The sequence below is a fragment of the Catellatospora paridis genome (genome assembly GCF_009720365.1).
In the GTDB taxonomy this organism is placed as follows: Bacteria; Actinomycetota; Actinomycetes; order Mycobacteriales; family Micromonosporaceae; genus Catellatospora; species Catellatospora paridis.
In genome coordinates, this window is the sequence record NZ_WBZD01000020.1 from 57672 (window position 1) to 113775 (window position 56104).

Consider the following 56104-nt stretch of genomic DNA (forward strand, 5'->3'; position numbering starts at 1 on the left):
CTGACCGGACTCGTCTCGGGGCTGATCAGCCCGATCACCTGGCCGCACCACCTGTACTGGTTCGTGCCCGCGATCGTGACCCTGCTCGTCGCCGCGCAGCGGGCGGGTGACGGCCGCCGGTGGGGCTGGCTCGCCTTCGCGGCCGGGACGTACGCCGTCGGCGTGATCGGCGTGGTCTCGGTGGTGGACTGGGGCGTGGCCGCGGTGCCTACCGACACCGTGGGACTTTTCCTGGCCCGCAACGCCTACGTCCTGCTCAGCCTGGTGCTGCTGGTCTTCCTGCCGATCAATCGCCCAGGGGATTATCCCACGTCAAGAGCTATTTAGCCAGTCTTGTCCGTTCTGACGGCTTTGCCGTAACGTGAACGGCAGGGACAACGTCTCCCCCGGGACAGGTCCCCAAGTGGTGACACCGTTCCCCCGGTGAGAGCGGCCCGTACGCCGGTACGTGCGGGCCGCTCGACTTGTCTGCCGCAACCCCGTCAGGCCCGCTGCCGCGGGCGGTCCAGCCGCAGCGCGCACGCGGGCCGGGTCAGCCACTCCCGCACGAACTCCTCGGTGACCACTTCCCGGACCGGCTCGGTCGCTGGCAGCGTGCCGCGCGGCGGCGGCCACGGCAGCTCAGGCGCGGCGACGGTGCGCATCGCGGGCACGACCGGTGCGGTGGCGACGCCGAATGTGCCGACGGCGGACAGCGTGTCGGCGGCCAGCGTGTCAGCGAGCATCGTGTCGCCGAGCGCGGCGTCGTCGGGCCCGGCGCCGGACCTGGCGGGCACCGTCGCGGCCTGCAGGCAGGTCACGATCGGCGCGGCGGTCGGGCCGGTGTACGGCGCGCCCGCCCAGGGGACGGTCAGCGGCGCGCGTTCGGCCCGCTCGCCGCCCTGCGCGACGCGTACGCCCGGCTCGTCCGCGTGCGGCGCACGCTGCTCGGGGGCCGGCGGCAGGGTGACCTCGGTGTCCCCGGACAGCACCGGCCGGGTGTCGGTGGACAGCAGCGCGGTCAGCGCGCCGTCTTCCGTGTCGGCCGCCTGTTCGCGGGTCCGGGCCGGCCAGGCCAGCGTCACGAAGGCCAGGATCAGCAGCACCATGCCGAGGATGAGCAGACCCCACGAGGCCGAGCCGAGCCAGCTCGCGCCGAGCGCCACGTCCAGGGTCGCCGCGTCCGACGGCAGCGCGGGCCCGCCGCCTGCCGGGGTGTCCCGCAGCACCACGACCAGGGCCAGGTGCTGTCCCCGGTCCAGTTGCGGATTCCAGGACAGCGAGCCCAGTCCCTGCCGCAGCCAGAACTCCTGGGACAGCGGGTCGCGCGGGTCACGGCCGGGCGCGTCCATCCGGTTGGTGCGCAGCACCACCGGCCCCGTCCCGACGACGGTCTGCGCCACCTCGGTGTACCGGATGCCCGCCAGGTATGCGGCCACCTCGTCGGGTGCGGCGACGCCGATGAACGCGGGCGTGTTCGCCGAGCTCGCCGACAGGCGCACCGTGGTCGCACCGATCCGCGCGTACGGCACGTCGCGTTGCAGCAGCGCGTCCAGGTCCGGCACCACCAGCACCCGGTTGGGGTCCTTCGGCGGGGCGATCGCGGCGTGGAACGCCCCGTCGGGGCTGTCGTGGCGGGCCAGCCAGGCCGCACCGCCGCCGGCGGCGAGCGCGGGCACCGCCACGAGCAGGGCCAGCAGGCCGACGAGAACACGAACAGCGCGCATCGGGTGTCCTCCCAGGGCTCGCCGGTGGGACGGCGAGGCTCTCCGCGCGCCGGTGATCGAGGCGCGCTCTCCCGGGACAACGCGGCCGGGCACCCGGCAGATGCGGGCACCCGGCCGATGACGACCGTGCGGATGACTAGCGCGCGGGCTCCTTGCGGGTGCGCGCCAGCGCCACTCCGGCGAGGATCAGCGCGAGCAGTCCGGCGATCAGACCGGCCACGCCGAGCCAGTCCGTGCCGCTGCTCTTGGTGTCGCCGACGGCGAGGGTGTTGTCCGTCGCCGGGGTCGCCTGCGCGCCTGCCGCCGCGGGCAGCAGCGTCAGCACCGGGGCCGGGCTCTCCGGCTCCGCGCCGTCATTGGCGGGCGGGTCGATCCAGCGCACCACCGCCCCGTCGGAGTAGGTCTGCAGCGTCTTGAAGACCATCTTGTCGACCTTGGGCAGCGGGCCCAGGGACACCGGGAACTCCTGGAACTGGCCGGGTTTGACCGCCGCGTCGGGCGAGTTCGCGGTCCAGGTCAGCGTGGAGACGACCTCGCTGACCGGGCTGCCGTGCACCTCGATCGGCGTGGCCAGCTTGCGCTTGGCCACGGCCACCGTCCAGCCGGGCACCGGCATCGTGGTGACCGACGCGACCGGGGCGTCCTCCGGCAGATACACCTCGATCTTGGTGGTGTTCGTGTCGTCGGACTCGTTCGGCACCCGGAACGCCACGCGGGCGTAGCCGCCCTGCACGGCCTCCTTCGGGTTGACCGTGACGTGGGCCGACGCGGGCACGGCGACGGCCAGCAGACCGAGCACCGTCACCGCGACCACACCGAAACGGCGCGTCATCTTCATGCCTGGACCTTTCGTACGGCTCGTTCAGAGCGCTATGAGATCGGCACCGTCGCGGTGACCGAATCCTGATCGATCTCGGAGAGGCGAAGGGTGAAGCGCAGCTGCCAGTCCCCGGGCGTGGGCAGGGTGACCTGCCCGCTGGCATGGTTGTCGGTGAGCTGGAGCATCGGGAACGTGATCGGCTCGATGCCCGCCGACGGCAGCGCCGCGGTGGCCTTCCACTCCACCACCGGCAGCGGCGAGCCGTCGGCCTTGTACGCGTACAGGTGCACCGCGTTGTCGCCGAGCTTGGCCGGGTCGACCTCCACCTGCAGCGTGTACAACGAGCTGGTCAGCGTCGAGGAGTAGATGACCGGCTGGGCGGGCAGCTGGGCGGTCTCCTGCGCGGTGCGGGCCGGGGTGGTCTGCGTCAGCGCGCCGGTCACCGCCAGCACCACGGCCGCGATGGCCAGCTCGGTGGTGACGACGCGGCGCAGCGGGCGCGGGTTTTCGGCGGCCCCGTTGTTCGTCCACCGCCGGGCGAAGAACGCCGCCACCAGGATCAGGCCCACCAGCACGATCTTGGCGATCATGAGCTGGCCGTACGTCGTGTCGATCAGCGCTCGCGGCGTGCCGATCTGGATCAGCCCGGACACCACGCCGGCCAGCAGCACGGTCGACACGGCCAGCGCCGCCCAGCGCGACCAGATCGGCAGGATCGCGCCCAGCTCGCGGTTGTCGGCCTGGCGCAGCAGGAACAGCGCCAGCATGAGCAGCCCGCCCAGCCAGACGGCCGCCCCGGCCAGGTGCAGCGCGTCGACGACCACGGACACGGCGGGCACTGGCGAGGCGGCCGGGTGCCCGGCCAGCGGCCAGGTCAGCGCCGCCCCGGCGGCGACCGCGAGCAGCAGCACCCGGTCCACGATCCCGTCGCGCCCGGCCAGCAGCGGGCGCACCAGGAACGCGGCCACCGCCAGCAGCGCCAGCCGCACCAGCAGCGCCATGCCGTACTGGCTGCCCAGCACGTCGCCGAGGTCGCTGCCGGTGACCCCGGTCAGGCTGCTGCCGGTCGAATACGGGGCCTGCAGGTACAGGCCCACGAGGGTGGCGAGGGCGACCACGCCGAACCCGGTCCACATGACCCGGCGTGGGCCGCGCTGGCTGAGCCGGGCCGGCCACAGCAGCGTCAGCACCAGCACCGGACCGACCAGCAGCACCAGTCCGGCGTATCCGATCGCCTTGCCGATCGCGATCAGGTTGCGGATCGTGGTGTCGACCTTCTCCTCCGGCAGCGCCGCCGGGGTGGCCGAGGGCGCGCCGACCGAGAACGTGAAGCCGCCCGGGATCGGGTGGCTGTCCGCCGAGATCACCCGATAGCTGACCAGGTACGTGCCGCGCGGGGCGTCCTCGCGCAGGCCGATGCTCAGCACGTTGCCCTCGACCGTGGGCTTGCCGCGGTCGGCCCGCTGCCCGTCCGGCCCGATGATCCGGATCTTGTCGGCGACCGGCGACACCGGTTCGCTGAACGTCAGCGTCACGTCCCGGGGCGCCTCGGGCACCACCGACCCGGCGGGCGGGCTGGTGCGCAGCAGCGCCGCGTGCGCGTACGCCGGCGACCCCGGCAGCAGCGTCAACGCCAGGAACGCCACCACCGCCAGCAGCCCCCGCACCCTCGCCCGCCGCGCCCGCGCGCCTCGCGCGCCGTCGGTGATCGCCGGACTTGCCTGGCATACGTGCGTATCTTGACCACTCATTCGCACACCTGCCGGGCAAGTCGAGTGATCATGGGGCGCGTGCGCGCGGAGGGGCGCAGTCATGTGACTCACGGGGCGACCGTAACGGGGCGGGCGGGTTCGCGCGAGACGGTGGTGGCGCGGCTGAGCGCCCACAGGAGTCCGGCCTGCACGAGCGCCGCGGCGTGGCCGATCTCGTGGGCCAGCGCGGTCACGCCCTCGGCGACGTCGAAGGCACTGGTCATGATCAGGCAGGCGGCGAGCACGAAGGCCACCGGCACGAACGCGCGGGCGCGTTCCGGTCGCCACGCGGCCAGCGCGAAACCGACCGCGAGCGCGATGTCGAACGAGGCCGCCTCCCGGCCGGTGTGCAGCCCGCCGCCGCCCGCGAACAGCGCCGGCAGCGCCAGCAGCATCTGGATCACGGCGGTCGTGCCGAGCGCGACGCGCAGGATCTGCCGCCGCCCCTCGGCCTGCCGCCGGGCGGCCCGGGCCGCGCCGTCCCGCTCGGCCGCGACCGCGGCGAGGATCGGGGCGGTCAGGTCGGGCACCGCGACCGCCTGCACCCGCACCGCGCGGGTGAGCTGCTCGGCAGCCCGTGACCAGGTGCGGCAGTCGGCGCACCCGGCCAGGTGCCCGTCGAGCGCGTCCGGCGCGAGCCCGGCCTGCGCAGCCCAGGCCTCGGCCTCGCCGTCCAGCCGCGCGGACAGCCCGACCCGCACCTCGTCGCAGTTCGTCATGGGCGGGTAGTCGCCGCGTGCCGCGGTTCAGTTCCCGCCGGTGTCCCAGGACACGCGTGTCGTCACCGCCCGGAGTGAGCCCGACCGGCGGTTAGGCTTGCTCCCCGTGCCCCCCGTGCCACGAGACGACACGCTCCCGGACGACGGTGTCCCCGTCGCCCGCGATGGCGGGCGCGCGCAGCCGACCCCGCCGACGCTGGCCCAGCAGCCGTCGGGCAGTGGACCTGCGGCATCGCGCTCCGTCGAGATGGTCGCGGGCTTGCCGGCCCCGCGGCGCGGCCACGGCCTGCCGGCCGAGCTGCCGGCCAGCGCCGTCGACCCGGCCAGCGCCCTCGACCGAGCCAGCGCCGTCGACCCGGGCAGCGCCGTCGACCCGGGCACCGAATGGGCACTCGCCGCCCGCACCGGTGATCCCGTCGCGCAGGCCGCGTTCGTCCGGTCCACCCAGGCCGAGGTGTGGCGGTTCGTCGCCGCGCTGGTCGACCCCGGCAGCGCGGACGACCTCACCCAGGAGACCTACCTGCGGGCGTTCCGGGCACTGCCCGCGTTCGAGGGCCGCTCGACGGTGCGCACCTGGCTGCTCGGCATCGCCCGGCGCACCTGCGCCGACCATCTGCGTACGGTGGTAAGGCAGCGCCGGCTGGGCGTGCGCCTGGCCGCACAGGCGCTGACGAGCGGGCCGCACCCGGATCCGGCGGGCCAGGTCGGGGCGGCGCAGTTGCTCGACCGGCTGTCGCCGGAGCGCCGGGAGGCGTTCGTGCTGACCCAGCTGCTGGGGTTGTCGTACGAGCAGGCGGCGGCGGTGCAGGAGGTGCCGGTCGGCACGATCCGGTCCCGGGTCGCGCGCGCCCGCGCCGAACTGGTGGACGACGTCGTTAGCGCCTTAGCCGCCTGAGGCGGCCGCACGCGGGGGCCAAGGAGGAACACGATGGACGAGCGCACCGGCTGGCACAGGGCCCAGCCGTGGGTCAGCCTGCTGGTCAGGCTCGGCCTGGCCGGGATCTTCCTGGTCGCGGGCGGGCTCAAGGTCACCGACCTGGCCGCCAACGGCCGCGCCGTGAACGCGTACCAGATCATGTCGTATGACGCCGCGATGGTCGTCGGCGCGATCCAGCCCTTCGTGGAGATCGTCGTCGGCCTGCTGCTCCTGGTGGGCCTCGCCACCCGGCTGGCCGCGTGGCTCTCGGCGGGCATGATGGTCGCCTTCATCGCGGGCATCAGCTCGGCCTGGGCCCGTGGCCTGAACATCGACTGCGGGTGCTTCAGCAAGGGCGGCCAGCTGCCGCCCGGGGTGACGCCCAACTATCTTCCGGAGATCTTCCGGGATGTGGCCTTCCTCGCGATGGCCATCTTTTTGATCATCTACCCGGTCAGCCGTTTCTCCCTCGACGCACGACTGGATCGACCGTTCTCCGCCGGGCTGCCGGCGGATGACGACGTGCTGGAGGAAGACAGTGAATCGAGCGAGCACACCGCCCCCCGCCGCGAGCGGGCCTGAGCAGGGCGCTGCGGCGGTGCGGGCCATGAGCGAGCGTAGCGAGCGAATCAGCAAGCTCAGTGCAGCGCCTGCACGCGACGAGCGCAGCGAGGAGCGGGCATGAGCAGCCGTAAGGATCAGAACGCGGCTGCCCGGATGGTCCGGGACCAGATCGCCAAGGAGCAGCGCCGCAAGCGCACCATGTGGATCTCCATCGCGGCGGTGGCCGCGCTGGTCATCGCCGGCCTGATCGGCTGGGGCATCTACGCGGGCTCCAAGACGACGGACTTCACCGCCCCGAAGGGGGCCAACGCCGCCGGCAACGGCATCGCCACCGGCAGCGGGCCGGTCGTCGTCGACGAGTACGTCGACTTCCTCTGCCCGCACTGCAAGAGCTTCCACGACGAGGCCGGACCCTCGGTCGCGCAGCTCGCCGCCGACGGCAAGATCACCCTGGTGACGCACCCGGTGGCGTACCTCGACGGCGCGTCCACCAACCGGTACTCCACCCGCTCGTCGGCCGCCTCCGGCTGCGCCGCCGAGTTCGGCAAGTTCACCGAGTTCTCGAACGTGCTGTTCGACAACCAGCCCGCCGAGGGCGGGGCCGGACCCACCGACGACGATCTGATCGTGCTCGGCCGGCAGGCCGGGCTCGGCGACGACTTCGCGCAGTGCGTACGCGACAAGCGTTTCCTCACCTGGACCAACCACGTCAGCGAGGAGGCCGGCCGCGCCGGCGTCACCGGCACCCCGACCGTCCTGGTCAACGGCAAGCCCACCCAGGCCAACGCGGCGCAGATCGCCGCCGCGGTCGCCGCCGCCACCGGCGCCAACCCGTCCGCGAGCACCAGCTGACATGAGCTGAGCAGGAGCAGATGACACCCCTCACGGCACAGCGGGTGGGCGCGGTCCTCGGGACCGCGCTCACCCTGCTGCTCACCCTCGCCACCCCCGCCGCCGCGCACGGGGCCGACGCCCCCGACGCCACGAACTACCGCACCGCCATCACCGGCACGCCTGACCTGCCCGGCCTCGAAGTGATCACGATCGAGGCGGGCGCGCGGCTGCAACTGACCAACCACAGCGGCAAGCCGGTCGAGGTGCTCGGCTACAACAACGAGCCCTACCTGGAGGTACGCCCCGACGGGGTGTACGAAAACATCCACTCCCCCGCCACGTACCTGAACATCACCATCGCGCACGTCGACCCGCCCGCGCACGCCGACCCGACGGTGCCCCCGGAGTGGCGCAAGGTCAGCGACGAGCCCGTGTACCGCTGGCACGACCAGCGCGCCATCTGGACCGACCCGGCCGAGCCGCCCGCCGTCGCCGCCGCGCCCGGCCAGCCCCACCGCATCCGCGAGTGGACCGTGCCGATGCGCACCGAGGTGACCCCGCTGCAGGTCACCGGCACGCTCGACTGGGTCCCGCCGCCGAACCCGGTGACCTGGTGGATCGCCGCCGTCGCCGGCGCGCTCGCCATCGCCCTGCTCGGCCTGGTACGCGGCCGCCCCCGCGCGATCACCGTCGCGCTCTCCGTCGCCGCGATCGCCGCGGGCGTCCTGGCCCTCGCCTACGCGGTCGCGCGCGAGATCGACGCGGGCAACCACAGCATCGGCCCGATCCTGCTCGAACTGCTCACTGTCCAGCTGTGGGCCGTGGTCAGCGCCCTGGCCGCGATCGCCGCGGGGGCGTACTCGCTGACCCGCCGCGCCGCGGGCGACTTCGCGCTGGCGCTCGGCGCGGCCGCGGTCGGCCTGTTCGCGGGCATGGTCAACGCGGCGGTCTTCCACCGCTCCATCGCCCCGGTCCCGTGGGGCGACACCGCGGCCCGGATCGCCGTCGCCACCGTGATCGCCCTCGGCGTCGGCGTCGCCGCCGCCGGCATGCTCCGCCTCCGCGGCACCACTTCGGGCACCCCCACCCCGACCGAGTCCCCCACGGACACGGCCACCGAACCATCCCACCCCTGATAGACATTGGCCTATCTGGATGAAAAATCAGCGATCGAACTCATCCAGATAGGCCAACGTCTATTAAAACGGGTCGTGGCGACGCCGGCTCAGGACACCGGGACGGCGAAGCCGTACGGGAGTTCCAGGCGGTGGCGGGCCAGCAGGTCGGCGTCGGCCAGCAGCTCCCGGGTCGGCCCGTCGGCCACGATGCGGCCGTCGTCCAGGATCACCGAGCGCGCGCACAGCTGCAGCGCGTACGGCAGGTCGTGGGTGACCATCAGCAGCGTCACGTCCAGCCCCAGCACGATCTCCGCGAGTTCCCGCCGCGCCTGCGGGTCCAGGTTGGACGACGGCTCGTCCATGACCAGCAGATCGGGCCGCATCGCCAACACCGTCGCGACGGCGACGCGGCGGCGCTGGCCCAGCGACAGGTGATGCGGGGCGCGGTCCTTGACGTCGCTCATGCCGACCGCGGCCAGCGCCTCGTCCACCCGCGCGGCCAGCTCGGCCCCCCGCAGACCCAGGTTCGCCGGCCCGAACGCGACGTCCTCGGCGACGGTCGGCAGGAACAGCTGGTCGTCGGGGTCCTGGAAGACCAGCCCGACGCGGCGGCGGATCTCGGCGAGGCCGGGCCGGTCCTTCGGGTCGACGGTGCGGTCGCCGACCGACACCGTGCCGGACGAGCCGGTCAGGCCGGATGCGGGCAGGATGCCGTTGAGGTGCAGCACCAGCGTGGTCTTGCCGGCGCCGTTCGGGCCGAGCAGGGCGACCCGCTCGCCGGGCGCGATGCCCAGGCTCACGCCGTGCAGCGCCTGGTGGCCGTCGGGATAGGCGTAACGCACGTCGTCGAGCAGCAGTGCGGTCATACCAGGAACCTATCCGTCAGCAGGACCATGACGGCGAGCGCGGGCACCGCGGCCCCGACCGCCCACTGCCGGGCGGTGGCGACGCTGCCCTCGTGCAGCGCGGCGGGCAGCCGCCCGGTGTAGCCGCGCGAGCGCATGGCCAGGAAGACCCGCTCGCCGCGCTCGAACGCGCGCAGGAACAGGGTGCCCAGCCCGGCCGCGAAGCCGCGCAGCTGCCACAGGAAGCGCGGATCGTCGAGCCGGGACAGCCGGGCGATCCGCATGCGCCGCGCCTCGTCGGCGAGCACGTCGAGGTAGCGGAGCATGAACAGGGCGATCTGGGTGATCGCCTGCGGGGTGCGCAGCCGGTCCAGGCCGACCAGCACGTCGCGGGCCGGGGTGGTGCCGGCCAGCAGCAGCGCGATGAGCACGCCGAGCGTGCCCTTGACCAGGATGTTCCAGCCCGCCCACAGCCCTTCGACGGCGACCGACAGCCCGAGCACGTCGGTGCGGGGCCCGGCGGCGAAGAACGGCAGCAGCACGGCGGTCGCCACGAACGGCAGCTCGATCAGGCTGCGCCGGGCCAGCCACCCGGCGGGGATCCGGGCCAGCACCGCGAGCACCGCCACGATCACGGCGTACGCCCCGAAGGCGGGCAGCAGCTCGCGCGGCGTCGCCACCACCACGATCGTGAACAGCACCGAGACCGCGATCTTGACCTCGGGCGCGAGGTGGTGCACGGGCGAGTGCCCGTGCACGTACATCGGATGGGTGTGCCCGGCGCCCACGGCTACTTCTCCGCGGGTACGGCGACCGGGGTCGGCTCGCTCGCCGCGGACCCGGTGTCCGCGTGCCGGCGGCGGCGCACCGACCAGAAGATCGCCAGGCCGATCGCGAAGGTCAGCGCGACGCCGATGAGCCCGGCCAGGCCGGTCGCGTTGTCGATGCCCTTGATGCCGTAGTCGGCCAGGAACGAGCCGCCGAGTTCGTGGTCGGCCGCGCGCTGCGCGATACAGCTGCCGCCGGTGATCACCCCGTCGGCGTCGACCGTGCAGCCCTCCAACGTGGTCGCGTCGAGGCCGTCCGGGGAGCCCGAGGCCAGGTAACTGGCTCCGCCGGCCAGGACCGCGGCGACGGCCAGGCCGCCGAGCACGAAGACCCTGGTGGGTACGCCGCCGGTCGCGGGCCGTTCCAGGCGCGCCCCGCGCAGCGCGTACACCAGGTCGGGGCGCACCTTGGCCACGGTGGTGACCGTGACGGCCGCGATCAGGCCCTCACCGATGCCGATCAGCGCGTGCACACCGGCCATGGTCGCCGAGATCTGCCCGTAGCCGATGGTCAGCGGCACCTCGCCGCCGAGCACGAACTGCAGCACGAAGCCCTGCGAGGCGAGCACCACGGAGACGATCGAGGCGAGGAACACGGCCAGGCCGACGCCCGCCGCCGTGCGCGGCAGCAGCTTCAGCAGGCCGACCAGCACCAGGTAGCCGACGGCGGTGCCGAGCAGCGCCATGTTGGAGATGTTGAGGCCCAGCGCGCTGATGCCGCCGTCGGCGAAGACCAGCGCCTGCACGATCAGGACGACCGAGACGCACAGCGCGCCGACCCACGGGCCGACCAGCGCGGCCGCCAGCGCGCCGCCCAGCAGGTGCCCGCTGACGCCGGGCAGCACGGGGAAGTTGAGCATCTGCACCGCGAAGATGAACGCGGCCACCAGGCCCGCCATGGGCGCCAGCCGGTCGTTGAGGTCCTGGCGCGCCCGGCCCAGGCACAGGACCAGCAGCCCGACGGCCACCACGCCGTAGGCGAGCGAGACCGGCCCGCCGATGATGCCGTTGGAGATGTGCATCGCGATATTCACTCAGCCAGACTAAGGTTGTTGCAAAAGACTTGCAATAAGCTGCGTCGGTCCCGCCCTCACCTGCGGCGTCCGACGGCACGGATAGGGTGTCCGGTGTGACGGAGAACGTACGACTCGCGCCCGGCGACGCCGCCCCCGACTTCAGCCTGCCGACCGCCGACGGCGGCACGCTCAGCCTGTCCGACCTGCGCGGCAAGAAGGTCGTCCTGTACGCCTACCCGGCCGCGATGACCCCCGGCTGCACCACCCAGGCCTGCGACTTCCGCGACTCGCTCGCCTCGCTCACCGCCAAGGGGTACGCCGTCGTCGGCATCTCCCCCGACGCGCCCGCGAAGCTGGCCAAGTTCGTCGAGCGCGACGCGATCACCTTCCCGCTCGTCAGCGACCAGGACAAGTCGGTCCTCGTCAGCTACGGCGCGTACGGCGAGAAGAAGAACTACGGCAAGGTCGTGCAGGGCGTCATCCGGTCCACCTTCGTCATCGACGAGAAGGGCCTGATCGAGCACGCCTTCTACAACGTCAAGGCCACCGGCCACGTCGCCAAACTCCGCCGCGACCTCAAGATCGACTGAAATCGCCTAGCCTGCATCACGATCGTCGGCGAGGATGAGCGAGAATACGGCGGGCAGCTGATGCCCCCTGGGGCCGTAGCCCAACGGCAGAGGCACGCGGTTTAGGTCCGCGCCAGTGCGGGTTCGAATCCCGCCGGCCCTACTCACTCCCGCTCAGCTCGGCCCGAGCCCGCGCAGGTGCTCGGCGGCGACGCGTTTGGGCACGCACATGCGCCAGGCGTCGACGATCAGCTCGCGCATCTCGTCGGAGTCGAGCGCGGCCATCCGCGCCTGCACCCAGTGGTAGCGCAGGTCGGACGTACGCGGCAGGAAGAACTTGTCCGGCTCGGCCGCCACCAGCGCGTCGCGGGCCTCCTTCGGATAACCGAAGCCCAGCTCCGTCTCGTCGGCGGAGAAGGCGGCGAACACGATCCGTCCCACCCGGAACTTGACCCGGTCGCGCACCAGCGCCTCGTACGCCCTCGGCAGCGACAGCGCGACCTGTCGCACCTGTTCCACCGTGACCATTCGCGCCCCCCGTTCGCCGGCCGTTCCCGAATCAGCCTGTGGCCGGCACCGCATCCCAGTCTGCTCTGCACCGGTGACATTCCGGGCGCGTCTCCGCAGAAGACAGCATGTCTATTGACATATTTAACGGTGTTCCGAAAGGCTCGGTGCGCGAGTCCTTCGACACCCTGGAGGGGCAGTGAGGAAACTACGAGTCGTGGCGGTGTGCCTCGGCATGATCGGCGCCATCGCGCTGGTCGTGCCGGCAAGCGCGAAACCCGTCGGTGACGGCGATCGGGCGAAGAATCCGCTCGACGTGTACGTTGGCGAGCTCGATCAGAGCCAGCTGGAACAGTTCCGCAAGCTCGGCATCGACAACGAGGAGTTGCGGACCGCGCCGCTGCCCGGCGGCAAGGTGAAGGTCGAGGCGGTGCTCTCCGAAGTGGAGGCGTCGCGGCTGGCCGGTCGCGGTGTGCAACTGTCGGTGAAGATGATCCGCGGCCAGAAGGCCTCGGACGCGCTGCGCAGGCAGGCGCTGGCCGGCAACGTGGTGTACCGGCCGTACAGCGGGCCTGGCGGCCTGCGCGAGGAACTGGAGAAGATCGCGGCGGACTACCCGTCGATCACCAAGTTGCTGACGATCGGGCACACCGTGCAGGGCAAGCCGATCCGGGGCATCAAGCTGTCCCTGGGCGCGCGTTACCTGCCCGACGGGACCAAGCCGTCGGTGGTCTACGGTGCCGCCCAGCACGCCCGCGAGTGGATCACGCCGGAGATGGTGCGCCGGCTGCTGCACCACTACCTCGACGGGTACGGCAGCAATGCCGAGCTGACCAACCTGATCAAGACGCGTGAGCTGTACTTCTTCCCGGTGGTCAACCCGGACGGCTACGACTTCACGTTCACCGAGGGCAACCGGTTGTGGCGCAAGAACCTGCGCGACAACAACGGCGACGGCCAGATCACCGCGGGCGACGGCGTCGACCCGAACCGCAACTACGCCTTCAAGTGGGGCTACGACAACGAGGGCTCTTCGACCGACCCGGCCAGTGAGACCTACCGGGGCAGCGGCCCGAACTCGGAGCCGGAGAGCAAGGCGCTCGACTCGTTCTTCAAGCGGGTGCGCCCGGACTACTACATCAACTACCACTCGGCCGCGGAGCTGCTGCTCTACGGCACGGGCTGGCAGGTCAGCACCCCGACGCCGGACGACGTCATCTACAAGGCGCTGGCCGGCGACGACGCGAACCCGGCGGTGCCCGGCTACGACCCGGACATCTCCGCCGAGCTGTACACCACCAACGGCGACGTCGACTCGCACATGCAGGCCAAGTACGGCACGCTCGGCTTCACCCCCGAGATGACCACCTGCGAGACGGTGTCGAACTCGATCCCGGACGACGAGTGGGTGGCCGAGGACTGCGCCAGCGGCTTCAACTTCCCGGACGACGAGGAGCTGATCCAGGCGGAGTTCGCCAAGAACATCCCGTTCGCCCTGTCGCTGGCGAAGTCGGCGGCGCGGCCGGACGACCCGGTGTCCTCGCTGGGCCACGTCACCCCGCACTTCGTGACCGACGCCTTCGACGTGTCGTACGGCCGCACCCAGGCCGTCGCCGCGACGATCCGCCGATCGCTGAAGAACGTGAAGGTGCACTGGAAGATCAATGGTGGCTCCACCAAGAGCGGCTCGGTGAAGGAGTGGAAGGGCGGCGAGCGCTACGGCGACGAGAACAGCGACTTCTACGCCGAGTTCCGCGGCACGGTGACCGGGCAGAAGCCCGGTGACCAGGTCGAGGTGTGGTTCAGCGGGTTCTCCGTGACGCCGGGACGGGCCGGGGCGGTGACCAGCGACCACTTCACCTACCGGGTGAACGGCGACATCGGCGGCAAGGTGCTGATCCTCGCCGCGGAGGACGTCACCGGCATCAGCCCGGCGCAGGGCGTCACCACGGCGAAGTTCGCCGCGGACTACGCCGCATCGCTGAGCGCGGCCGGCTACTCCAGCGACGTGTACGACTTCGACGCGCAGGGCCGCAAGGCGCCGCACCACCTGGGCGTGCTGTCGCACTACAAGGCGATCGTCTGGGAGACCGGCGACGACGTCATCCTGCGGTCCACCGGGCAGCCCGGCGGCACCGCCGCGAAGGCCGCGCTCGACATCGAGCTGGCCGTGCGCGACTACCTGAACGAGGGCGGCAAGCTGCTGCTCACCGGGCAGAACGCGCTGTTCGCGCAGTCGGCCGACGGGGCGTACTTCTACCAGCCCGACGCGCCGGCGCAGCCGGAGTGCACGGTGCGCGCGTACCCGTGCCTGCCGCTGCTGAACGACTTCATGCAGTACTACCTCGGCGCGTACACCTACGTCAGCGACGGCGGCACCGACCCGGACGGCGCGCCGTACGGGGTCGGCGGCGGCGCGGGCGCGTTCAGCGGCTTCTCGGGCACGCTCAACGCGGCCGGCTCGGCGGACAACCAGACGCACACCGCGTCGTTCCTGACCACGTCGAGCTTCCTGCCGCCGGCGCAGTTCCCGCAGTTCAACAGCTCCGCCCCGGCGGACTGGCTGCGCCCGGGAGCGGCGCCGTTCGACCCGCGCACCGGTGACTGGTACGCCTACAGCGACCGGGCGGACACGTCGTACAAGCGGCTCACCCGGACTGTGGACCTGACCGGGAAGACCTCGGGCGAGCTGCGGTTCTGGTCGTCGTACGACACCGAGCCGAACTGGGACTTCCTCTTCGTGGAGGCGCACCCGGTCGGTTCGGACGACTGGACCACGCTGCCGGACACCACCGGGCACAGCACCCAGGTGACCGGTGACAGCTGCGCGAGCGGCTGGTCCGACCTGCACCCGTTCATCTCGCACTACCAGGGCGCGGACTGCTCGCCGACGGGCACGACGGGCGCGTGGCACGCGCTGACCGGTCCCTCCGGGGGCTGGACGGAGCTGGCCTTCGACCTGACCCCGTACGCGGGCCAGCAGGTCGAGCTCTCGATCTCCTACGTGTCCGACTGGGGTACGCAGGGGCTCGGCGTGTTCCTCGACGACGTGACGGTGAGCGCCGACGGCGCCCAGGTCGCGACGACCTCGTTCGAGGACGGCTTCGGCGGCTTCACCGTCGCCGCGCCGCCGGCCGGCTCCCCGGCCGGCAGCAACACCTGGGTGCGCAGCCAGCAGGCGTTCGAGGAGGGTTCGATCGTGGTCACCCGTGACACGGTCTTCACCGGCTTCGGCGCCGAGGGCCTGACCCCGGCGCAGCGCAACGATCTGGTCAAGCGCTCGATGAAGCACCTGCTCGGGCACTGACCCGCCGGGCACTGAGTCAAGAAGGGCACCTTCTTCCACGCATAGCGTGCTGAGCCATCGCTCGGCTCGCTGACGCGAACCGGCGAAGGTGCCCTTCCTCTGCGCCCAGCGGGGGTTCGTAGGATCGGATCATGCGCTTTGAGCTGGACCCCGAGCTGACCGACGACGTACGCGAGCAGATCATCGGCATGTGGACCGATGTGTCGAACGCGGGCGGATCGGTCGGCTTCGTGGGGCAGGTGACCCGGAGCGACGTCGAGCCGGTGGCGCGGGCGGCGTTCGACGGGATCGCGGCCGGGATCGACCGGCTGGTGGTCGGTTACGACGAGGACGGTGCCGTCGCGGCCATGCTGATCCTGGTCAGCAAGCGGTTCGCGCTGGCGGCGCACTGGCGCACGGTGGGCCGGGTCATGGTGCACCCGCGGCGGCAAGGGCGGGGCGAGGGCGCGGCCCTGATGCGCGAGGGCACGCGGATCGGCCGCGAGATGGGCCTCGAAGGTCTGCACATCACCGTGCGCGGCGGGATGGGTCTGGAGCGGTTCTACACGCCGCTGGGCTACCGGGAGATCGGCCGGCTGCCGGGCGCGCTGCGGGTGGCCCCCGGCGACGACCGCGACGAGGTGGTGATGTGGCTCGACCTCAGCTGAGCGGGAACCGGTCGAGCACCTCGACCGGGTCGCCGACTCTGATCTCCCCGAGCGTGTCGGGGATCAGGTTGATGCCGAAGAGCAGCTTCTGGTCGACGTTGCGGTAGCGGGCCAGGGTGCGCAGCGGCTCGCGGCCGCGTACGCCGGTCTCCTGGTCGGTGGTGGTGACCACGCAGCGGCCGCACGCCTTCGCGGCCCGGAACTCGACGGCGCCGATGCGCAGCCGGTGGCCGAGCCAGTCGTCCTCGGCGAACGCCGCCGCGCCGCCGACCACCACGTTGGGCCGGAACCGGGCCATCGGCAGCGGCCCCTCGTCGGAGCCGGACTCGGCGATCCAGTCGTTGAGCCGGTCCAGCGAGGCGCTGTTGGCCAGCAGCAGCGGGTAGCCGTCGGCGTAGGAGACGCGGTCGGTGGGCAGCGCGTACTCCGGCTCGACGGGGCGGCGGCTCGCCGGGTCGTCCATCCAGACCAGCCGCACGTCGCGGCCGAGTTCCTTGCTGAGCAGCGCGTCGGCCGCGGGGCCTGCCGCGGTCGCGGGATAGGGCTGCTGCCACAGGGTCGAGTGCGTCACCGGATCCGGGACGGGCTGGGCGACCAGCAGCGGCGCGGACTCGGGGAACCGGAGTTCGAGGCCGCCGCCGACGGGCCTGACGCGCAGCAGCGCGAGCCGGGCGACCTCACGCTGGGTCACCTCGGAGCCGTCCAGATTGATGATCATCCAGCGGCGGTCGCCGGCCAGGCCCCACGGCTCGACCGCGGCCTGCTGGTGGTCGATCCGCCGGCAGCCCTTGACCGGGTAAGTGTGCAGCGCGCTCACTCGCATGACGCGACGTTATCAGCGTGTCACGCGGCAGGGTGCCCGCTGTCGGCGACGCGTCCGGCACCGTCCGCGTCAGCGCCAGGCTGCCCCGATGCCGTCGCCCGGATACCAGTGCTCCTTCGGCTGCTCGCGGAAGGCCAGGAAGCGCCGGCCGGTCTTCTCCGCGTGCTTGAGCAGCACGGCGGTGATGGTGACGTTGTCGGTGAGCAGCAGCGCCCGCTCGGACAGGTGCGGCTCGACCGCGGTGAACTCGCGCTGCTCGTGCCCGGCGCTGTGGTCGCTGTCGTGCAGGAACATGTCCACTGGGCGGTCCAGCGCGTTGAGCGTCGCGATCGAGTCGCCGATGACCAGGTCCACCACCCCGGCCCAGGGCTCGGCCTTGGCCAGGTAGCCCGCCTCGGGGTTGATGTCCAGCGAGGTGACCCGGCCCGGGTGGCCCTCGGCCGCGTTGCGCAGCAGCGCCGCGGCCAGCACGCAGGTGCCCAGGCCCTTGTCGACGCCGGTCTCCACCACGTGGCGCGGCTTGCGCGCGCGCACCAGGGCATACCAGCCGACCCGGCGGGCGTAGCGGACCTGCTTGTCGGCCAGGCCGCGGCGGGCGGACTTCGCGGTGGCCTGCTCGATGTGCGCGCGCAGCACGTCGTCGGTGTCGATCTCCGCCATCCAGCCGCGCACGTCGGCGATGGGCGCCTCGGCGACCAGGCTGACGAACCAGGCCAGGTGCTCGCGGTTGAGCGGAGTCAGGTCGTAGGTGTAGTTGTGATGTTCGCGGGAGGTCACCAGCCAGCGGGCGGACTGCCGGATTACTTTGGCATCGTGCCTGGCCACCCGGGCGAGCCGCTTCGGCAGCGCGGCCAGCGGAGCCAGCGCGGTGCGCGACACGGCACGCCTGATCCGGGTCTTTCGGTCGGGCATGAGGACGCACCTTCCACGGCGAACATGAATCCGTGTGCGAGTTCTATCATGTCCGACCGCCCTGCGGACAGACCCGAGATTGTCACTGAATGAAAGTTTGCATACAGTGTCGTTGTGAATGTGGTGCCAACAACCGACGCGCCGACCGGGGCTGCAGCCGGGGCGACGGCGGGCGTGCGCGCGCTCGTGCAGGGCGCCCGCCTGACCCCCACCCAGCGGCGCATCGCCCGTGAACTCGTGCACCACGCGGACACCGTCGCCTACCTGTCCGCCGCCGAGGTCGCCGAGCTGGCGCAGGTCAGCCAGCCGTCGGTGACCCGGTTCGCGATGGCGCTGGGCTTCGACGGCTACCCCGCGCTGCGCCGCCGCCTGCGTGAACTGACCACGGGGCCGCGCACCACGACCGCCCCGGACGGCGACAACGACCTGCAGCGTGCCGTACGCGGCGAGATGGCCAACCTGACCCGGCTCGCCGACCACCTCGCCGACCCCGCCGCGGTGCACGCCGCCGCCGGGCTGCTGGCCGCCAGCCGCCCGCTGCCCGTGGTCGGCCTGCGCGCCGCCGCCCCGCTCGCGGGCTACTTCGGCTACTTCGCCGCCAAGATCCACCCCGAGGTGCGGGTGCTGGACACCGGCGGCAGCCTGCTCGCCGAACGGCTCGAACAGGCCGCCGACTCCGGCGCGCGGGCCGTGCTGGCATACGCGCTGCCGCGCTACCCCCGGGAGCTGCGCGACGCCCTCACCGAGGCCCGCAGCCTGGGCCTGAAGATCGTCGTGGTGACCGACTCACCGGTCAGCCCCGCCACCGACCTCGCCGACGTGACGCTCACCGCCGCGGTCGGCTCCCAGCTCGTGTTCGACCTGCACACCGCCCCCATGGTGCTGACCATGGTGCTGCTGCAGGCCATCAGCGACGTCGACCCGGCGGCCACCCAGCGCCGGCTCGAACACTTCGAGAGCTCGGCCACCCGCCGCAGCATCTTCATTTAATTAGGCACAGTACGGAATAGGTAGGGGAAGCGATGGACCAGATCATCCGTGCCGCGACCGGCACCACCCGCACCGCGTTGGGCTGGCCGCAGGAGGCGGCGATCCGGATGCTGTGCAACAACCTGGACCCGGACGTCGCCGAGCGCCCGCAGGACCTGGTGGTGTACGGCGGCACCGGCAAGGCCGCCCGGGACTGGCCCAGCTTCCACGCGCTGATCCGCACCCTGACCACGCTCAAGGACGACGAGACCATGCTGGTCCAGTCGGGCCGCCCGGTCGGCGTGTTCCGCACCCACGAGTGGGCCCCGCGCGTGCTGCTGGCCAACTCGAACCTGGTCGGCGACTGGGCCACCTGGCCCGAGTTCCGCCGCCTGGAGCAGCTCGGCCTGACCATGTACGGCCAGATGACCGCCGGCTCCTGGATCTACATCGGCACCCAGGGCATCCTGCAGGGCACCTACGAGACCTTCGCGGCCGTGGGCGAGAAGAAGTTCGGCGGCACCCTGGCCGGGACGCTGACGCTGACCGGCGGCTGCGGCGGCATGGGCGGCGCGCAGCCCCTCGCCGTCACCATGAACGGCGGCGCGTGCCTGATCGTCGACGTCGACAAGACCCGGCTCGACCGGCGCGTGCAGACCCGCTACCTCGACGTGGTCGCCGACTCCCTCGACCACGGCATCGAGCTGGCGCTGGCCGCCAAGCGCGAGCGCCGCCCGCTGTCGGTCGGCGTGGTGGGCAACGCCGCCGCCATCTTCCCGGAGCTGCTGCGCCGCGGCGTCGAGATCGACATCGTGACCGACCAGACCAGCGCCCACGACCCGCTGTCCTACCTGCCCGAAGGCGTGTCCATGGAGGAGTGGCAGACCTTCGCGGCCGACAAGCCGGAGGAGTTCACCGAGCGGGCCCGCGCCAGCATGGTCAGGCACGTCGAGGCCATGGTCGGCTTCATGGACGCCGGTGCCGAGGTGTTCGACTACGGCAACTCGATCCGCGGCGAGGCCCAGCTCGGCGGGTACGACCGCGCGTTCGCGTTCCCGGGCTTCGTGCCCGCGTACATCCGGCCGCTGTTCGAGGAGGGCAAGGGACCCTTCCGCTGGGCCGCGCTGTCCGGCGACCCGGCCGACATCGCCGCCACCGACAAGGCCGTGCTGGAGCTGTTCCCGCAGAACGAGTCCCTGTCCCGCTGGATCAAGATGGCCCAGGAGAAGGTCGCCTTCCAGGGCCTGCCCGCCCGCATCTGCTGGCTCGGCTACGGCGAGCGCGACAAGGCCGGCGTCCGGTTCAACGAGATGGTCGCCGACGGCACGCTGAAGGCCCCGATCGTCATCGGCCGCGACCACCTCGACTGCGGCAGCGTCGCGTCCCCGTACCGGGAGACCGAGGCGATGCTCGACGGCTCCGACGCGATCGCCGACTGGCCGCTGCTCAACGCCCTGGTCAACACGGCCTCCGGCGCGTCGTGGGTGTCCATCCACCACGGCGGCGGCGTCGGCATCGGCCGCTCCATCCACGCCGGCCAGGTCACCGTCGCCGACGGCACCCCCCTCGCCGCCCAGAAGATCGAGCGCGTCCTGACCAACGACCCCGGCATGGGCGTCATCCGCCACGTCGACGCCGGCTACGACCTCGCCGCCGACGTCGCCGCCGACCGCGGCGTCCGCATCCCCATGCGCGAGTCCTGATGAGCGAGCACAGCGAGCTCGGCAGTTTCGGGGAAACTGCGGGAATCCGGGCTGGTTTTCCTGCAGTTTCCCCGAAACTGCACTTCCACGCGCGGATCCAGCGCGACGCGCGGGTGCGGGTCGGCGTGGAGGTGTCGGCATGAGCACGTTCGCGGAGCTGTGGGCGCAGCTGGCGCCGGTCGGGCGGGACGCGGAGACCGGCGGTTACCTGCGCTACGCCTTCGGGCCGGCCGAGATGACCCTGCGGGGTTGGTTCGTCGGGCAGGCCAAGGCACGTGACCTCGTGATCGAGGAGGACGGCAACGGCAACATCTTCGCGTGGTGGGGCGATCCCGCCGCCGGGGACGCCGTGCTGACCGGCTCGCACCTGGACTCGGTGCCGCACGGTGGGGCATACGACGGCCCGCTCGGTGTGGTCAGCGCCCTGCTCGCCGTCGACGAGCTGCGGGCCCGGGGCGTCGCCCCGGCCCGCCCGATCGGCATCGCGGTGTTCGCCGAGGAGGAGGGGTCCCGGTTCGGGCTCGCCTGCCTCGGCTCACGCCTGCTCGCGGGCCTGGTCGACCCGGCCGCCGCGGCGGCGCTGACCGACCGCGAAGGCGTCACCCTCGGCGCGGCCATGCACGAGGCGCTAGGCGCGGGCCCGTCCGGGGCGCGGCCGGAACTGCTGGGCCGGATCGGCTGCTACGTCGAGCTGCACGTGGAGCAGGGCCGGGCCCTGGTCAACCTGGACCGCCCGGTCGCCGTGGCCAGCGCCATCTGGCCGCACGGCCGCTGGCGGCTGGACTTCACCGGCGAGGCCAACCACGCCGGCACCACGCTGATGGCCGACCGCCGCGACCCGATGCTGACCTTCGCGGCCACGGTGCTGGCCGCGAACGACGAGGCCAGGCGCCTCGGCGCGCACGCCACCATCGGCCGCGTCCAGGTCTACCCGAACGCCACCAACGCCGTCCCCGGCAAGGTCAGCGCCTGGCTGGACGCCCGCGCCGACTCCCCCGACACGATGGAGCAGGTCGTCGCCGGGGTCCACCTGCACGCCCAGCACCGCGCGCTGACCGACGGCACCAAGGTCACCCTGACCGCCGAGTCGGTGTCGCCGGAGACCGAGTTCCACACCGGCCTGCGCGACCGCCTCGCGAAGCTACTCGACGACGCCCCCATCCTGCCCACCGGCGCAGGCCACGACGCGGGCGTCCTGAGCGCCTTCGTCCCGACGGCGATGCTCTTCGTCCGCAACCCCACCGGCATCTCCCACTCCCCCGCCGAACACTCCACCGACACCGACTGCGAAGCCGGCATCCACGCCCTCGCCGACGTCCTCCAGGACCTGGCGTGCTGATCCACTGCCAGTACGCCTGGCTCCCCGACGGCGTCTTCCCCGACGTCCTCCTGGAGATCCGCGAAAACCGCCTGACCCGCGTGACCCGCTTCCAAGATCGCGGCGATCTTGCGCGAACTGTTAGGGATATGCCCGATTCAGGTGTGTCGTCCCCACAGTCCACGCAAGATCGTCGCGGCGAGGCGGGCGGCGGGGTGGTTTATCGGGTCGGGTTGACGATGCCGGGGTTCGCGAACGCGCACTCTCACGCTTTTCACCGGGCGTTGCGGGGGCGTACGCACGCTGACCGGGGGTCGTTCTGGACCTGGCGGGAGCAGATGTACCGGGTGGCGGCGGCGCTGGACCCGGACTCGTACTACCGGCTCGCGCGCGGGGTCTACGGGGAGATGGCGCTCGGCGGGATCACCTCGGTGGGCGAGTTCCACTACCTGCACCACGGGCCGGGCGGCACGCCCTACGCCGACCCGAACGCGATGAGCCACGCGCTGATCGCCGCGGCTCAGGAAGCCGGGCTGCGGATCACGCTGCTGGACACGCTCTACCTGACCGCGTCCGTGGACGGCAAGCCGCTCGAAGGGCCGCAGCTGCGGTTCGGCGACGGGGACGCGCTGCGCTGGGCGGACCGGGTCGACGCTCTGCCCGACGCGCCGCACCTGGTCGTGGGGGCGGCGATCCACTCGGTGCGGGCGGTGCCGCTGCCGCAGATGGCGACCGTGGCCGCGTGGGCGGCCGGGCGGCCGTTGCACGCCCACGTGTCGGAGCAGCGCGGCGAGAACGAGGCATGCCTGGCCGAGCACGGCCGTACGCCGACCGAGGTGCTCGCGGACTTCGGGGCGGTGCACGAGACGTTCACGGCGGTGCACGCCACGCACCTGACGCACCGGGACATGGCGCTGCTGTCGGACTCGTACGCCTGCTTCTGCCCGACCACCGAACGCGACCTCGGCGACGGCATCGGCCCGGCGCGCACCCTGGCCGACGCGGGCACCCGGCTGACCTTGGGCAGCGACAGCCACGCGGTCATAGACTTCTTCGAGGAGTCCCGGGCCCTGGAGCTGGACGAACGCCTCGCCACCGAACAGCGCGGGCACTTCACCGCGGCCGAGCTGCGGGCCGCGGCGACGGCGACCGGGCACACCAGCCTGGGCTGGCCCGACGCCGGGCACCTCGTAGTGGGGGCGCGCGCCGACCTGGTCACCGTGGCCCTGGACAGCCCGCGCACCGCGGGGATCGACCCCGAGGGCGTGCTGTTCGCGGCGAGCGCCGCCGACGTCACCCACGTGCTGGCCGACGGCCGGGAGATCGTCCGGGACGGGCGGCACGTCGCCGTCGACGTGGCCCGCGAACTGCAGGAGGCGATCTCGTGTCTCTACTGATCACCAACATCGGCGAGCTGACCACGAACGATCCGGAGCTCGGCATCCTGCGCGACGCCGCGATCGTGGTCGGCGAGCGGGTCGAGTGGGTCGGCCCGGCCGCCGCCGCGCCCGCCGCCGACGAGCGCGTCGACGTGCGCGGGGCGGCGGTGCTGCCCGGTTTCGTGGACAGCCACAGCCACCTGGTGTTCGCCGGGGACCGCGCGCCGGAGTTCGCGGCGCGCATGGCCGGGGAGCCGTACACCGGCGGCGGCATCCGCACCACGGTCGCCGCGACCCGGGCCGCCACCGACGACCAGCTGCGCGCCAACGTGGCCCGCCTGGTCGGCGAGGCGCTGCGGCAGGGCACGACCACCATCGAGATCAAGAGTGGGTACGGCCTCAGCACGCTCGACGAGGCCCGCTCGGTCCGGATCGCATCGGAGTTCACCGACGAGGTCACCTTCCTCGGCGCGCACGTCAAACCCGCCGACTCCCCCGACGGCTACGTGGACCTGGTCACCGGCCCGATGCTGGACGCCTGCGCGAAGTACGCGGGCTGGGTCGACGTGTTCTGCGAGCGCGGCGCGTTCGACGTCGAGGAGTCGCGCCGGGTGCTCAAGGCGGGCATCGCGGCCGGGCTGCGCCCGCGCATCCACGCCAACCAGCTCACCATGGGCGGCGGCGTGCAGCTCGCCGTCGAACTCGACTGCGCCAGCGCCGACCACTGCACCCACCTGTCCGACGCCGACGTCGACGCCCTGGCGAACTCGAACACCGTCGCGACCCTGCTCCCGGGCGCGGAGTTCTCCACCCGCGCGCCCTACCCCGACGCGAGAAGGCTGCTCGCTGCCGGCGCCACCGTCGCGCTGGCCTCGGACTGCAACCCCGGCTCCTCGTACACCTCGTCCATGCCCTTCTGCATCGCCCTCGCGGTGCGGGACATGTTCATGACCCCCACCGAGGCCGTCTGGGCCGCGACGGCAGGAGGCGCCCGCGCCCTGCGCCGTCCCGACCTCGGCCACCTCGCCCCCGGCGCGTCCGCGGACCTGATCGTCCTCGACGCCCCCTCTCACCTGCACCTGGCCTACCGGCCCGGCGTGCCGCTGATCGCTTCCGTAGTAAGGAAGGGCACCCTCCAATCGCTATGCGTAGAGGAAGGGCACCTTCTTAACGCTTCGGGGCCGCACCATCCGGAATCTCCGCACAAGGGAGTGCTCTCATGACCGTCATCGTCGAACCCACCGGCATCGCCCCGAGCGCCGTCGCTGCCGTGGCCCGCGCCGACGCGCAGGTCGCCATCAGCGACGCCGCCGTCGCCGCGATGCAGGCCAGCCGCGCCATCGTCGATGACATCGAGCGCGACGGCCGCCCCGTGTACGGCGTCTCCACCGGCTTCGGTGCCCTGGCCAACACCTTCATCGCCCCCGAGCGGCGCGCCGAGCTCCAGCACTCGCTGATCCGCTCGCACGCCGCCGGCATCGGCGCGCCCATGCCGCGCGAGGTGGTCCGGGCCATGATGCTGCTGCGGGTCCGCTCGCTGGCGCTCGGCCACTCCGGCGTACGCCCGCTCGTCGCCCAGGCCCTCGTCGACCTGCTCAACCACGACATCACCCCGTGGGTGCCCGAGCACGGCTCGCTCGGCGCGTCCGGCGACCTGGCCCCGCTGGCGCACTGCGCGCTGGTGCTGATGGGCGAGGGCTGGGTGCTCGGCAAGGACGGCGCACGCGTATCCGCCGAGGACGCCCTGCACGCCGCCGGGCTCACCGGGATCTCGCTCAGCTCCAAGGAGGGCCTGGCGCTGATCAACGGCACCGACGGCATGCTCGCCATGCTGCTGCTGGCCTGCGACGACCTGGGCCACCTGTGCACCATGGCCGACGTGACCGCGGCGCTGTCGATCGAGGCCATGCTCGGCACCGACCGGCCGTTCCATCCGTCGATCCACGAGATCCGCCCGCACCCGGGCCAGGGCGCGAGCGCCGCCAACATGTACAAGCTGCTCCAGCAGTCGTCGATCATGGACAGCCACCGGGACGACCACGAGCACGCGGTGCAGGACGCGTACTCGATGCGCTGCGCCCCGCAGGTCGCCGGCGCGGCCCGCGACACCCTGGAGTTCGCCCGCACCGTCGCCGCCCGGGAACTGATCAGCCTCGCCGACAACCCGGTGGTGCTGCCCGACGGCCGGGTCGAGTCGACCGGCAACTTCCACGGCGCACCGCTCGGCTTCGCCGCGGACTTCCTGGCCATCGCCGCCGCCGAGATCGGCTCGATCAGCGAGCGCCGGGTCGACCGGCTGCTCGACATGACCCGCTCGCGGGACCTGCCGCCGTTCCTCAGCCCCGACGCGGGCGTCAACTCCGGCCTGATGATCGCGCAGTACACCGCGGCGGGCATCGTGGCCGAGAACCGCCGGCTGGCCTCACCCGCCAGCGTCGACACCATCCCGACGTCGGGCATGCAGGAGGACCACGTCAGCATGGGCTGGGCCGCGGCAAAGAAGCTGCGCACGGTCCTGGACAACCTGACCAGCCTGCTCGCGGTGGAACTGCTGGCCGCGGTACGCGGTCTGCAGCTGCGCGCGCCGCTGACCCCGTCGCCCGCGGGCCGAGTCGCCATCGCGCAGCTCACGCCCGTCATCGGCCTGCCCGGCCCGGACGTCTTCATGGCCCCGATCCTGGAGCAGGTCCGCGCCGTCGTCTCCGGCCCCGACCTCCTCGACGCCATCGAAACCGAGGTAGGCCCCCTCGCCTGACCCCGCCAACGCCGCGCCGCGCCGAACCACGGCACGGCGCGGCCGCTCACCCAGTAGTTGATCATGAAGTTATGCCGGTGACACGCCGTCGAGCCGTGCCATAAGTTCATGATCAACGCGGGAGGGCGGCGGGCCTGGCCCAGGGCGGGTGGGGTCAGGAGATGTGTTCGGGGCGGATGCCGCGGCCGACCAGGCGGGCCGGGACGGCCTGCAGGGCGGGGAAGCGCTGGAAGAGTTTCAGCACGCCGGGGGCCTTGATCGGGGCATCAGCGCGCAGCACCGCGCCGACCAGGCGGCTCTGCGCGACCCGCTGCGCCCGCTGGGTCACCCGGGTCGGGAACATGCGGCGCTTGCGTACCAGGTCCAGGTCCTCGGTATGCAGCCGTCCCGCCTTGAGTTTCGGCCCGAGCAGCCGGGCCGCGGCGACCGCGTCCTGCACCGCGAGGTTGATCCCGACCCCGCCCACCGGGCTCATCGCGTGGGCGGCGTCGCCGATGCACAGCGCGCCCGGCACGTGCCACTTCTCCAGCCGGTTGACCTGCACGGTCAGCAGGTGCAACTGGTCCCACGAGGCGATCTCGCCGACCCGGCTCGCCACCATGGGGGCGAGCCCGGCGACCCGCCGCCGGAAGCCGTCCAGACCCTCCGCCTGCAGCCGTGCGTAGCCGCCCTTCGGGATGACGTACCCGCACTGGTAGTAGTCGTGCCGGTCGATCATGACCAGCATCGCCCCCGGCCCGACCCGGCCGAGCAGCCCCGCCGGATCGGCCGGCTCCCGTGAGATCCGGAACCACAGCACGTCCATCGGCGCGCCGAAGTCCACCGGCACCAGCCCCAGCCTGTCGCGGATCACCGAGGACCGCCCGTCGCACGCCACCGTCAGCTCGGCGTGCACCCGCACCGCCGCCCCGTCCGGACCGACCGCGGCGACGCCGGTGACCCGCCCGGTCTCGTCCCGCAGCACGTCCACCGCCTCGGTGGAGCGCAGCAGCGTGAACCCGGGCAGCTTCGCGGCCTCGGCGGCGATCAGGTCCAGGAAGTCCCACTGCGGCAGGATCAGCAGGTAGTTGTGCGGCTTGCGCAGCCGGGTGAAGTCGCCGACCTGGTACGTGCCGTCGTCGAACGAGACCGTCACGCCCGGCTCGCGGCGTCCCGGCAGCTGCGCGATCGCGTCGCCCAGTCCGAGTTCGTCGAGCACGTCCAGGGTGGACGGATGGATGGTGTCCCCACGGAAGTCCCGAAAGAAGTCGGCGTGCTTCTCCAGCAGCACGACCTCGATCCCCTGCCGCGCCAGCAAGAACGCCAGCATCAACCCCGCCGGCCCACTCCCCACGACGCACACCCGCGCCCGCAACTCCCGCTCCGCCACGCCCCGCTCCTCATGATCGCGACGATCTTGCACGTACTGTTACGGATATGCCCGGTTCGAGTGTGTCGTACCCGCAGTCCCCGCAAGATCGCCGCGCCGGAGGGGGCGGGGCGGTGGGTCAGGCGAGGTTTTTGGCGATGACGGCGGCGAGGGCGCGGAAGGCCTTGCCACGGTGGCTGATGGCGTCCTTCTCGGCGGGTTCGAGTTCGGCGGTGGTGCGGGTGTGGCCTTCGGCGACGAAGATGGGGTCGTAGCCGAAGCCGCCCTCGCCGCGCGGGGCGCGCAGCAGGCGACCCGTCATCTTGCCGCTGACCAGGTGCTCACGGCCGTTGGTCGAGGTGCCGCCGCCCGGGAGGACCAGGGCCGCCGCGCAGACGAACGCCGCGCCGCGGTGCTCGTCGGGCACGTCGCCGATCTGCGCCAGCACCAGGTCCAGGTTGGCCCGGTCGTCGCCGTGCCGGCCGGACCAGCGGGCGCTGAAGACGCCCGGCATGCCGTTGAGCGCGTCGACGGCGAGGCCCGAGTCGTCGGCGACCGTGGGCAGGCCCGTGTGCTTGGCCCCCTCGCGCGCCTTGAGCAGGGCGTTCTCCGCGAAGGTCAGCCCGGTCTCGGGGACCTCGACATACGGCGGGACGTCGTCGAGGCCGACCAGCTCGACCTTGAGCAGCTCCGGCGAGCCGGCCAGGATGCGGCGCAGCTCGTCGAGCTTCTTGACGTTGCGCGTGGCGAGCAGGAGCTTCACCGGCGGAACACCTCCAGCAGACCGGCCGCGTCCAGCGTGGGCAGGCCCAGCGTGGTGCGCTGCAGCGTGGTCAGCGTCTCGCAGCCCGCCACGCCCAGGTCGAGCAGCGCGTTGAGCTGCTTGCGGTCGAAGACGCCGTCCTCGCCCGTGCCCTGCACCTCGACGAAGTCGCCGGTGCCGGTGCAGACCACGTTCATGTCGACGGCGGCCGTCACGTCCTCTTCGTAGCACAGGTCCAGCCGCGGCTCACCGGCGACGATGCCGACGCTGACCGCGGCGATCGAGCGGTGCAGCGTGGTCTCGACGGTCTGCTTGCGGGTGAGCATGTTCTTGGCGGCCAGCCAGCTCACCGCGTCGTGCAGGGCCACGTACGAGCCGGTGATCGCGGCGGTGCGGGTGCCGCCGTCGGCCTGCAGCACGTCGCAGTCGATGACGATGGAGTTCTCGCCCAGCGCCTTCAGGTTGACGCAGGCCCGCAGCGCGCGGCCGATCAGGCGGGAGATCTCGTGCGTACGCCCGCCGACCTTGCCCTTGACGCTTTCCCGGTCGGACCGGGTCGTCGTGGCGCGCGGCAGCATGGCGTACTCGGCGGTGACCCAGCCCTGGCCGGTGCCCTTGCGCCAGCGCGGCACGCCCTCGGTCACGCTCGCCGTGCACAGCACGCGGGTGTTGCCGAACTCCACGAGCACGGAGCCCTCGGGATGCATGCTCCAGTTCCGGGTCAACGTGACCGGGCGGAGCTGGTCGGCCGCACGGCCGTCAGGTCTGGTCATGCCAGTTCCTCGCTACGCTCGTCACCGGCAGCGCCGGACCCCATGATTCGCTCGCTGCGCTCGCTCATGCCGACTCCTCGCTGCGCTCGTCGCCAGCATGGACGCGGCTCCATGATTCGCTCGCTGCGCTCGCTCATGCGCCCACCCTATGGGGTCAAACTTCGTACCGGGCACCGGGGCGGACGATCTCGACGGGTCCGGCGAACGTGGCGGCCGCGTTGTTCAGCGTCTCGGCCTCCGAGCCCCACGCGGTCACCAGATGCGTCAGCAGCAACCGGCGCACCCCCGCCTTGGTGGCGATCTCACCCGCCTCGCCGCCGGTCAGGTGCAGGTCCGGCGGGTTGTCCACGCCGTCGAGGTAACTCGCCTCGCACAGGAACAGGTCCGCGCCCTGGGCCAGCCGCAGCAGCGCGTCGCACGGCGCCGTGTCGCCCGAGTACGCCAGCACCCGCCCGTCGTGCTCCAGGCGCACGCCGTACGTCTCCACCGGGTGGTTGACCCGGTCCACGCTGACCTGGAACGGTCCGATCGGGAAGCTGCCCGGCTGCAGCGCGTAGAACGTGTAGACGTCGTCCAGCGGACCCTCGTCGAGGCTGTACGCCGTCGCGATGCGCTCCGGCGCGCCCGCCGGCGCGTACACCGGGATGGGCGGGTAAGGGCCGTCCGGGGCGTAGCGGCGCACCACCACGTATGAGCAGGCGTCGAGCATGTGGTCGCAGTGCAGGTGGCTGAGCAGGATCGCGTCGACCGACTTCAGGCTCGCGTAGCGCTGCAGCGCCGACAGCGAGCCGGCGCCGAAGTCCACCAGCAGCCGGAAGCCGTCCGCCTCCACCAGGTATGCCGAGCAGGCCGACTCCGGCCCGGGAAAGCTGCCCGCGCAGCCCAGGACAGTCAATCTCATGCTGGAGCTCCGCTTCGCGCAGCTCCAGCATGAGATCCGAGGTCACAGCGCCCCATGCTCAGTCTCATCGCGCGCTCGCGCGCCTGTTCGCTTCGCTCACTCATGCCCGCGCTCCCGCAGGGTCCAGCGCGGATCCGAGGAACCGCTTCGCCAGCCGGTCGAAGATCTCCTGGTCGCCGGTGCACAGCAGCTCGTGGGCGGGAGCCGGGGCGTCGTCCGGACGCAGCAGGTCGCGCTCCACGAGGACGCGATAGACGTCGCGTGCCGTCTCGTCCGCGCTCGACACCAGGGTCACCTGATCCCCCATCACGAGGCTGATCACACCGGTGAGCAGCGGATAGTGCGTGCAACCCAGGACCAGCGTGTCCACCTGGGCCCGCTGTAGCGGCTCCAGGTAGGCGCTGGCCAGGCCGAGCAGCGCCCGGCCGGACGTCACCCCGCGCTCCACCAGTCCCGCGAACTGCGGGCAGGCGGCCGCGGTCACGGCGATGTGCGGCGCGGCGGCGAACGAGTCCTGGTATGCCCCTGAGTTGATCGTAGCCGTGGTGCCGATGACACCGACCCTGCTGTTGCGCGTCGCGGCCACGGCGCGCCGCACCGCCGGCCGGATGACCTCCACCACCGGAACGTCGTAGCGCTCGCGCGCGTCGTGCAGGCAAGCCGCCGATGCCGTGTTGCAGGCGATGACCAGCATCTTCACGCCGCGCTCGACGAGCCGGTCCAGACAGTCCAGCGCGTATGAGCGCACGTCCGCGATCGGTTTCGGCCCGTAGGGCATGTGCGCGGTGTCGGCCAGGTAGACGACCCGCTCATGTGGCAACTGGTCGAGAATGGCCCGGGCCACCGTCAGCCCACCGACCCCCGAGTCGAAGATGCCGATCGGCGCGTCCGTCACGCTGCGCAGCCTACTTGGCCAACCCCCCTTCCGGGGAACGGTCCGTTCCGAGGTGTCGCGAACGTGACACGGTAATCGGCCTGCCGTTACGGACGGTCGCCAACATCCGTTGCACTCAGTGCACGGCCCGATCAACGGGCAGGTCAGGCAGAGGATTGGCGAGCACAGTGCGTACTGAGTCGAACTCCGAGCGCGACGGCGACGGCGTCCTCGCCACCGCGGTGCCGACCGGCACCCCCGGCAACCCGCCGAGCACTGCCAGTGACGAGCACGCGGTGATGCCGTCGGCCCGCACCGCTCCCGACGACCAGGACGGCGCGGGCCGCCTGCGCACCGCCGTGTCGTCGCGATTCCGGCTGCCCGGCGAGGACGACCCGTCCCCTCGTACCGGCCGGTTGCTGGGCCTGTGCGTCTGGGCCGCGGCACTGGGCTTCCTCGGTCTGATCCCCGGCGGCCGCCTGGCCGTCGCGCTGGCGGTCAACCTCGACGTGCCCATCTGGTACGCCCCCACCGCCCTGACCATCGGGGTGCTCGGCCTGGCCGCGATCGCCGCGGGCTTCGCCGCGATCCACCGCTACCGCCTCCCCCTCATCCTCTTCACCATCGCCACCGCCCTCCTCCTCACCAACATCACCCTCGCCTACGCCACCCTCTAACCCCCGCCCCGCCCCGCCCCGCCGCGTTGATCATGAACTTAGGGGCAGGTTCGGCGGCGTGTCGTTGACATAACTTCATGATCAATGCCACGGACCGGGGGCCGGTGCAGGCATACGACTGAGCCCGACCGGGTTACCGGTCGGGCTCAGTCGATGATCAGCGCGGTGGTGCGGGTGGGGGTCAGGCCCAGAGTTGGCCTTCGAGGGCGGTTTCGGCGTCGGTGAGGGTGCCGGTGTAGGCGCCGGTGGAGAGGTATTTCCAGCCGGCGTCGGCGACCAGGAAGGCCACGTCGGCGCCGCGGCCGTTCTTGGCGGCCTCGTGGGCCACGGCGAGGGCGGCGTGGGCGACGGCACCGGTGGAGAAGCCCACGAACAGGCCCTCCACCTCGACGAGCTGCCGGGTGCGCAGCACCGCGTCGCGGGTGCCGACGGAGAACCGCCGGGTCAGCACCGACGCGTCGTACAGCTCGGGCACGTAGCCCTCGTCGATGTTGCGCAGGCCGTACACCAGCTCGCCGTAGCGGGGCTCCGCCGCGATGATCTGGATGTCGGGGTTCTTCTCCCGCAGGTAGCGGCCGGTGCCCATGAGCGTGCCCGTGGTGCCCAGGCCGGCCACGAAGTGGGTCAGCGTGGGCAGGTCGCGCAGCAGCTCGGGGCCGGTGGTCTCGAAGTGGGCGCGGGCGTTGGCCTCGTTCCCGTACTGGTAGAGCATGATCCAGTCGGGGTGCTCGGCCGAGATCTGCTTGGCCGTGGCCACCGCCTGGTTCGAGCCGCCCGCCGCCGGCGAGAAGATGATCTCCGCGCCGTACATCCGCAGCAGCTGGATGCGCTCGGTGGAGACGTTCTCGGGCATCACGCAGACCAGCCGGTATCCCCGCAGCTTGGCCACCATCGCCAGCGAGATGCCGGTGTTGCCGCTGGTCGGCTCCAGGATCGTGGCCCCGGGGCGCAGTCGCCCGTCAGCCTCGGCCGCGCGCACCATGTACATGGCGGCCCGGTCCTTGACGCTGCCGGTCGGGTTGCGGTCCTCCAGCTTCGCCCACAGGCGCACCGGCGGCGCGCCCTCCGGGACGGCCGGGCTCAGCCGGGGCAGCCCGATCAGCGGCGTGTCCCCGCAGACGTCGAGCAGTGAATCAAAACGCGCCATCATCAGCTCCGTTCGCGCGAGTCGCCTGCCACGATCACACACGAGCCGTCGGCCGGGTGCCCGGAAAGGGCCGCGCCGGCGGGTCGTCCCACCGGCCCGCCGCTGAGGCGGGCCGAGGGAACGCCCCACCGGCGCTCAGGACCACGAAACGCGCGAGATCGTCGCGGCGGGGAAGGTCAGCGGCCGAGGACGGCGGCCGCGGCGGCGAGGCCGAAGGCGCCACCGGCGACGGCCGGCAGGATGGTGACCGTGTCACCGTCGCTGATCTTGGCGTCGAGCGAGCCGAGGAAGCGCACGTCCTCGTCGTTGACGTAGATGTTCACGAAGCGGTGCAGGCCGCCCTCGGGCGTGATCAGCCGGCCGCGCAGGCCCGGGTATGCCCCGTCGAGGTTGGTGAGCAGCTCGGCAAGGCTCTCCCCGGCGCTGGAGACGGCCTTGGCGCCGCCGGTGTAGGAGCGCAGGATCGTGGGGATGCGAACGTCGATGGCCATGGCAGAGAACTCCTGTAAGAAGAAAAAGTCGAACGGACGGTCGTCGGGACTAGGGCGAGATCAGCTCAGCGCCGACACTCGTAGTCCACCGCCGCCGGGCTCTGCCCGAACATGAACGACTGCACGGCGTGCGGGTCGCCGTTCTCCTCGTAGCTCCGCATGGCGTCCATACTCTCACCAACGAGCTGGACCGGCTCCTCGGACACCTGCCCGTCCAGAATGCGGAACGAGCGGATCTCCGCGGTCTGCGGGTCGCGGGTCGAGACGAGAAGGTAGTGGGCGTTCGGTTCGCCCGCGTAGGAGACGTCGGTACGCGAGGGGTACGGCTCCGTCGCCGTGTGCGAGTGGTAGATCACCACCGGCTCCTCGTCGAGGTCGTCCATCTCCCGCCACACGCGCAGCTGCTCCGTCGAGTCGAAGCGGTAGAACGTGGTGGAACGCTCCGCGTTCTCCATCGGGATGTGGCGCGCCGCAGCGTCCGAACCCACGGGACCGGCCACGACACCGCAGGCCTCGTCCGGGTGGTCCCGGCGGGCGTGGGCGACGATCGCCTCGATGATCTCCCTGTGGATGGTCAGCACGGCGACCAGCCTACCGATCCTCCCCCACCCACCGACAGCCTTGTGATCCGTGCCATTACAGCCTTGTGATCCGCGCCATTACATGGCGCCCGCCTCCGCGGGCGCGGGGTTCGGCCCGGGAGGCCTCCCTTACCCGCCGGTCGCTCGTCCGCTGCGCGGACTTCCACTCCTGGCGGGTGCGGTCGGCGGCCGAACTGAGCTGCTGGCGCCCGCCTCCGCGGGCGCGGGGTTCGGCCCGGGAGGCCTCCCTTACCCGCCGGTCGCTCGTCCGCTGCGCGGACTTCCGCTCCTGGCGGGTGCGGTCGGCGGCCGAACCCAGCCGCGCTAGCGCCGGAAGTCGGCGCCGATGACGGCTTCGAGGAGGGACTCCTGCAGGTAGCCGAGATAGGAGTAGACGCTGAGCTGGAACACGCGGGCCGAGCCGGCGTCCTGCTCCAGGGCCTCCTCCAGCTCGTACTCCACCACCGTGTCGTCGGTCAGCTCCAGCCGGATGCCGAGCGCGAGCCGGGCGTCGTTGATCGCCCGTAGCCACGCCTCGGCGGACTCGGTGTCCAGGCGCACCTCGCCCTTGCCGGCCTCCGGCAGCCCGGCCAGCACCGCGCCGGCCTGGTCGATCTTCGCGGTCTTCAGGTCGCCCTCGGTGAAGCGCCGGAACTCGGCAGAGTTCTTCACGTCCTCGGGGTACACGTCGGGGAACAGTCGTCCGACGACGGGGTCCTCGCGGTCGAAGCCGTCGGTCAGCAGACCTACGACCTCTTCGGCGACCTTGCGCAGTACCCGTACCTCGTCCTCGCGAAAGTCCGCCACGCATTCCGCGCCGACTCTGCGGAAGATCGTCATGCGCGCTCGCTCACTGTCTGTCGACCGTGGCCCACAGGCCGTACGTATGCAGCCTGCTGGCGTCGTGCTCCATGCGCTCGCGGGCGCCCGCCGACACGACGGCCCGGCCCTTCTGGTGCACGTCGAGCATCAGCAGTTCGGCCTTGTCCCTGCTGTAACCGAAGAGCTGCTGGAAAACCCAGGTCACGTAGCTCATCAGGTTCACCGGATCGTTGTGCACGATGGTGACCCAGGGTCGGGCGAATTCCGACGCTTCGTCTATGTCCGGTTTATCAACCGGAACTGTCTGTGGGGCGGCGGTCACGTCCCCCATCCTACGAGTTGATTCGGGCAACACACAGGCACGAAGAAGTGCCGTCCTGGCGCGGTCGTCGCGATCTTGCCCGAACCGTCCCCGGCCAGGCCCGCCCCCGCATGTCACGGGGGACATCTCCGCAAGATCGGGCAAGGCCATAGGGTGTGGGGATGCATGCAGGGGCGCCGAGTCTGCTGACGGACCACTACGAGCTGACCATGATCAGCGCAGCGCTGCGCGACGGCACGGCCCACCGCCGCAGCGTTTTCGAGGTCTTCGCCCGGCGGTTGCCGCAGGGTCGGCGCTACGGCGTGGTCGCCGGCACCGGCCGCCTGCTGGAGCAGCTCGCCGCGTTCAGATTTCACCCGGACGAGGTAGGTTTCCTGCGCGACCGGGGCGTCGTCGACGAACAGACCGCGGCCTGGCTGGCCGACTACCGCTTCCGCGGCGACCTCGACGGATATGCCGAGGGCGAGCTCTTCTTCCCCGGCTCCCCCGTGCTGACGGTGTCCGGCACGTTCGCCGAGTGCGTGGTGCTGGAGACGCTGATCCTGTCGGTCCTCAACCACGACTGCGCGATCGCCGCGGCCGCGGCCCGCATGGTCACCGCGGCCCGGGGCCGCCCGCTGATCGAGATGGGCTCGCGCCGGGCGCACGAGGAGGCCGCGGTGGCCGCCGCCCGTGCCGCCTACCTGGCCGGTTTCGCCTCGACCTCGAACCTGGCCGCGGGCCTGCGCTACGGCATCCCCACCGCGGGCACCGCCGCGCACGCCTTCACGCTGCTGCACGACGACGAGAAGGCGGCGTTCGCCTCGCAGGTCGCGGCGCTGGGCGAGCAGACCACACTGCTCGTCGACACGTACGACATCAGCCAGGGCATCCGCAACGCGATCGCGGTCGCCGGCCCCGGCCTGCGCGCGGTACGCATCGACTCGGGCGACCTGTCGGTGCTGGCCGCACAGTCGCGCGCGCTGCTCGACGAGCTGGGCGCGCCCGACGTGAAGATCGTCGTCAGCGGTGACCTGGACGAGTACGCCATCGCCGCGCTCGCCGCCGAGCCGGTCGACGTGTACGGGGCGGGCACCGCGGTGGTGACCGGCTCCGGCGCGCCGACCGCGGGCCTGGTCTACAAGCTGGTCGAAGTGGACGGCCGCCCGGTGGTCAAGCGCTCCGAGAACAAGGCGACCGTGGGCGGGCGCAAGACGGCGTACCGCCGGCACAAGCCGACCGGGACCGCGGTCGAGGAGATCGTGCTGTCCCAGCAGGCCACGCCCCCGGCGCAGCCCGGCGACCGGCTGCTGCAGCGCCCGTTCGTGCGCGGCGGCGAGTTCGTCGCGGACCTGCCCACCCTGGCCGACAGCCGCGCCCACCTGCGGGACTGTCTGATCACGATCCCGTGGGAGGGCCTGAAGCTGTCCGCGGGCGACCCCGCGGTGCCGGTGACGGTGACCACCGCCACGTGATCGTTGCGGGACGGCGCTGACCGGAGCAGCATGGGCAGCGGTGGGAAGGCACCACCGTTGACTGTCCGGGGAGGCGGCCATGGCCCGCGCACTGATCATCGTCGACGTGCAGAACGACTTCTGCGAGGGCGGCTCGCTGCCCGTGGCGGGCGGGGCGGCGGTGGCGGTCGGGGTGTCGGCGCACCTGGCCCAGGACGAGGGCGCGTCGCCGCGCCGCTGGGACCACATCGTCGCCACCAAGGACCACCACCAGGACCCGGGCGGGCACTTCGGCAACCCGCCGGACTACTCCAGCAGCTGGCCGGTGCACTGTGTCGCGGATACCTTCGGCGAGCAGTTCCACCCCGCGCTGGACACCGACCGGATCGAGGCGATCTTCCTCAAGGGCGAGTACGCCGCGGCGTACTCGGGGTTCGAGGGGCAGAGCAGCGGCATCGGCCTGGCGGCCTGGCTGCGCATGCGCGACGTGACCGAGGTGGACGTGGTGGGCATCGCCACCGACCACTGTGTACGGGCGACCGCGCTGGACGCGGCCCGCGAGGGCTTCGCGACCACGGTGCTGCTCGACCTGACCGCCGGCGTCGCTCCGGAATCGACGAAGCTCGCCCTCGCGACCCTCCGCGAGTCCGGTGTGGAGATCGCCAACGCGAGCTGAAATCCCTGTTCAGAAGCCCTTAAAGGATGTTTTAGGTAAACGCTCTTCCATTTTAAGGAAAGTTAACTTAATGTTTGGCCGCATCGGGGGGATAGGTGTCAATCATTAAGGGAGAGCCATGCTCAGAACACGGGCCCGCCTGATAGCCGCCACTGCAGCCATGGTCGTCGCCGGTTCCATCGGCGCCGTCACCATGGCGAACGCGGCCGGCACCGTCACCGCCTCCTACACCCAGACCTCCAACTGGGGAAGCGGCGCCGAGGGCAAGTACACGATCACCAACGGCACCAGCGCGGCGGCCACGTGGACCCTCGTGTTCACGCTGCCCTCGGGCACGACCGTCAGCTCCTTCTGGGACGCCAACCTGACCGGCACGGGCCAGACCCGCACCGCGACCGGCACCTGGAACGCTTCCATCCCGGCCGGCGGCACCGCCTCGTTCGGCTTCGTCACGGCGGGCTCCGGCCAGCCGACCGCCTGCACCATCAACGGCGCCAACTGCGCCACCGGCGCCAGCCCGTCGGTCGTGCCGACCACACCCGGCACCAGCCCGAGCGCCTCGCCGTCGGCCCGGCCCAGCACCTCGCCGAGCACGTCGCCGCCGGCCAGCCCGTCCAGCAGCCCGACCAACCCGACCCCGGGCAAGAAGGTCATCGGCTACTTCACGAACTGGGCGCAGTACCAGCGCGCCTACCACGTGAAGAACATCGTGAGCAGCGGCTCGGCCGCGAAGCTGACGCACATCAACTACGCGTTCGGCAACGTGACCAACGGCCAGTGCGTGATCGGTGACTCGTACACCGACTACGACCGGGCCTACTCCGCCGCCGAGAGCGTGGACGGCGTCGCCGACACCTGGGACGCGGGCGCGCTGCGCGGCAACTTCAACCAGCTGCGCAAGATGAAGAAGCAGTTCCCGAACATCAAGATCGTGTGGTCGTTCGGCGGCTGGACCTGGTCCGGCGGCTTCACCCAGGCCGCGGCCAACCCGACCGCGTTCGCCAACTCCTGCTACAACCTGGTCGAGGACCCGCGTTGGGCCGATGTGTTCGACGGCATCGACATCGACTGGGAGTACCCGAACGCCTGCGGTCTGTCCTGCGACAGCAGCGGCCCGCTGGCCTTCCGCAACGTGATGCAGGCCCTGCGCAACCGCTTCGGCGCGAGCAACCTGGTCACCGCCGCGATCACCGCGGACGGCAGCAACGGCGGCAAGATCGACGCCACCGACTACGCCGCGGCAGCGCAGTACGTCGACTGGTACATGCCGATGACGTACGACTTCTTCGGCGCGTTCGCCGCGGCGGGCCCGACCGCCCCGCACTCGCCGCTGAACTGCTACGCCGGCATCCCGCAGGCGGGCTTCTGCACCGAGGCGGCCATCGCCAAGCTGAAGAGCAAGGGCGTTCCGTCCAGCAAGCTGCTCATCGGCATCGGCTTCTACGGCCGCGGCTGGACCGGTGTCACCCAGGCCGCCCCCGGCGGCTCGGCCACCGGCGCGGCCCCGGGCACCTACGAGGCCGGCAACGAGGACTACCACGTGCTCAAGACCTCGTGCCCGGCCAACGGGACCGTCGGCGGCACCGCCTACTGCTTCAAGAACGGGCAGTGGTGGAGCTACGACACCCCGGCGACCATCCAGGGCAAGATGACCTGGGCCAAGAACCAGAGCCTCGCCGGCGCGTTCTTCTGGGAGCTGTTCGGCGACACGTCCAACGGTGAGCTCATCACCGCGATCAAGAACGGCCTTGCCTGATCCAGCAGGGCTGGGCGGCCCGTCGGAACCTCGGGGTTCCGGCGGGCCGCCGCCTTTTCGCGCCCCGGCGCGGTGACGGAACTAACCCCGTTGACCACCGTTAATCACTGACGCGCCGTCGGGGGGCTCGGGCAGGATGGGCGCGGAGGTAAAGACCGCAATGACCATCGAGCCTTACCGCAAGATCCTCGGACTCCCCGGCGTACGCGCGCTGATGCTGGTGGGGTTGGTGGCTCGTGTCCCGGTCATCGCCGCAGGCATCGTGCTGACGCTGCACGTCGTCAACACCATGCACCTCGGCTACGCCCAGGCCGGTCTCGTCGGCACCGCCTCCACCCTCGGCTCCGCGATCGGCTCCCCGCTGGCCGGACGGCTGCTCGACCGGCACGGCCTGCGCCCGGTGCTGATCGTCACCACCGCGGCCCAGGCATTGTTCTGGAGCATCGCCCCGCAGCTGAGCTACCACGTCCTGCTGGTCGGTGCGCTGGTCGCCGGCGTGCTCGGCCTGCCCGTGTTCAGCCTGGTCCGGCAGTGCATCGCCGCGCTCATCCCGGCCGACCAGCGCCGCCCCGGGTTCGCCCTGGACTCCATGGCGGTCGAGCTGTCCTACATGCTCGCCCCCGCGGCCGCCGTCGCCGCGGTGACCGCCTTCGGCAGCCGCCCCACCATGTACGCCGTCGGCATCGGCGTGGTCGGCGCGGGCCTGGCGCTGATCGCCCTCAACCCGCCGACCCGCTCCGCGGCGGAGCAGGCCAACCCGCAGGCCGCGGTGCCGCGCCGGCAGTGGCTGCGGCCGCGCCTGTTCGCGCTGCTGTCGATCACCGCGGTGCTGACGTTCGTGCTCACCGCCACCGACCTGACCCTGATCGCCACGCTCAAGGGCAGCGGCCAGGAGACCTGGATCGGCCTGGTCATCGCCGTGTGGTGCGGCTACTCCCTGATCGGCGGCTTCGTCTACGGCGCACTGCACCGCAGCATCTCGCCGCTGCTGCTGGCCGGGGTCATGAGCGCGCTGACCATCCCGCTCGGCCTGGTCGGCGGCGGCTGGTGGTGGCTGCTGCTCGCGCTGATCCCGGCGGGCGTGCTGTGCGCGCCGTCGCTGTCGGCCACCATCGACACGATGAGCCAGTGGGTGCCGTCGGCCGCCCGCGGCGAGGCGATGGGCCTGCACGGCACCGCGCTGACGATCGGCGTGGCCGCGGGCGCGCCGTTCGCCGGGACGATCATCGACGGGTACGGCCCCGGCTGGGCGTTCGCCGCCACCGGCACCGCCGGCGTGCTGCTGGTCCTGATCGCGCTCCCGTTCTGGCGGCTGGCCGGCGCGGGTGTCCGCACGGACGAGCCCGTCGCGACGGCGGCGGCCGACGGCGCGGACGCGGAGTCGGCCTGGGAGGGCTCCCTGCTCGCCGACGCCGCCATCTCAGGCGCAGCGCCAACCATGCCCACACTCGACGCGGCGAACACCTCCCGCACCCCCGCCACCCACCGCTGACGAAAGGAAGGGCGCCGTCGGATCGCGTCAGCGAGATGAGCAGCTGCTCAGTACATCGCTAGGCGTTGTAGAAGGTGCCCTTCCCCACCGCGTCGGCGGGTGCGGGCTGGCAGCGCGGGCACCAGTAGGTGATGCGTTCGCCGTCACCGTCCTTCTTGGCGATCGGGCCGTTGCAGCGGCGGCAGGGCTGGGCGCGGCGGCCGTACACGTAGCTGGTCTCGCCGCGGTGCAGCGATCCGGTGGTGGACTGGGTCCAGCGGCCCCGGTTGGCCGCCAGCAGCCGCTGGCCGAGCGTCACCATGCCGGGCAGGTCGGGCACGTCGCCGACCGGGGTCCACGGCCACACGCCGCGCAGGAACAGCAGCTCGCACTTGTAGAGGTTGCCGATCCCGGCGAGATTGCGCTGGTCGAGCAGCGCCTCGGCGACGGGGCGGGCGGGGGCGGCCGACAGCCGCCGCACCGCCTCCGCGGGATCCCAGTCGGGCCCGAGCAGGTCGGGGCCGAGGTGGCCGACCAGCTCCGGCTCCCGCGCGGTCGGCACGAGTTGGAGGTCGTGCAGGTGATATCCGACGGCGACGGATTTCTCGGTGCGCAGCACGACCCGGATCAGATGCGCGGGCCGACCCGCCCAGCGCTCGCCTGGGGCGTACACCCGCCAGGCCCCCTCCATGCGCAGGTGCGAGTGCAACGTCAGCTCGCGGTGCCGGGGCGATACCAGCCGCAGCAGCAGGTGCTTGCCCCGGCTCAGCGACTCGGCCACCCGGTAACCCGCCAGGTCGACGGTGGCCAGGTGCGGCACGCGGAAGTCCGACCCGGTCAGCTCCGCGTCCTCCAGCCCGTCCCGCAGCACCTTGGCGGTGTTCCAGACGGTGTCCCCTTCCGGCATGGCTCCATCCTGCCCCACCGCCCGCCCACTTTGTTGATCATGAGGTTGTGGCAGCGACACGCCGCCGAACACGGCCATAAGTTCATGATCAACCCAAAAGGCAGGGGCCCGGGCCGCTGGAAGCGGACCGGGCCCCTGGGTGGGTCGGGTGAGGATCAGACCTCGTGGTCGCCGCCGTGGCGACCGTGGGAGTAGCTGGGGGCCTCGATGACGGGGGCCTTGGTGCCGGTGGAGATGGCCAGGTGGGGGAACTTGGCGTCGAATGCGGGGCGCTCCGAGCGGATGCGGGGCATGCGGTCGAAGTTGCGCAGCGGCGGCGGGCAGCTCGTCGCCCACTCCAGCGAGTTGCCGTGGCCCCACGGGTCGTCGACGGTCACCAGCGGGCCGGTGCGGTACGACTTCCACACGTTGTAGAGGAACGGCAGCGTGGACGCGCCCAGGATGAACGCGCCGACGGTGGAGAACGCGTTCAGGAACGTGAAGCCGTCCGACGGCAGGTAGTCGGCGTACCGGCGGGGCATGCCCTCGGCGCCCAGCCAGTGCTGCACCAGGAAGGTCCAGTTGAAGCCGATCACGGTCAGCCAGAAGTGCACCTTGCCGAGCTTCTCGTCGAGCATCCGGCCGAACATCTTCGGGAACCAGAAGTAGACGCCGGAGTACACGGCGAACACGATGGTGCCGAAGAGCACGTAGTGGAAGTGCGCGACGACGAAGTACGAGTCCGAGACGTGGAAGTCGATCGGCGGGCTGGCCAGCAGCACGCCCGACAGGCCGCCGAAGAGGAAGATCGCGAGGAAGCCGATGGCGAACAGCATCGGTGTCTCGAACGTTATCTGCCCTCGCCACATGGTGCCGATCCAGTTGAAGAACTTCATACCGGTGGGCACGGCGATCAGGAAGCTCAGGAACGAGAAGAACGGCAGCAGCACCTGGCCGGTGGCGAACATGTGGTGCGCCCACACGCTCATCGACAGGGCGGCGATCAGCAGGGTCGCGGCGACCAGACCGGTGTAACCGAAGATCGGCTTGCGGCTGAAGACCGGGATGACCTCGGAGATGATGCCGAAGAACGGCAGCGCGACGATGTACACCTCAGGGTGGCCGAAGAACCAGAAGAGGTGCTGCCACAGCATGGGGCCGCCGGTGGCGGGGTCGAACACGTGCGCGCCGAGGCGGCGGTCGGCCAGCAGGGCCAGCAGCGCGGCGGCCAGCAGCGGGAAGACCATGATCACGAGCAGGCTGGTGACCAGGATGTTCCAGGTCATGATCGACATGCGGAACATCGTCATGCCGGGCGCGCGCAGGGTCAGGATCGTCGTGATCATGTTGACCGCGCCGAGGATGGTGCCCAGACCCGACAGCACCAGGCCGGCGATCCACATGTCCGCGCCGATGCCGGGCGAGTTGATCGCGTCATTCAGCGGCGCGTACGCGAACCAGCCGAAGTCGGCCGCGCCACCCGGCGTGATGAACCCGGCGGTCGCCAGGCTCGCGCCGAACAGGTAGAGCCAGTACGCGAAGGAGTTCAGTCGCGGGAACGACACGTCGGGCGCGCCGATCTGGATCGGCACCACGAAGTTCGCGAACGCGAACACGATCGGCGTCGCGAAGAACAGCAGCATGATCGTGCCGTGCATGGTGAACAGCTGGTTGTACTGCTCCGGGGAGAGGTACTGCATGCCCGGCGCGGCCAGCTCGGCGCGCATGAGCAGCGCCATCAGACCGCCGATCAGGAAGAACACGAAGGCGGTGACCATGTACATGATCCCGATCTGCTTCGCATCCGTGGTGCGCAGCAGGCGGGCGATCGCGGAACCCTTGACCTGCTTGCGCACGGGGTAGGGCCGGGTCGCGATCGGCTGCGGTGCGACGGTGGTCACGTCTGGCCTCCTGTAGCTGGCCCGGCTGCTCGCGACGCCCCACTCTCGCGTCGCCACCCGGATTGATCATTCGAGGCGTACCTCGGAGGCAGAATAATCCTTCGCAGGCGACCCCGGAGCACGGGGTGCCCAGGCCGCGCCGAACTCTGTCATGCGGAGCCCGCTCCGCGGCCTTAATCGGTCGTCCATCCTCCGCTGCGCTCCGGATGTACACCGAGCGGCCGCTCCGACGGGCTCCTTGGTGGTGCGGGGCCCGCCGGAGCGTCGCACGTGGACGTGGCCGGTCAGCGTGTGCCGGCCGACGCGCCGAGGTTGAACTCGATCGCACCGGCCGCGACGGCGCCCAGCGCCAGCAGGATCACGCCCCAGCCGATGAGCCGGTCGGCGGCGTTGATGCGGTGCAGCCAGCGCGAGAACCTGTTGCCGTTGGTGGTGGCGGTCCCGCCCAGGGGGTCCGTGCCGGCCGGGGTGCCGGCCGGGTCGGGGGTGAGCGTCTTGACCACGGTCACCGTGGCTCCGGCCAGGACGAGCAGGGTGCCCAGCACGGCCAGCAGGCCGGCGATCCATTCCTTCATGATCATCCTCCCCACGAGGGACGTCGCCGGTCGGGGCGCCGGCGAACGACTCAGGTTAGACCTGAGCTCGGCTGGGCGATGCAACCTGGACGTGAGATCGTTTGAACATGGCAAAGAAGCCGCCGCGCGACGACGTGGGTGACCGGAATCTCACTGTGCGCGGCCCCGAGGTCGCGGCGGCGGGGCTGCCCGGCGTGCGGCACGGCCTGGCCGCCGCGATGAACCACATGGGCGTACGCCGCACCGCGCTCACCCTGCTCAAGGTCAACCAGGCCGAGGGGTTCGACTGTCCCGGCTGCGCCTGGCCGGAGCCCGCGCCGAAGCATCGCGCGACCGCCGAGTTCTGCGAGAACGGCGCCAAGGCCGTGGCCGAGGAGGCCACCCTGCGCCGGGTCACCCCGGAGTTCTTCGCCGCACACCCGATCGCCGAGCTGGTCGGGCGCAGCGACTACTGGCTGGGCCAGCAGGGCAGGATCACCCACCCGATGGTCAAGCACCCCGGCGCGACGCACTTCACACCGCTGCCCTGGGCGCAGGCGTTCGCGCTGGCCGCCGAGCACCTCAAGGCGATCGAACCGGACCAGGCGCTGTTCTACACCTCCGGGCGCACCTCCAACGAGGCCGCATTCCTGTACCAGTTGTTCGCGCGGGCGTACGGGACCAACAACCTGCCCGACTGCAGCAACATGTGCCACGAGTCCTCGGGCGTGGCGCTGGGCGCGACCATCGGCATGGGTAAGGGCTCGGTCACCCTCGACGACATCCACGACGCGAAGCTGATCGTGGTGGTCGGCCAGAATCCGGGCACCAACCACCCGCGCATGCTCGCCGCGCTGGAGAAGGCCAAGCAGCGCGGCGCGAAGATCATCTCGATCAACCCGCTGCCCGAGGCGGGGCTGATGCGGTTCAAGAACCCGCAGAAGGTCGGCGGTCTCGTCGGCTCCGGCACCCCGCTGGCCGACCTGCACCTGCCGATCCGGGTCGGCGGCGACCTGGCCCTGTTCCAGGCCATCGGCGCGCTGCTGGTCGAGTGGGGCGCGGTGGATGAGGCGTTCGTCACGGCGTACACCTCGGGGTTCGAAGGTTATGCCGCCGCGGTGCGGGAGGTGGACGCGGACCTGGTGGCCCGCGCGACCGGCCTGAGCACCGACGAGATCGAGGCAGCGGCGCGCCTGTTCGCCGCGTCCGAGGCGACCGTGGTCTGCTGGGCCATGGGACTCACCCAGGGGCGCGACGCGGTCGCGACGATCTCCGAAGTCGTCAACGTGCAGCTGCTGCGCGGCATGATCGGCAAGCCCGGCGCGGGCCTGTGCCCGGTGCGCGGGCACTCCAACGTGCAGGGCGACCGGACCATGGGCATCTGGCACGAGCCGCCGACCTGGCTCGGCCGGCTGGGCGACCGGCTGGGCCTGACCATGCCGACCCGGCGCGGGCATGACACGGTCGAGGCGATCCGGGCCATGCGCGACGGCCACGCGAAGGTGTTCGTGGCGGTCGGCGGCAATTTCGCCGCGGCCAGCCCCGACACCGACGTCACCGAGGCCGCGCTGCGCCGCTGCACGCTCACCGCGCACGTGTCGACCAAGCTCAACCGCTCGCACGTGGTCACCGCCGATGAGCAGACCGTGCTGATCCTGCCCTGCCTGGGCCGCACCGAGCGCGACGCCCAGACCGCCGGGGACCAGTTCGTCACCGTCGAGGACTCGATGTCGAACGTGCACGCCTCGCAGGGCCACCTCGACCCGGCCTCGCCGCTGCTGCGCTCCGAGGTCGCCATCGTGTGCGGGCTGGCCCGCGCCGTGCTGCCGGACTCGACGATCCCGTGGGAGTCGTACGCGCAGGACTACCGCGCGATCCGGGCGCTGATCGGGCAGACCGTGCCCGGCTTCGACGACTTCGAGGCGAAGGTGCGCACCAAGGCCGGGTTCACCCTGCCGCACCCGCCCCGCGACAGCCGCAGTTTCCCGACCCCGGACGGCAGGGCGCGGTTCACCGTCAGCCCGCTCGAGGTGCTGACCGTGCCCGCGGGCCGCCTGCTGCTGCAGACGCTGCGCAGCCACGACCAGTACAACACCACCATCTACGGCCTCGACGACCGTTACCGCGGCGTCAAGGCGGGCCGGCGGGTGGTCTTCGTCAACCCCGACGACCTGGCCGAACTCGGCATCGCCGACGGGTCGACCGTCGATCTGATCTCCGAGTGGGCCGATGGCGAGCGGCGCGCGCCGAGTTTCCGCGTCATCGGATACCCGACCGTGCGCGGCTGCGCCGCCACCTACTTCCCCGAGGCGAACGTGCTGGTGCCGCTGGACTCCACCGCGACCGGGTCGAACACGCCGACCTCGAAGCAGATCATCGTCCGGCTGCAGCCCGTCTGATGGGCCGGGCCAGCGACCGCAGGCAGGTGACCCGCATCGACCTGGGCGGGCCGTCCACCGTGCGCCGCCAGGACACCCTGGCCGCCGAGGAGCCCCTGGAGATCCGCGTCGGCCACCGCCACGGCCCCCGCCCGCCGCTCGCCGTCACCATGCGCACCCCCGGCGACGAGCTGGACCTCGCCCTCGGCTTCCTCCTCACCGAAGGCGTCATCACCGCTCCCGCTGACATCCTCACCGCCCAGCTCTGCGCCGGCTCAGGCGAAAGGAAGGGCATCGTCGGCTCGCGTCAGCGGGACGAGCAGGAGCTCAGCACGTCGGAACATGTGGAGGAAGGGCACCTTCTCAACATCGGCCGGGCGGGAGCTGCGGCGGGCCAGGCGGTCGCCGCCGGACTGCGGACGGCGGGGCGCATGCTCGGCGAATCCGCCGCGGGCGAGGATGCCGAACCTGCGGCCCCGGCGAACACCTACAACGTCGTCGACGTCGTGCTCGCCGACCACGTGCCGCCGCCGGCCGCCGGGACCGAGCGCAACTTCTACACCACCTCCTCGTGCGGCGTATGCGGCAAGGCCAGCATCGACGCCATCCGCACCCGCTCCCCGCACGACGTGGCGGCCGACCCGGTCACCGTCGACGCCCGGACCCTGACCCTGCTGCCGGACCGGCTGCGGGCCGCCCAGCGCACTTTCGAGCGCACCGGCGGGCTGCATGCGGCGGGCCTGTTCACGCCGGCGGGCGAGCTGATCGCGGTACGCGAAGACGTCGGCCGGCACAACGCGGTCGACAAGCTCATCGGCGCTCAGCTGCAGGCCGGACGGCTGCCGCTGGCCGGGCACGTGTTGCTGCTGTCCGGCCGGGCCAGCTTCGAGCTGACCCAGAAGGCCTGGATGGCCGGCATCAGCGTGATGGCGGCCGTGTCCGCGCCCAGCACGCTCGCCGTCGACCTCGCCGCCGAGGCGGGCATGACCCTGGTCGGCTTCCTGCGGGGCCAGACCATGAACGTGTACGCAGGCCCGCAGCGCATCACCACCTGACGCGAGCCGACGGTGCCCCTCCTTAGGGGCGGAGGGCGTGGGAGTGGTGGTAGTCGCCGTCGGCGGAGACGAGCCAGCTGTGCAGGGGGGTGTCGGCGACCAGGGCCGTGGTGGCGGTGAGGCGGCACAGGCGGGTGGCGAGTTCGAGCTCGCTGACCCCGGTGGCGCGGGCCAGCGAGTCCCCGGCGCTGAGTTCGCAGCCGTACGCCGGGTCACCGGCGTCGGGGTTGATCCAGACGGTCGCGCGCACGTCGGCCGCGCCCATCAGGTCCTCGGCGGTGCCGGTGAAGACGTCCGCCGGGTCCAGCCCGTACGCCTCGTGCAGCGACTGCCGCAGTGCCTGCGCCGGCGTCCCGGACGCGAAGGCCACGCTGTAACTCGCCCGGCCGTCCTGCGCGGCCTGCCACACCTGGTCGATCGCCGCCCGCAGGTACGCCGCGACGCCCTCGGGCTGCATGTTCAGGTCCCCGATCGCCTCCGCCGTGAACGGCACCCGCACCACGTCGTACGTGCCCTTGGCCGGGTCGCCGAACTCCTCGCCGTAGCGGTTCGCGACGTCCATCGAGACCAGGCGGCACGCGAAGAGGTGCTGGCGCTGCCAGAGGCCGTCCTCGCGCTGCGCGTCGACGAAGGTCAGCGGCACCGGCGCGGTGACCACCGCCCGCAGTTCCTCGTCGAGCTCCCGGTACAGCGCGGCGAGCAGGTTGGCGTCGTGCTTGTCCACGCCGCCGCCGGGTGTCGCCCAGTAGCGCCGCGGCACGCCGGGGCGGGTCCGTTCGAACAGGATCAGGTCGTCGCCGTCGAGGAGCACGGCGCGCACACGCTGACGGTCGGGCACGGCAACCATGTCACCAGCCTCGTCGCCCGTGACGCCTTTGTCGACCGGAAGGCCGATTCCGCCCCGTCCGAACGAGGTGCGTCCCCCGCCTGTAGGGGCCCGTGCGAAACATGATTGAGTCTCGCCAAGCACGCGCCGTGCTGATATATGTGATTGCCGTAACCCCGGGTCACAGGAGGTGGTCATCATGGTGAGTTCAGCCGACCCCTCTGCGGGGGAGGAAGAGACCATCAACATGCTGTTCCACCTGTCGCGGCGCTCGCAGGCGATGGTCGACCGGCTGATCAGCTGCCTGGACCGGATGGAGCAGGTCGAAGAGCCGGACGCGGACCGCATGAAGGACGTCTTCGAACTCGACTTCCTCGCCATCCGCATGCGGCGCAACGACGAGAGCCTGCTGGTGCTGGCCGGCGGCGAGTCGGCCCGGATCCGCCGCGAGCCGGTGTCCCTGGTCGACGTGCTGCACGGGGCGCGCTCCGAGGTCGAGGACTTCCGCCGGATCGAGTTCGGTGTGATCGACGACGGCCTGGTGGTGGTCGCCCCGGCCGTGAACGACCTGGTGCACCTGCTGGCGGAGCTGTTCGACAACGCGGCCGCGTTCTCCCCGCCGGACAGCACGGTGCTGGTCGAGGCGCGCCGGGTGGCCGACCGGGCGGTGCTGCTGATCGAGGATCGCGGCATCGGCATCGGCGCCGAGCGCCTGCGCGAGCTGAACCACCGGCTGGCCCACCCGAGCCCGGTGACCGCCGCGATGTGCCGGCAGATGGGCATCGAGGTGGTCAGCCGCCTCGCCCAGCGCCACGAGATGCGCGTCGAGCTGGAGCCCGTCGGCGACCGCGGCATCGCCGCCTCCGTCGTCCTGCCCGCCCACGCCCTCGTGAACTGACCCACCCCGCCGCCCCCACCACCCGCGGGCGCACTGCGCGCCGCGCGCCGCGCGCCGCGCGCCGAGATCGGTCGACTTGCCTGGCAGGTGGGCGAATGGGTGGTCAAGACACGCACAGGTGCCGGGCAAGTCCGGTGATCTTGAGCACGTGCCGCGGGCGTGGAGGTACGTGGGGCGGGCGGCGGATCACGGTGGGTAGGGGCGTCGCGAAACGCGCTCGACCGATCCGGGAGAATGGCACCATCTCGCTTCTCATGGAAGGACGTGCCGATCGTGGCCGCAACCCCGGAGGCCGACTGGGTCTCCCGCTTCGCTGACGAGGTCATCGCCGAGGCAGAGCGTCGCGCTCCGGGCAAACCGATCGTCTGCGCGTCCGGCCTGAGCCCGTCGGGCCCGATCCACCTGGGCAACCTGCGCGAGGTGATGACCCCGCACCTGGTCGCCGACGAGGTCCGGCGCCGCGGGCACGAGGTCGTGCACATCATCAGCTGGGACGATTACGACCGCTTCCGCAAGGTGCCGGCCGGCATCGACGAGTCCTGGGCCGAGCACATCGGCAAGCCGCTGACCTCGGTGCCGGCCCCGGCCGGCAGCGCGTACCCGAACTGGGCCGAGCACTTCAAGGCCTCGATGACCGAGTCTCTGGCGCAGCTGGGCGTGGAGCACCGCGGCATCAGCCAGACGCAGATGTACACCTCGGGGGCGTACCAGGAGCAGATCCTGCTGGCCATGCGCGAGCGCGCCAAGATCGACGCGGTGCTGGACCGTTACCGCACGAAGGGGCGCACCGGTGCGGGCGCACCGCAGCAGGGCAAGCTCGACGAGGACGAGGCCGCCGCGGCGCAGGAGGCCGCGGAGGGCTCCGGCGCGGCCGCCGAGGACGACGGCACGGGCGCGGCGGGCTACTACCCCTACAAGCCGTACTGCTCGGTCTGCGAGCGCGACCTGACCACCGTGGTGGCCTACGACGACGAGTCGACCGAGCTGACCTACACCTGCCAGTGCGGGCACACCGAGACGGTGCTGCTGTCCGAGCACCACCGCGGCAAGCTGGTGTGGAAGGTCGACTGGCCGATGCGCTGGGCGTACGAGGGCGTGGTGTTCGAGCCCTCGGGCGTGGACCACTCCTCCCCCGGCTCGTCGTTCCAGGTCGGCGGGCAGATCGTCGGCGAGGTGTTCGGCGCGCAGCAGCCGATCGGCCCGATGTACGCCTTCGTCGGCATCTCCGGCATGGCGAAGATGAGCAGTTCGAAGGGCGGCGTGCCGACCCCTGCCGACGCGCTGGAGATCATGGAGCCGCCGCTGCTGCGCTGGCTCTACGCGCGCCGCCGTCCGAACCAGGCGTTCAAGGTCGCCTTCGACCAGGAGATCCAGCGCCTCTACGACGAGTGGGACACCCTGGGCCGCAAGGTGGCCGAGGGCACCGCGAACGCCGCCGACACCGCCGCGCACAGCCGCGCCGTCGGCACCGCCGCGGGCCTGCTGCCGGTGACGCCGCACCCGCTGCCGTACCGCACGCTGGCCTCGATCGTGGACATCACCACCGGCGACCCGGAGCAGACCCTGCGCATCCTGCGCGACCTGGACCCGGCCGACCCGGTGGCCTCGCTCGACGAGACCCGACCGCGCCTGGACCGCGCCCAGCACTGGATCACCACCCAGGTCCCGGCGGAGCAGCGCACCCGCGTCCTGCCCGAGCCCGACACCACCCTGCTGGCCAAGCTCGACGACGACCAGCGCGAGTCCCTGCGGCTGCTGCTGGCGGGCCTGGACGACCACTGGTCCCTGGAGGGCCTGACCACCCTGCTCTACGGCGTCCCCAAGACCCGCCTGGGCCTGCCCATGGACGTCAAGCCGACGCCCGAGCTCAAGGTCGCCCAGCGCGAGTTCTTCGCCCTGCTCTACCACCTGCTGGTAGGCCGCGACACCGGCCCGCGCCTGCCCACCCTGCTCCTCGCCGTCGGCCCCGACCAGGTCCGCACCCTGCTGACCCCCTGACCTGGCCCGTCCCCCCGGCCCTGCCGAAACCGCACAGGGCCGGGGCCGGCGGTCCCGGTCAGGGTTCGAGCAAGGTGGCGCGGAGGCGGGCGACGTAGGCGTCGTCGATGCCGAGCTGCTTCTCGGCGTAGCCGCGCAGAGAGCCGTGGTTCTCCTCGGCCCAGGCGAGGAACAGGGTCATCACCTCGCCGGGCGCGCGGCCGTAGCCGGGCCAGGTGGGCGCGACGCCCATCAGCGCGGTGATGTCCGCGACCAGGCCCGCCGTGGCCAGTTCGGTGAGCGCGAAGTCCTCGACGATGACCTCGTCGGGCACGTCGAGCAGGGTCAGCACCAGGGCGGCGAGCAGGCCGGTGCGGTCCTTGCCGGAGGCGCAGTGGAACACCACGGGCGCGTTCTCGGCCGCGACGATCACGTCGAGCGCCTGCCGCAGCTCGACCACCCCGTCCTGCGCGACCTCGGCGTACTTGCCCGCGAGGAACGGCCCGGTCGCCACCTCCGGCCCCAGCTCCGCCTGCCGGTACGGCCGGTGCTCCACGCTGAGGTTGTGGTACGCCAGCCCGTCGTGCTCGCGCACCCGCCCGTGACGGGCGATCTCGAACGGGTACCGCAGGTCGATCACGGTCTTGACGCCCAGCTCGCGGAACCGGGCCCAGTCCGCGTCATCCATCTTGGACAGCGCGTCGGACCGGTAGAGCCGCCCCCAGCGCACGGTGCGGCCCTCGAATCCCCGGTAGCCGCCCAGATCACGGAAGTTGCGCAGATGCCCGAAGGCGAGGTGTCTGTCCACAGCCGCACGCTAGCTCAGCCTGATCTTCCTAGCTGACCCGGCCAAAAACCGCAATCTACTCAAACAGGCAATACCGCTATACAGTCATCCACAGCCGCGGCAAGAACCTGCACGTCATCGCCAGGAAACGTCAGGAGACGGTGATGCAAGCGTTTGTCCTGCCCGACTTCTACCTGCCCCACCCGGCGCGGCTGAACCCGCACGAGCAGCACGCCCGGGACCACTCGACCGCCTGGGCCAAGCAGATGGGGATGCTCGACGCCCCGGGCCCGTCCGGCGAACCGGTGTGGGACCTGGAGAAACTGAGCAAGCACGACTACGCGCTGATGTGCGCGTACACCCATCCCGACTGCGACGAGACAGCGCTGGACCTGGTCACCGACTGGTACGTCTGGGTCTTCTTCTTCGACGACCACTTCCTCGAGTCGTTCAAGTACGACCGCGACCTCGCCGGGGCGCAGGAGTACCTGGACCGGCTGGAACTGTTCATGACCGAGCCGGGTCAGACTCCCCCGGAACCCGGCAACCCGGCCGAGGCGGGACTGGCCGACCTGTGGGCGCGCACCATCCCGCACATGTCCGACGGCTGGCGGCAGCGCTTCGTCGCCAGCACGCACAACCTGATGGTCGAGTCGATGTGGGAGCTGGACAACATCAACCGGCACCGCATCGCCAACCCGATCGAGTACATCGAGATGCGGCGGCGGGTCGGCGGCGCGCCCTGGTCGGCGAACCTCGTCGAGTACGCCTGCGGGGCCGAGGTGCCCGACCGGCTGGCCGGGCTGCGGCCGCTGCAGGTGCTGCGGGACACCTTCGCCGACGCCGTGCACCTGCGCAACGACCTGTTCTCGTACCAGCGGGAGGTGGCCGAGGAGGGCGAGAACTCCAACGCGGTGCTGGTGCTGGAGAAGTTCCTCGACGTGCCCACCCAGCGGGCCGGCGACCTGGTCGGCGAGCTGCTCACGTCGCGGCTGCACCAGTTCGAGCACACCGCGCTGACCGAACTGCCGGTGCTGTACGCCGAGCACGCGGCCACCCCGCCGGAGCAGCTGGCGGTGGCGCTGTACGCGAAAGGGCTGCAGGACTGGCAGTCGGGCGGGCACGAGTGGCACGCCCGGTCCAGCCGGTACACGAAGATCACACCGCGGGCCGAGGGACCCGCCGCGGTGCTGGCCCCGGGCCTGCCGACGCTGTTCGGGCAGTACGCCCACCTGCCGCTCGGCCGGCAGCCTGGCCACCTGCCGGTGCCCCCGCTGCACATGCCCTACCGCCCGCGCACCAGCCCGCACCTCGCGCAGGCCCGGCGGCAGACCGTTTCGTGGAGCCGCGACATGGGCTTCTTCGAGCCCGTGCCCGGCAGCGGGGTGCACGGGCTGTGGGACGAGCCGTCGCTGGACGGGTTCGACCTCGCCTTCTGCGCCGCGATGATCCACGCCGACGCCACCGCGGAACAGCTGGAGATCTCCGCGAACTGGCTGGCGTGGGGCACCTACGGCGACGACCTGTTCCCGGTGCAGTACGGCCGGGCCCGGGACTTCCTCGGCGCGAAGGCCGGCAACGCCCGGCTGTCACTGTTCATGCCGCTGGACGGCGAGCCGGCGCCGCCGCCGGTGACGCCGCTGGAACGCGGCCTGGCCGACCTGTGGCAGCGCACCGCGGGGCCGATGGCGCCCACCTCGCGGGCCCGCTTCCGCAAGGCGGTCGAGGACATGACCGCCTCCTGGGTATGGGAGCTGGCCAACCAGATCCAGAACCGGGTGCCCGATCCCGTGGACTACGTGGAGATGCGCCGGGCCACGTTCGGCTCCGACATGACGATGAGCCTGTGCCGGCTGGCCCACGCCGGGCAGGTGCCCGACGAGGTGTACGAGCACCGGGTGATGCAGCAGCTGGAGCACGCCGCGCAGGACTACGCGTGCTTCACCAACGACCTGTTCTCCTACCAGAAGGAGATCGAGTACGAGGACGAGATCCACAATCTGGTGTTCGTGCTGGAACGATTCCTCGGCTGCGACCGGTATGCCGCACGTGACCTGGTCGCACGGCTGATGGGCGAGCGCATGCGGCAGTTCGAGCACATCGTGTCGGTCGAGCTGCCCGCCATGTGCGACCAGCTGGGGCTGGACGAACCGGTCCGGCGGCGGCTGACCGGGTACGCCGACCAGCTCAAGGACTGGATGTCGGGCATCCTGCGCTGGCACGAGGAGTGCGTGCGGTATTCCGCCGCCAGCATGTCGCGGCGCAGCCCCGGCATGTCCGCGCACGCTCCCGCGCTCCTGCCGCTGCCGTCGGGGCTGGGCACCTCGGCGGTGCGCGTGCTCGAACTGCTCGCCGCGCGCTGAGCCACACCCGGCGCACACCCGTGGCGCCGCACCCGGATCACCTCCGGATGCGGCGCCACGGTGCGCTCGGCCCCACCGGCGAGCCTGCGAGCTGCGCCCGAAGCGTTCAATATATCGATGTTAATAGATTGTTTCAAGCCATCATCTCATATCGATATCTGACAGTCTATCGATCTATGGCCACGCTTAGTGTATCGGTGGTCGTCGAAGCGTGACTATCGGCGACCGTACCCGTCCCCTAGATCGGAGGCCCCTGGTGGTCCGACTCGTCCGTGTCGCACTCACCGCCCTACTGGTGCTCGGCGGCACCCTGATCGCCGCCGCGCCGGCGAACGCGGCGGTGCTCGACGTGCAGTGCACCTCGCCGAGCAGCACCAACACCATCACGTTCACCCCGCCGCTCACGCTGGTGAACCAGCCCACCGTGGTGTCGCGCACCACGAACTACAAGCCCTGCCGCGCCCCGCGCTGGCCCAACCTGGTCTCCGGGTTCGAGACCAAGACGATCACCATGCTCGACGACTGCACCATGGTGCTCGGCACGCTGACCGTGAACTTCACGATCACCTGGAACACCGGCCAGACCACCACGGTCAACGCCATCCGCACCGCGTCGCTGTCGGGTTCGAGCCTCGTGGTGACCTTCACCGGCACCGTCACCGCCGGGCTCTTCCTCGGCAGCAACGTCAACCAGGTGTTCGTCGGCTCCGGGGTCGACCTCATCAACTGCCTCGCCGGGCGGGGCGCGGTGAAGAGCATCGTGTCGCGGGTGAACCTGACCATCTCGCACTGACACCCGCACCGGGGCCGTGGCGGCCGCAGCCCGAAACCGCCGCCACGGCTCCACCCCGCCCGCCGAACACCTCGCGCCCCCACGGATCACGCCGGCACTCGTACCGTGAGCACATGCCCGAACCGACGGTCCGCAGCCGGTGGCAGAACGCCGCCATGGCGGCGGCCATGCTGGCGATGGGGACGGCCGGCGCGCTGGGCTGCTTCATCCAGATCACCCGGATCGCGCCGGATTCGACGCTCACCGTCCTGGCAGCCGCGGCCGCGGCGGTGGCCTGCGCCACGGCCGGCTCGACGCTCGCCATACGGGCGGCGCGGAGCGGCGTCACCGCCGAGCGGGACGTCCTCGTGATACGCGGCATGCTGAGCACGCGGCACGTCCCCCGCGCGGACGTGATCGCGGTGCCGGTCGTCAAGGCACCCAACGGCCGCGGCGGCACCTACTTCACACCGGTGATCGCCTACCGGGTCGACCCGAAGGCGCGTGGCCGCACAGCGCGGCGCGAGCTGGTCACCGCCCTCGGAGTGCCGGCCGAGCCCCGGACCGCATCCGTGTTCCTGCTCCGGCTCGCGTCGCTGTCGGAGCGAGCCGCGCAGCGTCACGCCGACCGCATCAGGACGATGGCCACCCGTCCCCGCGTCGACCCTGGGCCGTAGGCGTCCGGCCGCACATCCCGGCTGAACAAAGCGAAACGCCCAGGTCAATGACCTGGGCGTTTGCCTCTCCGGTGGAGCCGAGGGGACTCGAACCCCTGACCCCCACACTGCCAGGACTGAGCGAGGGATAGCGCCCCACCAGGCAAGCCTCTGACCTGCATCCTTGCGACGGTCCGCACCCCGACTCACCGCCATTCCCCGTTGCGTGCCCCTCGATGTGGCACGGATGCGGCACGGATAAATCACATACACCTATACGCATATTACTATGTTTTGTTAACTAGGTGAGCTTGCTGAAACATCAGCGCGCAGCGGCAGCGCGCAAGTGTTTCAGCCGCTCTTCCCGATCATGAGGGACGCGGGGGACAGCATGATCACTCAGTTGTCCCTCATGATCAGTTATGTTCGTGCCGGTCAGGGCCAATTGGGGGACACCGGGGACACGGGGGACACCACTCCGCCACAGTCCTTCGGGTTGCAGCGCGAGATGCGCTACCGCTCGCGGTATTGTCATCGATCGTGGACGCTCTGACTGACGACCCTTTGGCGCTCCCCGATCAGGACGTCCTGATTGAGGGCGTACCAGACCATCTCGTGGAACCGCTGCGCGCATGGCTCAGAAGTCAGCTCCGCAGCAAGTCAGAATGGAACGAGGTGTTGGCGCGGGCAATCCTTCTGCGAATTCGTCGGTCGAAGGCACCCCAGGTCAACTACTACGGAACTGCGCTGGTCAACTGCCCGCAAGGCGATTTGCTCAGGGCGATCAACGCTCTTCTGCAGTTGGTTGACAAGAAACACCTTAAGATTGACACCTTCGAGCTAGATCACCTCCTGTCATTCGGTGGATCTGCATATCGAGTCAGCAGCGACCTCGATCGCCTCGTTCACCGCGTGCCAGAGCAAGCGCAGGCCGCATTCGATACGGCGGCAAAGACCGCGCCAGAAGCCGCCGCACGTCACCTCCAAGATGCCTGGGTGGCGACGTACGGG

At 71.4% G+C, this 56104-nt stretch carries 53 protein-coding genes, 1 tRNA gene and 2 pseudogenes (2 of these 56 only partly in view); 29 read left to right on the forward strand and 27 right to left on the reverse strand.

Going from position 1 to position 56104, the window contains the following annotated elements:
- Positions 1–327: the final stretch of a glycosyltransferase 87 family protein gene (locus F9C41_RS32845; RefSeq protein WP_155390740.1), read on the forward strand. Its footprint begins 885 nt before the window's first position; only the last 327 of its 1212 coding nucleotides appear in the window; its start codon lies off the left edge, out of view; it ends in the stop codon at positions 325–327.
- Between the two features lie 155 nt (positions 328–482).
- Here F9C41_RS32845 and F9C41_RS32850 read toward each other — a convergent pair whose 3' ends face one another.
- The 4 genes from F9C41_RS32850 to F9C41_RS32865 all read right to left on the reverse strand — a co-directional run bounded on the left by F9C41_RS32850 (position 483) and on the right by F9C41_RS32865 (position 4996).
- A complete protein-coding gene (locus tag F9C41_RS32850) occupies positions 483–1706 on the reverse strand; it encodes a hypothetical protein (RefSeq protein ID WP_155390741.1) in 1224 nt (407 codons plus the stop codon).
- A 136-nt stretch (positions 1707–1842) separates the two neighbouring features.
- Entirely contained in the window at positions 1843–2544 is a 702-nt protein-coding gene (locus F9C41_RS32855) for a YcnI family copper-binding membrane protein (RefSeq protein WP_155390742.1), read from the reverse strand.
- A 32-nt stretch (positions 2545–2576) separates the two neighbouring features.
- A complete protein-coding gene (locus tag F9C41_RS32860; RefSeq protein WP_155390743.1) occupies positions 2577–4277 on the reverse strand; it encodes a copper resistance CopC/CopD family protein in 1701 nt (566 codons plus the stop codon).
- Between the two features lie 68 nt (positions 4278–4345).
- Positions 4346–4996 (reverse strand): hypothetical protein, encoded by a 651-nt coding sequence (locus F9C41_RS32865; RefSeq protein ID WP_155390744.1) that lies wholly within the window; start codon positions 4994–4996, stop codon positions 4346–4348.
- Between the two features lie 247 nt (positions 4997–5243).
- Between F9C41_RS32865 and F9C41_RS32870 the strand changes: the two genes are divergently transcribed.
- The 4 genes from F9C41_RS32870 (at position 5244) to F9C41_RS32885 (ending at position 8446) form a co-directional block, all read left to right on the forward strand.
- On the forward strand, positions 5244–5891 hold the full coding sequence (locus tag F9C41_RS32870) for a sigma factor-like helix-turn-helix DNA-binding protein (RefSeq protein ID WP_155390931.1): 648 nt from the start codon (positions 5244–5246) through the stop codon (positions 5889–5891).
- 33 nt (positions 5892–5924) lie between these two features.
- Positions 5925–6494, forward strand: coding sequence for a DoxX family protein (locus F9C41_RS32875; RefSeq protein ID WP_155390745.1), 570 nt, complete (start codon positions 5925–5927; stop codon positions 6492–6494).
- 99 nt (positions 6495–6593) lie between these two features.
- Positions 6594–7328 (forward strand): DsbA family protein, encoded by a 735-nt coding sequence (locus F9C41_RS32880; protein ID WP_155390746.1) that lies wholly within the window; start codon positions 6594–6596, stop codon positions 7326–7328.
- Positions 7329–7348: 20 nt separating this feature from the next.
- Positions 7349–8446 carry a hypothetical protein gene (locus tag F9C41_RS32885; protein WP_196280058.1) on the forward strand — a complete coding sequence of 366 codons (1098 nt, stop codon included), beginning with the start codon at positions 7349–7351 and terminating at the stop codon, positions 8444–8446.
- A gap of 89 nt (positions 8447–8535) precedes the next feature.
- Here F9C41_RS32885 and F9C41_RS32890 read toward each other — a convergent pair whose 3' ends face one another.
- The 4 genes and pseudogenes from F9C41_RS32890 to F9C41_RS41625 form a co-directional block, all read right to left on the reverse strand.
- Positions 8536–9294 carry an energy-coupling factor ABC transporter ATP-binding protein gene (locus tag F9C41_RS32890; RefSeq protein WP_155390747.1) on the reverse strand — a complete coding sequence of 253 codons (759 nt, stop codon included), beginning with the start codon at positions 9292–9294 and terminating at the stop codon, positions 8536–8538.
- Positions 9291–10061 carry a cobalt ECF transporter T component CbiQ gene (gene cbiQ, locus F9C41_RS32895; protein WP_155390748.1) on the reverse strand — a complete coding sequence of 257 codons (771 nt, stop codon included), beginning with the start codon at positions 10059–10061 and terminating at the stop codon, positions 9291–9293. Before cbiQ ends, F9C41_RS32890 begins: the two co-directional genes overlap by 4 nt.
- A 2-nt stretch (positions 10062–10063) precedes the next feature.
- Positions 10064–10426: a PDGLE domain-containing protein gene (locus F9C41_RS41620; protein WP_407924761.1), complete on the reverse strand. Its 363-nt coding sequence runs from the start codon at positions 10424–10426 to the stop codon at positions 10064–10066.
- Positions 10427–10444: 18 nt separating this feature from the next.
- A pseudogene (locus F9C41_RS41625) lies at positions 10445–11122 on the reverse strand (energy-coupling factor ABC transporter permease); the annotation flags it as partial.
- Between the two features lie 107 nt (positions 11123–11229).
- Between F9C41_RS41625 and bcp the strand changes: the two are divergent.
- Both bcp and F9C41_RS32910 read left to right on the forward strand, forming a co-directional pair.
- Entirely contained in the window at positions 11230–11706 is a 477-nt protein-coding gene (bcp, locus tag F9C41_RS32905; protein WP_155390749.1) for a thioredoxin-dependent thiol peroxidase, read from the forward strand.
- 69 nt (positions 11707–11775) lie between these two features.
- Positions 11776–11848 (forward strand) — tRNA-Leu (locus F9C41_RS32910).
- 11 nt (positions 11849–11859) lie between these two features.
- Here the strand turns inward: F9C41_RS32910 and F9C41_RS32915 are convergent.
- Positions 11860–12195 (reverse strand): MmcQ/YjbR family DNA-binding protein, encoded by a 336-nt coding sequence (locus F9C41_RS32915; protein ID WP_230690196.1) that lies wholly within the window; start codon positions 12193–12195, stop codon positions 11860–11862.
- A gap of 196 nt (positions 12196–12391) precedes the next feature.
- Between F9C41_RS32915 and F9C41_RS32920 the strand changes: the two genes are divergently transcribed.
- Both F9C41_RS32920 and F9C41_RS32925 read left to right on the forward strand, forming a co-directional pair.
- The gene (locus F9C41_RS32920) at positions 12392–15499 is read left to right on the forward strand and encodes a M14 family metallopeptidase (protein WP_155390751.1); all 3108 of its coding nucleotides are present in this window, start codon (positions 12392–12394) and stop codon (positions 15497–15499) included.
- 131 nt (positions 15500–15630) lie between these two features.
- Positions 15631–16146, forward strand: a complete 516-nt coding sequence (locus F9C41_RS32925; RefSeq protein ID WP_155390752.1) for a GNAT family N-acetyltransferase — start codon at positions 15631–15633, stop codon at positions 16144–16146.
- On the opposite strand, the gene F9C41_RS32930 is transcribed toward F9C41_RS32925, so the two are convergent.
- Together F9C41_RS32930 and F9C41_RS32935 are read right to left on the reverse strand one after the other, a co-directional pair.
- The gene (locus F9C41_RS32930; RefSeq protein WP_155390753.1) at positions 16139–16969 is read right to left on the reverse strand and encodes an MOSC domain-containing protein; all 831 of its coding nucleotides are present in this window, start codon (positions 16967–16969) and stop codon (positions 16139–16141) included. The genes F9C41_RS32925 and F9C41_RS32930 overlap by 8 nt on opposite strands.
- A 69-nt stretch (positions 16970–17038) precedes the next feature.
- The gene (locus F9C41_RS32935) at positions 17039–17881 is read right to left on the reverse strand and encodes a class I SAM-dependent methyltransferase (RefSeq protein WP_155390754.1); all 843 of its coding nucleotides are present in this window, start codon (positions 17879–17881) and stop codon (positions 17039–17041) included.
- Positions 17882–18004: 123 nt separating this feature from the next.
- Here F9C41_RS32935 and F9C41_RS32940 point away from each other — a divergent pair, with 123 nt between their 5' ends.
- The 7 genes and pseudogenes from F9C41_RS32940 (at position 18005) to hutH (ending at position 26005) form a co-directional block, all read left to right on the forward strand.
- Positions 18005–18871: a MurR/RpiR family transcriptional regulator gene (locus F9C41_RS32940; protein ID WP_407924762.1), complete on the forward strand. Its 867-nt coding sequence runs from the start codon at positions 18005–18007 to the stop codon at positions 18869–18871.
- Between the two features lie 32 nt (positions 18872–18903).
- Positions 18904–20553: a urocanate hydratase gene (gene hutU, locus F9C41_RS32945; RefSeq protein WP_155390755.1), complete on the forward strand. Its 1650-nt coding sequence runs from the start codon at positions 18904–18906 to the stop codon at positions 20551–20553.
- On the forward strand, positions 20553–20696 hold the full coding sequence (locus F9C41_RS32950) for a hypothetical protein (protein ID WP_155390756.1): 144 nt from the start codon (positions 20553–20555) through the stop codon (positions 20694–20696). The genes hutU and F9C41_RS32950 overlap by 1 nt, the downstream gene beginning before the upstream one ends.
- Complete coding sequence (locus F9C41_RS32955) at positions 20693–21892, forward strand: allantoate amidohydrolase (RefSeq protein WP_155390757.1); 1200 nt, start codon at positions 20693–20695, stop codon at positions 21890–21892. The genes F9C41_RS32950 and F9C41_RS32955 overlap by 4 nt, the downstream gene beginning before the upstream one ends.
- Positions 21892–23268, forward strand: a complete 1377-nt coding sequence (locus tag F9C41_RS41630) for a formimidoylglutamate deiminase (RefSeq protein WP_407924763.1) — start codon at positions 21892–21894, stop codon at positions 23266–23268. Before F9C41_RS32955 ends, F9C41_RS41630 begins: the two co-directional genes overlap by 1 nt.
- Positions 23256–24389: pseudogene (gene hutI, locus F9C41_RS41635) on the forward strand (imidazolonepropionase); the annotation flags it as partial. The gene F9C41_RS41630 and the pseudogene hutI, both read left to right, overlap by 13 nt.
- A gap of 80 nt (positions 24390–24469) precedes the next feature.
- Positions 24470–26005, forward strand: a complete 1536-nt coding sequence (gene hutH, locus F9C41_RS32965; RefSeq protein ID WP_155390759.1) for a histidine ammonia-lyase — start codon at positions 24470–24472, stop codon at positions 26003–26005.
- A 154-nt stretch (positions 26006–26159) separates the two neighbouring features.
- Here the strand turns inward: hutH and F9C41_RS32970 are convergent, their stop codons facing one another.
- The 6 genes from F9C41_RS32970 to murI form a co-directional block, all read right to left on the reverse strand.
- Positions 26160–27359 carry an FAD-dependent oxidoreductase gene (locus F9C41_RS32970; protein ID WP_155390934.1) on the reverse strand — a complete coding sequence of 400 codons (1200 nt, stop codon included), beginning with the start codon at positions 27357–27359 and terminating at the stop codon, positions 26160–26162.
- A 133-nt stretch (positions 27360–27492) separates the two neighbouring features.
- Positions 27493–28116, reverse strand: a complete 624-nt coding sequence (rdgB, locus tag F9C41_RS32975) for an RdgB/HAM1 family non-canonical purine NTP pyrophosphatase (RefSeq protein ID WP_155390760.1) — start codon at positions 28114–28116, stop codon at positions 27493–27495.
- Positions 28113–28889, reverse strand: a complete 777-nt coding sequence (gene rph, locus F9C41_RS32980; protein ID WP_155390761.1) for a ribonuclease PH — start codon at positions 28887–28889, stop codon at positions 28113–28115. The genes rdgB and rph overlap by 4 nt, the downstream gene beginning before the upstream one ends.
- Positions 28886–29026: a hypothetical protein gene (locus F9C41_RS32985; RefSeq protein WP_155390762.1), complete on the reverse strand. Its 141-nt coding sequence runs from the start codon at positions 29024–29026 to the stop codon at positions 28886–28888. Before F9C41_RS32985 ends, rph begins: the two co-directional genes overlap by 4 nt.
- Positions 29027–29043: 17 nt before the next feature.
- Complete coding sequence (locus F9C41_RS32990; protein WP_155390763.1) at positions 29044–29790, reverse strand: MBL fold metallo-hydrolase; 747 nt, start codon at positions 29788–29790, stop codon at positions 29044–29046.
- 100 nt (positions 29791–29890) lie between these two features.
- A complete protein-coding gene (gene murI / locus F9C41_RS32995; RefSeq protein WP_155390764.1) occupies positions 29891–30685 on the reverse strand; it encodes a glutamate racemase in 795 nt (264 codons plus the stop codon).
- A 167-nt stretch (positions 30686–30852) separates the two neighbouring features.
- Between murI and F9C41_RS33000 the strand changes: the two genes are divergently transcribed.
- A complete protein-coding gene (locus F9C41_RS33000) occupies positions 30853–31341 on the forward strand; it encodes a hypothetical protein (protein ID WP_155390765.1) in 489 nt (162 codons plus the stop codon).
- Between the two features lie 181 nt (positions 31342–31522).
- Here the strand turns inward: F9C41_RS33000 and F9C41_RS33005 are convergent, their stop codons facing one another.
- From F9C41_RS33005 to clpS, 5 genes are all read right to left on the reverse strand, one after another.
- Positions 31523–32488, reverse strand: coding sequence for a PLP-dependent cysteine synthase family protein (locus tag F9C41_RS33005; RefSeq protein ID WP_155390766.1), 966 nt, complete (start codon positions 32486–32488; stop codon positions 31523–31525).
- 176 nt (positions 32489–32664) lie between these two features.
- On the reverse strand, positions 32665–32979 hold the full coding sequence (locus F9C41_RS33010) for a MoaD/ThiS family protein (RefSeq protein ID WP_155390767.1): 315 nt from the start codon (positions 32977–32979) through the stop codon (positions 32665–32667).
- 65 nt (positions 32980–33044) lie between these two features.
- Positions 33045–33560, reverse strand: a complete 516-nt coding sequence (locus F9C41_RS33015) for a M67 family metallopeptidase (RefSeq protein ID WP_155390768.1) — start codon at positions 33558–33560, stop codon at positions 33045–33047.
- Between the two features lie 324 nt (positions 33561–33884).
- The gene (locus F9C41_RS33020) at positions 33885–34400 is read right to left on the reverse strand and encodes a DUF2017 domain-containing protein (protein WP_155369709.1); all 516 of its coding nucleotides are present in this window, start codon (positions 34398–34400) and stop codon (positions 33885–33887) included.
- Between the two features lie 10 nt (positions 34401–34410).
- The gene (gene clpS / locus F9C41_RS33025; protein ID WP_120316753.1) at positions 34411–34713 is read right to left on the reverse strand and encodes an ATP-dependent Clp protease adapter ClpS; all 303 of its coding nucleotides are present in this window, start codon (positions 34711–34713) and stop codon (positions 34411–34413) included.
- A gap of 152 nt (positions 34714–34865) precedes the next feature.
- On the opposite strand from clpS, the gene F9C41_RS33030 reads away from it, so the two are divergent.
- From F9C41_RS33030 to F9C41_RS33045, 4 genes are all read left to right on the forward strand, one after another.
- Positions 34866–36158, forward strand: a complete 1293-nt coding sequence (locus F9C41_RS33030) for a nicotinate phosphoribosyltransferase (RefSeq protein WP_155390769.1) — start codon at positions 34866–34868, stop codon at positions 36156–36158.
- Between the two features lie 79 nt (positions 36159–36237).
- On the forward strand, positions 36238–36813 hold the full coding sequence (locus F9C41_RS33035; RefSeq protein ID WP_155390770.1) for an isochorismatase family protein: 576 nt from the start codon (positions 36238–36240) through the stop codon (positions 36811–36813).
- 118 nt (positions 36814–36931) lie between these two features.
- Positions 36932–38569 (forward strand): glycosyl hydrolase family 18 protein, encoded by a 1638-nt coding sequence (locus F9C41_RS33040; RefSeq protein ID WP_155390771.1) that lies wholly within the window; start codon positions 36932–36934, stop codon positions 38567–38569.
- A gap of 136 nt (positions 38570–38705) precedes the next feature.
- On the forward strand, positions 38706–40061 hold the full coding sequence (locus F9C41_RS33045; protein WP_407924759.1) for an MFS transporter: 1356 nt from the start codon (positions 38706–38708) through the stop codon (positions 40059–40061).
- Between the two features lie 58 nt (positions 40062–40119).
- On the opposite strand, the gene F9C41_RS33050 is transcribed toward F9C41_RS33045, so the two are convergent.
- From F9C41_RS33050 to F9C41_RS33060, 3 genes are all read right to left on the reverse strand, one after another.
- Positions 40120–40947, reverse strand: a complete 828-nt coding sequence (locus tag F9C41_RS33050; protein WP_155390773.1) for a DNA-formamidopyrimidine glycosylase family protein — start codon at positions 40945–40947, stop codon at positions 40120–40122.
- A 155-nt stretch (positions 40948–41102) separates the two neighbouring features.
- A complete protein-coding gene (gene ctaD / locus F9C41_RS33055) occupies positions 41103–42827 on the reverse strand; it encodes an aa3-type cytochrome oxidase subunit I (RefSeq protein WP_120316759.1) in 1725 nt (574 codons plus the stop codon).
- Positions 42828–43111: 284 nt separating this feature from the next.
- The gene (locus F9C41_RS33060; RefSeq protein ID WP_155390774.1) at positions 43112–43402 is read right to left on the reverse strand and encodes a hypothetical protein; all 291 of its coding nucleotides are present in this window, start codon (positions 43400–43402) and stop codon (positions 43112–43114) included.
- A 107-nt stretch (positions 43403–43509) separates the two neighbouring features.
- Here F9C41_RS33060 and F9C41_RS33065 point away from each other — a divergent pair, with 107 nt between their 5' ends.
- On the forward strand, positions 43510–45780 hold the full coding sequence (locus F9C41_RS33065) for an FdhF/YdeP family oxidoreductase (RefSeq protein ID WP_155390775.1): 2271 nt from the start codon (positions 43510–43512) through the stop codon (positions 45778–45780).
- Positions 45780–46814, forward strand: coding sequence for a formate dehydrogenase accessory sulfurtransferase FdhD (gene fdhD / locus F9C41_RS33070; protein ID WP_155390776.1), 1035 nt, complete (start codon positions 45780–45782; stop codon positions 46812–46814). Before F9C41_RS33065 ends, fdhD begins: the two co-directional genes overlap by 1 nt.
- 22 nt (positions 46815–46836) lie before the next feature.
- On the opposite strand, the gene F9C41_RS33075 is transcribed toward fdhD, so the two are convergent.
- Complete coding sequence (locus F9C41_RS33075) at positions 46837–47634, reverse strand: NUDIX domain-containing protein (protein ID WP_230690198.1); 798 nt, start codon at positions 47632–47634, stop codon at positions 46837–46839.
- Positions 47635–47839: 205 nt separating this feature from the next.
- On the opposite strand from F9C41_RS33075, the gene F9C41_RS33080 reads away from it, so the two are divergent.
- Both F9C41_RS33080 and lysS read left to right on the forward strand, forming a co-directional pair.
- Positions 47840–48538, forward strand: coding sequence for a sensor histidine kinase (locus F9C41_RS33080; RefSeq protein ID WP_155390778.1), 699 nt, complete (start codon positions 47840–47842; stop codon positions 48536–48538).
- Between the two features lie 273 nt (positions 48539–48811).
- Positions 48812–50536, forward strand: a complete 1725-nt coding sequence (gene lysS / locus F9C41_RS33085; RefSeq protein ID WP_230690199.1) for a lysine--tRNA ligase — start codon at positions 48812–48814, stop codon at positions 50534–50536.
- Positions 50537–50594: 58 nt separating this feature from the next.
- Here the strand turns inward: lysS and F9C41_RS33090 are convergent, their stop codons facing one another.
- Positions 50595–51323 carry a tyrosine-protein phosphatase gene (locus F9C41_RS33090; RefSeq protein ID WP_155390780.1) on the reverse strand — a complete coding sequence of 243 codons (729 nt, stop codon included), beginning with the start codon at positions 51321–51323 and terminating at the stop codon, positions 50595–50597.
- Positions 51324–51466: 143 nt separating this feature from the next.
- Between F9C41_RS33090 and F9C41_RS33095 the strand changes: the two genes are divergently transcribed.
- The 4 genes from F9C41_RS33095 to F9C41_RS33110 form a co-directional block, all read left to right on the forward strand.
- Positions 51467–53665, forward strand: a complete 2199-nt coding sequence (locus F9C41_RS33095) for a terpene synthase family protein (RefSeq protein WP_155390781.1) — start codon at positions 51467–51469, stop codon at positions 53663–53665.
- 256 nt (positions 53666–53921) lie between these two features.
- Entirely contained in the window at positions 53922–54458 is a 537-nt protein-coding gene (locus F9C41_RS33100; protein ID WP_155390782.1) for a hypothetical protein, read from the forward strand.
- A gap of 113 nt (positions 54459–54571) precedes the next feature.
- A complete protein-coding gene (locus F9C41_RS33105; protein WP_155390783.1) occupies positions 54572–55114 on the forward strand; it encodes a hypothetical protein in 543 nt (180 codons plus the stop codon).
- Between the two features lie 519 nt (positions 55115–55633).
- Positions 55634–56104: the 5' portion of a hypothetical protein gene (locus F9C41_RS33110; protein WP_155390784.1), read on the forward strand. Its footprint extends 351 nt past the window's final position; the window shows 471 of its 822 coding nt (coding positions 1–471); the start codon lies at positions 55634–55636; its stop codon lies off the right edge, out of view.

What these genes read in the sequence shown, in the direction of transcription:
- F9C41_RS32850 (WP_155390741.1), bottom strand. Translation starts at nt 1,706, where the DNA reads ATGCGCGCTGTTCGTGTTCTCGTCGGCCTGCTGGCCCTGCTCGTGGCG.
- F9C41_RS32855 (WP_155390742.1), bottom strand. Translation starts at nt 2,544, where the DNA reads ATGAAGATGACGCGCCGTTTCGGTGTGGTCGCGGTGACGGTGCTCGGT.
- F9C41_RS32860 (WP_155390743.1), bottom strand. Translation starts at nt 4,277, where the DNA reads ATGAGTGGTCAAGATACGCACGTATGCCAGGCAAGTCCGGCGATCACC.
- F9C41_RS32865 (WP_155390744.1), bottom strand. Translation starts at nt 4,996, where the DNA reads ATGACGAACTGCGACGAGGTGCGGGTCGGGCTGTCCGCGCGGCTGGAC.
- F9C41_RS32870 (WP_155390931.1), top strand. Translation starts at nt 5,244, where the DNA reads ATGGTCGCGGGCTTGCCGGCCCCGCGGCGCGGCCACGGCCTGCCGGCC.
- F9C41_RS32875 (WP_155390745.1), top strand. Translation starts at nt 5,925, where the DNA reads ATGGACGAGCGCACCGGCTGGCACAGGGCCCAGCCGTGGGTCAGCCTG.
- F9C41_RS32880 (WP_155390746.1), top strand. Translation starts at nt 6,594, where the DNA reads ATGAGCAGCCGTAAGGATCAGAACGCGGCTGCCCGGATGGTCCGGGAC.
- F9C41_RS32885 (WP_196280058.1), top strand. Translation starts at nt 7,349, where the DNA reads ATGACACCCCTCACGGCACAGCGGGTGGGCGCGGTCCTCGGGACCGCG.
- F9C41_RS32890 (WP_155390747.1), bottom strand. Translation starts at nt 9,294, where the DNA reads ATGACCGCACTGCTGCTCGACGACGTGCGTTACGCCTATCCCGACGGC.
- F9C41_RS32925 (WP_155390752.1), top strand. Translation starts at nt 15,631, where the DNA reads ATGCGCTTTGAGCTGGACCCCGAGCTGACCGACGACGTACGCGAGCAG.
- F9C41_RS32930 (WP_155390753.1), bottom strand. Translation starts at nt 16,969, where the DNA reads ATGCGAGTGAGCGCGCTGCACACTTACCCGGTCAAGGGCTGCCGGCGG.
- F9C41_RS32935 (WP_155390754.1), bottom strand. Translation starts at nt 17,881, where the DNA reads ATGCCCGACCGAAAGACCCGGATCAGGCGTGCCGTGTCGCGCACCGCG.
- hutU (WP_155390755.1), top strand. Translation starts at nt 18,904, where the DNA reads ATGGACCAGATCATCCGTGCCGCGACCGGCACCACCCGCACCGCGTTG.
- F9C41_RS32950 (WP_155390756.1), top strand. Translation starts at nt 20,553, where the DNA reads ATGAGCGAGCACAGCGAGCTCGGCAGTTTCGGGGAAACTGCGGGAATC.
- F9C41_RS32955 (WP_155390757.1), top strand. Translation starts at nt 20,693, where the DNA reads ATGAGCACGTTCGCGGAGCTGTGGGCGCAGCTGGCGCCGGTCGGGCGG.
- hutH (WP_155390759.1), top strand. Translation starts at nt 24,470, where the DNA reads ATGACCGTCATCGTCGAACCCACCGGCATCGCCCCGAGCGCCGTCGCT.
- rph (WP_155390761.1), bottom strand. Translation starts at nt 28,889, where the DNA reads ATGACCAGACCTGACGGCCGTGCGGCCGACCAGCTCCGCCCGGTCACG.
- F9C41_RS32985 (WP_155390762.1), bottom strand. Translation starts at nt 29,026, where the DNA reads ATGAGCGAGCGCAGCGAGCGAATCATGGAGCCGCGTCCATGCTGGCGA.
- F9C41_RS32990 (WP_155390763.1), bottom strand. Translation starts at nt 29,790, where the DNA reads ATGAGATTGACTGTCCTGGGCTGCGCGGGCAGCTTTCCCGGGCCGGAG.
- F9C41_RS33005 (WP_155390766.1), bottom strand. Translation starts at nt 32,488, where the DNA reads ATGGCGCGTTTTGATTCACTGCTCGACGTCTGCGGGGACACGCCGCTG.
- F9C41_RS33010 (WP_155390767.1), bottom strand. Translation starts at nt 32,979, where the DNA reads ATGGCCATCGACGTTCGCATCCCCACGATCCTGCGCTCCTACACCGGC.
- F9C41_RS33020 (WP_155369709.1), bottom strand. Translation starts at nt 34,400, where the DNA reads ATGACGATCTTCCGCAGAGTCGGCGCGGAATGCGTGGCGGACTTTCGC.
- clpS (WP_120316753.1), bottom strand. Translation starts at nt 34,713, where the DNA reads ATGGGGGACGTGACCGCCGCCCCACAGACAGTTCCGGTTGATAAACCG.
- F9C41_RS33030 (WP_155390769.1), top strand. Translation starts at nt 34,866, where the DNA reads ATGCATGCAGGGGCGCCGAGTCTGCTGACGGACCACTACGAGCTGACC.
- F9C41_RS33035 (WP_155390770.1), top strand. Translation starts at nt 36,238, where the DNA reads ATGGCCCGCGCACTGATCATCGTCGACGTGCAGAACGACTTCTGCGAG.
- F9C41_RS33040 (WP_155390771.1), top strand. Translation starts at nt 36,932, where the DNA reads ATGCTCAGAACACGGGCCCGCCTGATAGCCGCCACTGCAGCCATGGTC.
- F9C41_RS33045 (WP_407924759.1), top strand. Translation starts at nt 38,706, where the DNA reads ATGGGCGCGGAGGTAAAGACCGCAATGACCATCGAGCCTTACCGCAAG.
- F9C41_RS33050 (WP_155390773.1), bottom strand. Translation starts at nt 40,947, where the DNA reads ATGCCGGAAGGGGACACCGTCTGGAACACCGCCAAGGTGCTGCGGGAC.
- F9C41_RS33060 (WP_155390774.1), bottom strand. Translation starts at nt 43,402, where the DNA reads ATGAAGGAATGGATCGCCGGCCTGCTGGCCGTGCTGGGCACCCTGCTC.
- F9C41_RS33065 (WP_155390775.1), top strand. Translation starts at nt 43,510, where the DNA reads ATGGCAAAGAAGCCGCCGCGCGACGACGTGGGTGACCGGAATCTCACT.
- fdhD (WP_155390776.1), top strand. Translation starts at nt 45,780, where the DNA reads ATGGGCCGGGCCAGCGACCGCAGGCAGGTGACCCGCATCGACCTGGGC.
- F9C41_RS33080 (WP_155390778.1), top strand. Translation starts at nt 47,840, where the DNA reads ATGGTGAGTTCAGCCGACCCCTCTGCGGGGGAGGAAGAGACCATCAAC.
- F9C41_RS33095 (WP_155390781.1), top strand. Translation starts at nt 51,467, where the DNA reads ATGCAAGCGTTTGTCCTGCCCGACTTCTACCTGCCCCACCCGGCGCGG.
- F9C41_RS33105 (WP_155390783.1), top strand. Translation starts at nt 54,572, where the DNA reads ATGCCCGAACCGACGGTCCGCAGCCGGTGGCAGAACGCCGCCATGGCG.